We start from the raw sequence: 48,553 nt of genomic DNA on the forward strand, positions 1-48,553 counted from the left end.
CCAGCACCGTCGGGTTGTCTCCGCGCAGGGCTGAGCGCGCCCCCATGAGTTGTCGCATAACCGGCGCGGCCAGATCAGGAATCATGTAGTCGAGGCCGCCCAGAACCGTGAAGTACTGGCGTGGATCAGGCTGTATATAGATCGTATCGAAATCAGCCTTGTTCTCATTGATGTCCGAAAACAGATCGTTCACGCGCACCTTTCCACGGCGGGAATACGCCGTGATCTGTAGATAACAATTGAAGTTGTCCGCGAAGGTCTACGCCATGCGGCCTTTCGCTTCAACCAGGGCGTCGGCTTGCGGGACGCCGCCTGCCCGGTCTATGCCTGTCCTCGCGGGACGGGCCCCTCTGGCGCGGTCTTCGGACCACGTGATGTCGGACCGCATCGGGCGCAGCCCGGTGTCGACGGCCTGTTCCTCGTCTCCGGCGCCCTGCGTTCGATCCCCTCCCATGATCTCGCGAGACCGCCCATGCCCCTTCTGATGTGCCCGAACGACAACGCCCCCATGCAGACCGTGGAACGCTCCGGCGTCCAGTTCGACATGTGCCCCACCTGCCGGGGCGTATGGCTGGACCGGGGAGAGCTCGAAAAGCTGATGCAGGCCGCCGTCGACGCCGCCCCGGCGCCCTCCGCCCCTCAGGCGCCTTCGCCCCAGGCTCCCTGGTCCCAGCCCGCGCCGCGCCAGGCGCCCCCGCCGGTGCAGCAGCATGGCTACGGCGAGCGCGGGGAATACGGCGAGCGTGGCGAAAGGGGGGAGTACGGCGAACGCGGCGAATACGGCCACGGCGGACATCGCCGCAAGCGCCCCAGCATCTTCGACATCTTCGACTAAGGCCGATCGGCATCGGTGGATCGCTTCGCGACTCCACCGATGCCGTGAATCAGGCGCCTGTTTGAACTAGGCGGCGAGGCCGGCCGCCTTCATCAGCGGCCGCAGCGGCGCCAGCGCCTCGGGCTCGGCCGACAGGGCGGCCCGGGCGTCGGGCGTCTTGAAGATGCGGATGGCCTCTGCGCGCGCCCGCTCGGCCACAGGGCCGAACGGCGCCGTCTCGCCGCTCGCCAGCTTCAGGAGCACGGACAGTCGCCGCACCGGCGGCAGGGGCGACTTCGCCACCTGGGCGACGAGCCTCGCATCCGCCTCCACCAGCCCGGCCACGGCGCCGATGCGGCCGCTGATCTCGGCCTCATCCTTTTCGCCCAGGGCGGCGGCGCGGACCCCCTTCTGAAGGACGGCGAGGGCGGCCAGACGCTGGGCGGCCAGATTCGGCGGTCCGCCGCGCTGTTCGGTCTCGAACCTCAGGGCGCCGACGCAGGCTGACAGCCAGCGGCCGGCGGCCCGCTTGTTGGCCGCGCCGGTGACGTTTTCGCACAGCCGCACCAGGGCTGCGGCCTCGTCGACGGCCGATTTGCAGCTGGCGGCGTAGGTGCCGACGAAATCGGCGGTGACAAGGGCCTTGGACCGCTGGACGAAGGCGTCCTGAACCTCCTCCAGCGACAGCAGCCTGCCGGTGGTGGCCGTCAGGGCCATGGCCAGGGTCCGCAGGATGTCGATCTCGCCGGGGGCGTCGCCGGGCCGCAGACGCCGGGACCCCTTGAGCTCGCGGATCACCTCGCGCGCCATGGCGGCGGCCAGCAGGCGGAACTCCCCGGCGGCCAGACGACGGCCAAGGCGTTCGGCCGGGCCGTCCACGGGCGGCACATGGGCGGCCAGGCGCGGCTCCATGCGGATCAGCATTTCCATTTCATTGGGCGCCACCATGCGCACGATGGCGGCGAGGTTCCCGCCCAGGTCCAGGGAGGGGCCCAGAATTTCGGCCCGACGCGGCGGCGCGGCGAACAGCTCGCACAGGATCTGTTCGACCGCCACCAGCACCATGGCGCGCGGCGCGCCCTCGGCCGGGGCGGCGTCCACCAGATCCATCATCCGCTCAAGGCGCGCGCGGCCGCCCGTGACGTCCTTCAGCGCGCCGCACACGGCGCCGCCCATCAGGAAGCCGCGGTCAGCGTGGCCCTCCAGCTTGATCGCCAGGTCCGCGACCGACGTCCCGGGCTCGTCCAGGTCCGCGAACAGTTTCTTGCGTCCCGCATCAATGATCCGCTCGGTCGTGGCCTGGATCAGCTTCTGATAGTGTCGGATCAGGTCGTGAACCGGCAGTCCGGTGGCCTGGCTTTCAGGCACAGCCACCTTCTGGACGGCGTGCTGCAGCTCCACCCCGGAGGCCTCCAGAACCTCCGTCAGATCGGGCCGGTGCAGCAGTTCGAATGGGGTCACCTGGCGCCGCTTCAGCCAGTCCTCCAGCACCCGGCCGATGACCTCGCGCGCATGCGGTGCGTAAAGATCCTGCGGAGTCATGCAGTTGGACGGCTGATCGTCCTGACGCACGATGCGTTTCTGTTTCACCTCGGGCGCGCCCAGGGTCAGCACCGTGACGCTCTGGAACTCCATGGACTCCGGGTCCAGGGTCTCCTTGGTCACGCGCACGGCGGCGGCGCGCTTGTCCGCGAGCAGGTCCTCGGCCGTCTCGACGGCCTGTTTGCGATTCTCAGTCGCCTGCAGCAGGCTCCAGGAATCCGCAGGCGTCTTGCGGATATAGATTTCGTAGTGGACCGGTCCGGCCATTCTAGCCTCGGAAAGTGCGTTTCTTCGCCATCATGCGGCCAAGCCTTTAAGGTCGCGTGAAACTGCGGCGGCGAAATTCACGGGCCCCGGAAACGAACGGTTACGCTTGCCGAGCGTTCAGGGGTGTCAAGTTTCGCCGCGCCGCACTATCTGTGACCTGAAGGCGCGTTTCGGAACGCATGAGGAGACACCATGGCCAACATCACCCTGGTCGATGACGACGAGAACATCGTCGCGTCCGTTTCGATGGCGCTGGAAAGCCACGGCCACAAGGTGACCGCCTATCACGACGGCGCCACGGGCCTGGACGCGCTGGAATCCAGCCCGCCCGACCTGGCCATTCTGGACGTGAAGATGCCGCGCATGGACGGCATGGAGGTGCTGCGCCGCCTGCGCCAGACCTCGACCCTGCCGGTCATCATCCTGACGTCCAAGGACGAGGAGATCGACGAGATCCTAGGCTTCAACCTCGGCGCGGACGACTACATCCACAAGCCGTTCAGCCAGCGGCTGCTGATTGAGCGGGTCAAGGCCCTGCTGCGCCGCGTCGGCGCCGACGCCGAGGACGCGGAAGCGGGCGGCGACGTCTCGGGCCGCGCCATCAAGCGCGGCAAGCTGAGCATGGACCCGGCCCGCCATGAATGCACCTGGGAGGGCCGTCCCGTGAAGCTGACGGTCACCGAGTTCCTGCTGCTTCAGGCCCTGGCCCAGCGCCCCGGCTTCGTGAAGAGCCGCGACAACCTCATGGACGCCGCCTACGACGATCAGGTCTATGTGGACGACCGGACCATCGACAGCCACGTCAAGCGGATGCGAAAGAAGTTCCGCGTGGTCGATCCCGAGTTCGACGCAATCGAGACCCTGTATGGCGTCGGATACCGATACAGAGAAAGCTGACCGTTCGCAGGGCGCGGCCTCGCTATGGGCCGCGCGGTGGCGAACCCTGAGGCTGCGCATGGTCGGATCGCGGCTGGGCGCCCTGATCCTGGCGCTGAACCTGCTCAGCCTGCTGATCCTGTTCGTCGGCGCCCTGTTGCTGAACGAGTGGCGCCGCAACCTGATCGAGGCGCGCCTCGAATCCCTGACGTCCCAGGCCGAGCTGCTGGCCAATGTGCTGGGCGAACTGGGCATCACGCGCGGCGAACCCACGCCCTATCTGGACGATTTGGCCGCCTCCCAGTGGCTGCGGGACAATTTCATTCCCCGTGGCCAGCGGGTGCGGCTGTACGATCAGAACGGCTGGCTGCTCATCGACAGCTACACCGTCACCGAACAGATCCCGGGCGAGCCGCTGGATCCCGCCCTTCCGGCCGGCGCGGCGGCCCCCGCGCCCCCTGATCCCGTAAGGGAGAACGCCCGGATCGAGCGCGCGCGGGAGGAATTGAGCGGCGAGGTCGAGCGCGCCCTGGCCGGCGAACCCCAGACCAGCATTCGACGGGCCGAGACCGGTGAGCGCGTGGTGTCGGTGTCCCTGCCCGTCCGCCATGTGCGCGATGTGCTGGGCGTCCTGACGCTGGAGGCCGGCGATGTGGACGAAACCTTGGACGCCCAGCGCCGCGCCCTGATGCCCTTCGCCTTCGTGGCCCTGGCGGTGTCCCTTCTGACGTCCCTTCTGATCCACCTGTTCGTGGCCCGGCCGATCCTGCGGCTGTCGGCGGCGGCGGATCAGGTGCGCCTGCAGAGGGCGCGGGCCATCTCCCTGCCCGACCTGGAGGAGCGCAAGGACGAGATCGGCGACCTGGCCCGGTCGCTGGAGACCATGACCGCCACCCTGTCGGACCGCATGGACGCCATCGAGCGCTTCGCCGCCGACGTCAGCCACGAGATCAAGAACCCCCTGACCTCCATCCGTTCGGCGCTCGAGACCCTGGAGCTGGTCAAGGCGCCCGAGGACAAGGCCCGCCTGACCGCCCTGCTGCAGCAGGACGTGAGCCGGCTGGACCGCCTGATCACGGACATCTCCAACGCCTCGCGCCTGGACGCGGAGCTGTCGCGGGACCGCCCGCGCCCGGTGAACCTGTCGAAACTGCTGGGCGACATCGCAGCGGTCTATGTGGCCACCCAGCGGCCCGGCGACGTCACGGTGCGGTTCACCGACGCTCTGGAGGGCGCCGCCCAGGTCACGGGCCGCGAGGGGCCGCTGGGCCAGGTGTTCCGCAACCTGATCGACAACGCCCGTTCGTTCAGCCCGCCTGATCACGCCGTGCAGGTCAGCCTGGACGGCCAGGGCGACCGCGTCAGGGTGCGGGTCGAGGACGACGGCCCCGGCGTTCCGCCCGACAATCTGGAGACCGTGTTCCAGCGCTTCTACACCGCGCGGCCCAAGGGCGCGGCCTTCGGCGGCAACTCCGGCCTGGGCCTGTCCATCGCCCGACAGATCATCGAGGCCCACGGCGGGACCATCCACGCCGAGAACCGCACGGACGACGCCGGCGCCGTCAAGGGGGCGTGCTTCGTGGTCACATTGCCGCGCGCCAGACCCGGATCGAAGGCCAGGACCCGGCCCGTCGCTGATGACGCCGATGGCTGAATTGGCCCACGCCTGCGCCGCGGCCCTTCGGTTGCCGGACCGGGGCTGGAGCGGCGTTCTGCTGACCGGCCCGTCCGGCGCGGGCAAGAGCGACCTTCTGCTGCGCCTCATGGACCACGGCTGGCGGGCCGTGGCGGACGACTACGCCCAGGTCTGGCGCTCTCAGCAGCGCCTCTACGCCCGGGCGCCGGACCGGATCTTCGGCCGCATGGAGATTCGAGGGCTGGGGATCACGCCAATCCCCGCCTTGCCCTTCAGCCGCGTGGATCTGATCGTCCGATGCGTGGACCAGCCGCCCGAACGCCTGCCTGAACCGGCGTTCCAGAGCCTGGCGGACGTGCCCGTGCCGACGATCGACATCCAGGCCCTCAACGCCTCGGCGCCGGCCCGGCTCGCTGTGGCGTTGAGGGCCCTTGGAGCCGGCCGTCCTTTGGCCTATTGAAGCCGGTCTGGCCGCAGACCCTCGGGGCGCGGCCGGTCGACACGGGACCGGACGGTCCGGCGGGGGCGCGAAGTTTCGTGAGGCGTTGCATGGCCACGTCAGCCATCTCTTCATCCGTTTCGGGCGGGTTCGCATGATCGGACTGGTGATCGTCACCCACGGGGGGCTGGCGACGGAATTCCTCTCGGCCATGGAGCATGTGGTGGGGCCCCAGCGCGGGACCGCCGCCATCTGCATCGGCCCCGAGGACGACATGGAGCGCCGCCGTCAGGACATCGTCGACGCCGCCGCAGCGGTGGACGAGGGCGAGGGCGTCATCCTGCTGACCGACATGTTCGGCGGCACCCCCTCCAACCTGGCCATCTCGGTGATGGAGCAGACGAAGGCCGAGGTCATCGCCGGGCTCAACCTGCCCATGCTGATCAAGCTGGCCAGCGTCCGTCAGCGCGAAAGCCTTGAGGCCTGCGTGGCCCATGCCCAGGACGCGGGCCGCAAATACATCGCCGTGGCGTCCTGGGTGCTGGCGGGCGAGAAATGAGCGAGACGGCCGCTGTCACCGTCGACATCTGCAACGCGCGCGGCCTGCACGCCCGCGCCTCGGCCAAATTCGTCAAGCTGGCCTCCGGCTTCCAGTCCGAGGTCAAGGTGACCCGCGAGGGCGTCACCGTGGACGCCCGCTCCATCATGGGCCTGCTGATGCTGGGCGCGGGCCAGGGCTGCCCCATCGAGATCGCCGCCGAAGGCCCCGACGCCGCCGAAGCCGTCGCCGCCCTCAGCGACCTGGTCGGCTGCCGCTTCGAGGAAGAGCAGTAGGGCGGGCCTCGCGCCGGCCGCCCTCTTCATCTGATCGGGAAACGCCTGGTGGAGCCGAGGGGAGTCGAACCCCTGACCTCGTCATTGCGAACGACGCGCTCTACCAACTGAGCTACGGCCCCGTGCCGGGGTTCCAGGCGAGGGCGCGACATAGGCGGGGCGGCCCTGCGGTGTCAATAGAATCCCGAGTCCCCCCACCCGGATCGCCGGAAGGGTTTGGCGCGGGCGGCGAAGACCGCTAGAAGCGCCTCGACAACCCCTTGGGAGATTTGGGCGCGGCATGGCCGGTTTCATCTGTTTCATCGTCGGCGCGGTGCTGACGCTGCTGTTCTGGGCGATCATCATCAGCGCCATCATGAGCTGGCTGTTCGCCTTCGACGTGATCAACTACCGCAACCGCTTCGTGGCCCAGGTCGCGGGCTTCCTCGATCAGGTGACCGGGCCGCTGCTGGCGCCCCTGCGCCGGGTGATCCCGCCCCTGGGCGGCATCGATGTGACGCCGATCATCGTGCTGCTGGTCCTGCGCGGGGCGCAGCTCTATCTGCTGCCGCCCTTCTGCAGGCTGCTGTACGACGTCCTGCCCTTCTGATGACGCGGCTGACCGTGCGGCTCACCCCGCGCGGCGGCGCCGACTGCATCGACGGCTGGGAGACCGACGCCGGGGGCCGCCCCGTGCTCAAGGTGCGGGTGCGCGCCGCGCCCACGGACGGCCAGGCCAACGCCGGCCTGCTCGTCCTGATCGCCCGGACGCTGAAGATTCCCAAATCCGACGTGGCCCTCGCCCGCGGCGCCTCGGCCCGCGTCAAGACGCTTGAGATCACAGGCCTTTCCGAAGCCGAAATCCGCGCGCGGCTGGATTTGGACGGCTGAGGCGGCGATTGGGGCTTTTCCTGTCCGCCCTGACGCGCTTTGATGCCCCACGCTTCCAGATCGGGAAACGCAAGGGGCTGAAATATCCATGATTTCTCATCGCATGCGGGGCCGCGGCCTCGCGCTCGCGGGCTGTGCGCTGGCCGCCCTGGCCCTCACCGCCTGCGCCACCACCGGCGCGGCCGACAACGGCGGCGACGCGGCCTCGGCCCCCGCCCGGGAGCGCACCGAGCTGCCGCGCGGCCTGGACGCGGCGGCCAATCCCGATCCGTTCCCCTCCACCTATCAGCCCCTGCCGCGCCGTGACGCCGCCATCGTCGGCGCCACCGTCTTCACCGCCGCCGGCGAGCGCATCGAGAACGGCGTGGTCATCATGACCGACGGCCGTGTGGCGGCGGTCGGCGGCGCGAACACCCCGGTGCCCCAGGGCCACCAGGTGATCGACGCGCGCGGCCGCTTCGTCACCCCGGGCCTGATCGATGTGCACACCCATCTGGGCGTCTATCCCTCGCCCGGCGTGATGGGCATGTCCGACGGCAACGAGGCCACCAACCCCAACACCGCCTATGTCTGGTCCGAACATTCGGTCTGGCCCCAGGACCCCGGCTTCAACACCGCCCGCGCCGGCGGGGTGACGACGGTCATGGTCCTGCCCGGCTCGGCCAATCTGTTCGGCGGCCGCTCGGTGACCCTGCGCAATGTGCCCTCGGTGACCATGCAGGGCATGAAGTTCCCCGGCGCCCCCTACGGCGTGAAGATGGCCTGCGGCGAGAACCCGTCGCGGGTCTACGGCTCGCGCAACCAGAGCCCGGCCACCGGCATGGGCAATGTGGCGGGCTACCGCTCGGCCTTCATCGACGCCCAGAACTACGCCCGGCGCTGGAGCGAATGGCGCGAGGACGGGGAGGGAACGCCCCCCAACCGCGACCTGCGGCTCGAAACCCTGGCCGGGGTGCTGGACGGCTCCATCTCGGTGCAGAACCACTGCTACCGCGCCGACGAGATGGCGGTGATGATCGATATCGCCGAGGAGTTCGGCTATTCGATCCGCACCTTCCACCACGCCACCGAGGCCTACAAGATCGCCGACATGCTGGCCGAGAACGAGATCTGCGCCGCCATGTGGACGGGCTGGTGGGGCTTCAAGATGGAGGCCCTGGACGCCATCGAGGAGAACGTCGCCTTCGTCGACGCGCCCGAGAACAGCTGCGCGGTCATCCACTCCGACGACGACACCCTGATCCAGCGGCTCAATCAGGAAGCCGCCGCCGCCCTGTCCGCAGGTCGCCGCGCCGGACTGGATCTCAGCGAGGAGGACGCCCTGCGCTGGATCACCATCAACGCCGCCCGCGCCATCGGCGTGGACGACGAGACCGGCTCGCTGGAGCCCGGCAAGCGCGCCGATGTGGTGATCTGGGACGTGAGCCCGTTCAGCGTCTATGCGCGGGCCCAGCAGGTCTTCATCGACGGCGCCCTGACCTATGACCGGAACGATCCGGCCTATCAGCCGCGCACGGACTTCGAACTGGGCCAGCCCGGCCAGCCCAACACCGTCGGAGGCGCCCAATGATCCGCCGTAATTTCTTCAGCGCCCTGGCGGTCTGCGCCCTGGCCCTCGCCGCCGCGCCCGCCGTGGCTCAGGACGCCGTCGCCATCACCAATGGCCGCATCCTGACCGGCACGGGCGAGATCGCCTCCGGCACGGTGGTGATCCGCAATGGCCGCATCAGCGCCATCGGCCCCGACGCCGCGGTGCCCGCCGGCGCCCGCGTCATCGACGCCGCGGGCCGGGTGGTCACCCCCGGGATCGTGGCGGTGGATTCCGGCATCGGCGGCAGCGAGGTCTCCTCCGTCTCCGGCTCCAACGACCTGCGCCAGTCCAGCAACAGCCTCAGCGCCGCCTTCGACGTGTCGCGCGGCCTCGACCCCTGGTCCATCACTATTCCGGTGGCCCGCCTCGGCGGCGTCACCCGCGCGGTGGTCATGCCCCAGCATCCCGGCTCGTCCGGCGGCCATGTGCACGAGCACGAAACCGCCGGGGCCGGTCACGGCGGCTATCACACGCCGGGCCTGTTCGCGGGTCAGGCGGCGGTGGTGCATCTGGCGCGCGGGACCGACATCCTGGTGCGCTCCAATGTGGCCATGGTCGCGCCCTTCGGCGAGGCCGGCGCCGGCATCGCCGGCGGCGCGCGCGGGGCCGAGTTCACCCTGTTCCGCGAGACCATGGCCGAGGTTCGCCTCTACGCCCGCAACCGTCAGGCCTACGAGCGCGCGGGCCTGCGCGACCTGTCCCTGTCGCGCGCGGATCTGGAGGCCCTGATCCCGGTGGCCGAGGGCCGCATGCCGCTGGTGGTCAGCGTTCACCGCGCGGCCGACATCCTGCAGGTGCTGCGTCTGGCTGAGGAGGAGAACATCCGCCTGATCCTGGACGGCGCCGAGGAGGGCTGGCTGGTGGCCGACCGCATCGCGGCGGCGAACGTGCCGGTGCTGCTGAACCCGCTGGCCAATCTGCCCTCGAACTTCCAGGTGCGGGCCGCGCGGCAGGAGAACGCCGCCCGGCTGCACGCGGCGGGCGTGACCATCGCCATCAAGCCCGGCGGCTCGGCCCATAGGGCCCGGGACGCTCGCTACAACGCGGGCAACGCCGTGGCCAACGGCCTGCCGTTCGAGGCCGCCATCGCCGCCATCACCGTCAATCCGGCGCGTATCTTCGGCCAGGAGGGCTTCGGCGCCCTGGCCGTGGGACAGGCGGCGGACGTGGTGGTCTGGTCCGGAGACCCGCTGGAGCCCATGAACCAGCCCGAGGCGGTGTTCATCGCCGGGGTCGAACAGCCCCTCCAGGCCCGCAATCTGGAGCTTCGCGACCGGTATCACCCCAACCGCGACCAGCGCATGCCGCACGCCTACAGCCCGCGCTGAGGCAGGCGCCTGCGAGGATTGGAAAGGGCGGTTCTCCGGAGCCGCCCTTTTTCACGCCCGGCGCCCAGGCGAAACGTCGCAACCGCTGTTAATCCCTGCAAAACCACTTCGGGAGCAAGGGTATCGCATTCTTACGGCGGGTTCGAATCCGCTCATATTTTTAGAGACTTACAGTGTCCGCCGATAATCTTTCGCAACGCATGGCCTTTATGCGCCTGGCTGAACCTTCTGCGGCCTATCGGGCCGTTGAGCCCATTCTGCGCGAGGCCCTGCCCGGGGCCCTCACCCGCTTCTATGGTCAGATCGAGCAGACGCCGGAGGTCCGGCGCTTTTTCTCGGGTCCCGGCCACATGCAGGCCGCCCAGGCCGCCCAGGCCAGACACTGGGACGCCCTGATTCGAGGGCGGCCCGACGCTGACTACGCGGCCTCCGTCCGCACCATCGGCCAGGTCCACGCCCGCATCGGGCTGGAGCCGCGCTGGTACATCGGCGGCTACAGCCTGATCCTGGCCGAACTGGTCAAGGCTGTCGCCGCGCGTCCCCGCAAGAGGTTCGCCGGCGCCGCCCATGAGGCCCAGACCGCAGAGGCCGTGGCCGAACTCACCCAGCGGGTCCTGCTGGATATGGATCTGGCCATCTCCATCTATCTGGAAGCCCTCCAGGCCGAACGGGATCGGGTCGCCGTCGAACAGCAGGAGGCCGAGGCCCGTCAGGCGCGCGTGGTGACGGCGCTGGGGGCCGCCCTGAAGGCCCTGGCGGCCGGAGACCTGTCCGTCTCCATCGACCAGCCCTTCCCCGACGAGTACAGTTCGCTCCGGGACGACTTCCATACCGCCGTCGGGGCGCTTGAAGCCGCCATGTCCGGGGTCGTGGAAAGCGCCGCGGCCCTCTCTTCCGCCTCGGCCCAGCTGGCCAGCGCATCGGACGACCTGTCGCTTCGCACCGAACAGCAGGCCGCGCATCTGGAACGCACCGTGGCCACGGCCGACGGGATCGCCCAGGCCGTCGCCCAGACCGCCGCCGACGCCGCCCAGGCGGCGGGCGCCGCCGCCTCCACCCGCCGCGAGGTGGAGCAGGGGGTGGCTGTGGTGGTTCAGGCCCGCACGGCCATGGAGGCCATTCGCGCATCCTCGGAGAACGTCGCGGGCTTCGTCAGCCTGATCGACGAAATCGCCTTCCAGACCAATCTGCTGGCCTTGAACGCCGGCGTCGAGGCGGCCCGGGCGGGCGACGCGGGCCGCGGCTTCGCGGTGGTGGCGTCCGAAGTCCGGGCCCTGGCGCAACGGTCCGCCGAGGCCTCGGGTGAAATCCGCGACCTGATCCGGCGTTCGGGCGAACAGGTCAACGAGGGCGTGCAACTGGTGGACCGCACCGGTCAGGCGCTGGAGCGCATCGATACCCAGGTGACCAGCGTGGACAGCCTGGCCGAGGCCATGGCGTCCTCGGCGCGGCGTCAGGCCGATGACCTGGCCGACGTGAAGGCCGCCTTCACCCATATGGACTCCATCACCCAGCAGAACGCCGCCATGACCGAGGAGGCCACCGCCGCCACGCGCCAGATGGCGAGCGAGGCCGACGGTCTGAACCGCCAGGTGGGCCGCTTCCGCCTGGGCGGGGCGCGGCGCCCGGTCGATAACCTGCGTCTGGCGAGCTGACGATTGCGGGTTCATCCCCGGCGCGGGCGCTGCTAAGCCGCCTGTTCGAGGAGGCCCGACATGAACGCACCCGTCCGCATCCAGGATCTGTCCATCCCGCGCCACGACTGGCGCCTGGACGAGGTCGAGGCCCTGTTCGCCCGGCCGTTCATGGAGCTGGTGTTCGACGCCGCCGCCGTGCACCGGCGCTGGTTCGACCCGTCCGCCGTCCAGAAGTCCCAGCTGCTGTCGGTCAAGACCGGCGGCTGCGCCGAGAACTGCGGCTACTGCAGCCAGTCGGCCCACTTCAGGACCGGCCTGAAGGCCGAGAAGCTGATGGACGCCCAGGTGGTCATCGCCGAGGCCATGGCGGCCAAGGCGGGCGGCGCGGACCGTTTCTGCATGGGCGCGGCCTGGCGCGAGCTGAAGGACCGCGACCTGCCGAAACTGGCGGCCATGATCGGCGGGGTGAAGGCCCTGGGTCTGGAGACCTGCGCCACCCTCGGCATGCTGACGGCCGAGCAGGCGAAGGAGCTCAAGGAGGCCGGGCTCGACTACTACAACCACAACCTGGACACCGGGCCGGAATATTACGCCGAGGTGGTGACGACGCGCACCTATCAGGAGCGGCTCGACACCCTGGAGCATGTGCGCAACGCGGGCATGGCCACCTGCTGCGGCGGCATCGTCGGCATGGGCGAAAGCCGCCGTGACCGGGCCAGCCTGCTGCACGCCCTGGCCACCCTGCCCGAACATCCCGACAGCCTGCCGGTCAATGCGCTGGTCCCGGTCACCGGCACGCCGCTGGGCGAGCGGGTGATGCGGGAGGGCGAGATCGACCCCATCGAGTTCGTGCGCACCGTGGCCGTGGCCCGCATCGTCTGCCCCAAATCCATGGTCCGCCTGTCCGCCGGGCGCGAGGGCATGAGCCCGGAGATGCAGGCGCTCTGTTTCCTGGCCGGGGCCAATTCCATCTTCGTGGGCGGCAAGCTGCTGACCACGCCGAACCCCGAGGAGGACGAGGACGCGCGCCTGTTCGCCCTGCTGGACCTGAAGCCCTACATTTCCGCCGAGCGCGTAACCCCGGATTAAGCGGCGCCGGGGCAGGGTGCGGCCATGGATCGCCGCGCCCTCATCGGACTGGCTCTCGTCGCCGCCTCGGCCGGATCGGCCGCGGCCGCCGCGCCCGCGTCGGACGACGGCGGGGCGCCGGCCGCCAGCTACATCAATCTGAACAGCATCAACGGCTCGGTCACCCGCGCCAGCGGCCGCCGGGGCATCCTGACCGTGGACGTGGGCATCGACGTGCCGGATGTGGATCTGCGCGCCGTGGCCGCCAGCGCCGGACCGCGCCTGCGCGCCCAGATGGTGCAGGTGGTCCAGAGCTTCGCCGCCTCGCTGCGTCCCGGCGAACCGCCGGACGTGCACCGCCTGTCCCGCGACCTTCAGTTCGCCGTCAATCAGGCCCTGGGCCGTCGCGGCGCCCGCGTCCTGCTCGGCACGGTGATGGTGGTTTGAGGCCTATTGCGCCGACATGCCGCCGTCGATCTTGAACTCGGCGCCGGTGATGAATTTGCTCTCGTCCGAGGCCAGATAGACCACGCACCAGGCCACGTCGTCCGGCTCGCCGATGCGCTTGAGCGGAATGCCGCGCGCCAGCTTGTCGTGGGCCACAGCCTCGTCGCCGCCGGCCATGGCGACGAACGGGTCCAGAATCCCGGTCTTGATGAACACCGGATGCACCGAGTTGGACCGCACCCCGTTGCGCGCCTTCGCGCACTCCAGCGCCACGGTCTTGGAGAACAGCCAGACCGCCGCCTTGGACGCATTGTAGGGCCCCATGCCCGGCGTCGCCGTCAGCCCGGCGATGGACGAGATGTTGACGATCGAGCCCCGTCCCGACTTCGCCAGATGCGGAATGGCGTGCTTGCAGCCCAGCATGACCGACTCGACATTGATGGCCTGCACCCGCCGCCAGGCGTCCAGATCGGTCTCCACCACCGGCTTCAGTTCACCGCCGATGCCCGCATTGTTGACCAGCACCGACAGCCCGCCCAGATCGCTGACGGCCCGCTCGATCACGTCGATCCACTGCCCTTCATCGGTGACGTCGTGGGCGTAGGCGAAGGCCGCGTCCGGGTGGTCGGCGTTGATGGCGTCCGCCAGCGCCCGGGCCCCGGCCTCGTCGATGTCGGTCAGGGCCAGCCGCGCGCCCTCTTCGGCCATGCGCCGCGCCATGGCCTGTCCCAGCCCGCCCGCCGCCCCGGTGATCAGGGCGATCTTGCCTTCAAGCCGCCCGCTCATTTCCCGCCCAGCCCCACGGCCGCGCCGTTCATGAATTCCGCCATCGCCACGTCCAGCCCCGTGACCCCGTCGGCGTCGTGGGTGGTCAGCAGCACCTCGACCCGGTTGTAGACATTGGACCACTCCGGATGGTGGTCCATTTTATCCGCCTTCAGGGCCACGCGGGTCATGAAGCCGAAGGCCGCGTTGAAGTCCTCGAACACGAACTTGCGCACGATGGCGTCCCGCTCGCCGGGCGCCCGGGCCCAGCCCGGCAGTCCTTCCAGAGCCTTTTCAGCCCCGATGCGTTCAGCGGCCATGTCCGTCTCCTTTGACAATCCTGTCTCCGGCCTATCGCGCACCGCTCCCTGCGGCAAGCGGATGCGGCCACGTGCGGCGGTGACGGCGCGCCCCGCACCCGCTAAAGCGATGCCATGACCGAGCCTGCGCAAAAGACCTCATCCTTCGGCTTCCGCGACGTGGACGCGCGCGAGAAGGTTCAGCTGGTGCGCGGGGTGTTCGATTCCGTGGCCTCCAACTACGACCTGATGAACGACCTCATGAGCGGGGGCGTGCACCGGCTGTGGAAGGACGCGGCGGCGGCGAAGCTCAATCCCCGCCCCGGCGAGCGCATCCTCGACGTGGCCGGCGGCACCGGCGACATGGCCCGCCGCTATGCGAAGATGGCCCGCCGCGCCCAGCAGCGTCTGGGCGGCGCCGACGCCGAGGTCATCGTGCTGGACTACAACGCCGAGATGATCATGGCCGGGGTCCACAAGGGCGGCGAGCCCGAGATGACCTGGACCGTCGGCGACGCCATGGCCCTGCCGCTGCCGGACGCCAGCGTGGACGCCTATTCCATCAGCTTCGGCATCCGCAATGTGGCCGACATCCCCCAGGCCCTCCGCGAAGCCCGCCGCGTGCTCAAGCCCGGCGGCCGCTTCCTGTGTCTGGAGTTCTCGCGCCCCACCGCCGAGCCCATCCGCAAGGCCTATGACCTGTGGTCCTTCAACGCCATCCCGGCCATCGGCGGCTGGGTGGCGAAGGACCGGGACAGCTACCAGTATCTGGTGGAAAGCATCCGCCGCTTCCCCGATCAGAACACCTTCAAGGCCATGATCGAGGACGCCGGCTTCAGCCGGGTCACCGTCACCAACCTGTCCGGCGGGGTCGCCGCCATCCATCACGGCTGGGCCCTCTGACCGTGCCCTTCAATCCGTCGCCCGAGACCGCCGCCCCCCTGCCGCCCGTGCGCGTGCGCGACCCCGTGGGATCCTTCTTGCGGCTGCAGGGCTGGCTGTGGGTGCTGATCCGCCACGACGCCCTGGCGCCGCGCGAGATCACCCCCCTGCTGCCGGTCTGGGCCCGGATGATCGCGCGGTTCCTGCACCTGTTCTCCGGGCCCCAGGGCCGCGCCGGCCGCCCGGGCCAGCGTCTGGGCGCCGCCTTCGAGCACCTGGGGCCCGTGGCCATCAAGCTGGGCCAGGTGCTGGCCACCCGCGCCGACATCTTCGGGACCGAGTTCGCCCGCGACCTGGGCCGGCTCAAGGACCGCCTGCCGCCGTTCCCCATCGATCAGGCCCGCCGCGAGGTGCAGCGCTCGCTGGGCCGCCCTGTGGAGGCCCTGTTCACCGATTTCCAGCCCGCCATCGCCGCCGCCTCCCTGGCCCAGGCCCACCCCGCGTATCTGGCCGACGGCCGCAAGGTGGCGGTCAAGGTGCTGCGCCCGGGCGTGGAGCGCCGCGTCGCCCTCGGCCTCGACGCCATGCGGCTGGGCGCCAAACTCACCCGCCGCTTCGTGCCCCTGCTGCGCCGTCTGGAGCCCGAGGCCTTCGTCGAGACCATCGCCCGCGCCCTGCAGCTGGAACTGGACATGCGGCTCGAGGCCGCCGCCGCCAGCGAGCTGGGCGAGATCATGTCCCGCGACGGCCACATGACCGCCCCCGCCGTCATCTGGGACGGGGTCGGCAAGCGGGTCCTGACGCTGGAGTGGGCCGAGGGCATGCCCATGACCGACCCCGCCGCCGCCGAGCAGCCGGGGCTGGACAAGAACCAGCTGGCCGACAACATCGTGCGCGCCTTCCTGTCCCAGGCCCTGGACCACGGCGTCTTCCACGCCGATCTGCACGAGGGCAATCTGTTCTGCTCGGCCCCGGCCCAGGCCGTGGCGGTGGACTTCGGCATCGTCGGCCGCCTCGGCCCCGGCGAGCGCCGCTACCTGGCCGAGATCCTGTGGGGCTTCCTCACCCGCGACTATCCCCGCATCGCCCGGGTCCATTTCGAGGCCGGCTATGTGCCCCCCGTCCATTCGGTGGAGACCTTCGCCCAGGCCCTGCGCGCGGTGGGCGAGCCGGTCATCGGCAAACAGGCGTCCCAGGTGTCCATGGGCCGCCTGCTGGGCCAGCTGTTCGAGATCACCGACCTGTTCGACATGCACCTGCGTCCCGAACTGATCCTGCTGCAGAAGACCATGGTCTCGGTGGAGGGCGTGGCCCGCCGCCTCAATTCCGATCACGACCTGTGGGAGGCCGCCAAGCCGGTGGTGGAGCAGTGGATCCAGCGCGAGCTGGGCCCCAAGGCCAAGGCCCGCGATGTCTTGCAGGAAGGCCTCGACACCCTGCGCGCCCTGTCCAGATGGGCCCAGGCCCCCCACGCGCCCCAGACCATCGTCATCGAGCGCCGGGTCGCCGCCCGCTGGCCCGCCGTGCTATCCATCATCGCCGCTGCCGGGGCCGCCGTCGCCCTGATCCTGTCCACGGGCGTCCTGTCGTGACCCCCAGCCGGAGCACCCCCATGAAGCCGATCCTGTTCGCCCCCATTCTTGCGATGTCGCTCGCCCTCGTCCCCGCCGCTGCCCTGGCGCAAGACAACCACGCCGGCCACGGCGACCACGCCGCCCATGCCGAGGCGCAGGTCTCCGCCGAAGAAACCATGCTGCGCACCACCATCGCGGCCATGCAGGCCGGAACCCCCAACTACGACGACATGGTCACGGAACTGGCCGACGCCGTCCGCGCCGGCGAGGCCTCCATCACCCCCATGATCCAGGGCTTCGGCGCCGTCCAGACCCTCGAGCATCAGGGCGAGGTCCAGGGCGCCCAGCACTACCGCGCCACCTTCGACAACGCCGTCACCGACTGGTTCATCGCCCTCGGCGACGACGGCAAGATCGCCGGTCTGGTGTTCCGCCCGGCGGGGTAGATGGGGCAGGCGAGGGGGCGAAGGGCACGGTCGTCGTGACGACCGGGTAACCTAAGCGTCCCTCTAGCGAGTCCCTGACTGCTCTGCCAATAATCGGAAATGCCGTTCTCCGATTACATCGTCTTCGCCGACGAGAGCGGCTCGCCTGTTCTGGAAAGACCAGACCCGACTTTTCCGGTCTTCGTCCTCAACTGCGTCCTGGCATCCAAGGTCGACTACGCTGATCGTATCGTGCCTCGACTCCAACGATTGAAGTTTGACTTCGTGGGGCATGACCAACTTATGCTGCACGAACGGGATATCCGCCGACAACAGAAGGATTTCGCCTTCCTTCAGGCCGATGCAGCAGGGCGCGAAGCCTTTCTGAACCGTATAAACAGCATTGTTTCCGAAGCGGAAATCGATGTCATTGCCGCTGTGATTCACAAAATCCGGCTCGCGGAGAAGTACGCCAAGCCCTGGAGCCCGTACGAGATCGCGCTCCATTTCTGCATGGAGACTTTGCTGGCTCGGCTCCGGCAGCTCGGTCAGGAGGGGCGGATCGTGCACGTCGTCTTCGAGAGTCGAGGCAAGAAGGAAGACGCGGAGCTGGAGCTTCACTTCCGGCGCATAACCGTCAATCAGGCGAATTGGGGATATAAGCAGCCTGATTTTCGCGCGATGGAGTGGGAGCCCGTTTTTGCCGACAAAAAGTGCAACTCATCAGGACTGCAACTTGCAGATCTGATTGCGCGCCCCATCGGCTTGAAGGTTCTACGCCCGATGCAGGAAAACCGGGCCTTCGACGTTATGCAACCGAAGCTCGCCCATGGCGGCATGAAGGTGTTCCCTTGAAAGCAGAAGGGCCCCCGACAAAAGCCGGGAGCCCCACGCCGACCGAGAAACCCCAGTCCATTTGAGGCCCAACTTAGGTGTGATCGGTCAACAAGTCCATAACTGGCCATGCTGGCCCGGAGCCTCGACCCCGAGGCCCCCCCCACCCCAAACCCTCACATCCCGCTTGGACAATCCCGAGCTTGGCCGTAAGACTCCGGCCGGGGTCGGGGGACAATCCATGAGCTTCAGTGTCGTCGCGCTGTCTGCGCTGGTGCTGTATTCGCTGTGTTCGATCGCATACGTCTATCGCTGGCGCGGGCGCACCCGCTACGCCAGCCTGACCCAGTATCTGCGCAAGTCCTGGCCCATCTTCGCGCCCCTGAACTGCGTCCTGTACATGACCACCCGCCCCTGGGCGCGCGGGCCGGTGACGGCGGCGGAGCGCATGCCCAACCTGGCCCTGCTGCGGGACAACTGGCAGGTGATCCGCGACGAGGCCCTGGCCCTGCAGGCCGGCGGCGCCTTCGAGGCGGCCAAGGCCGAGGGTTCGGCGGGCTCCTACGACCTGGGCTTCCGCACCTTCTTCAAGCGCGGCTGGAGCAAATTCTATCTCACCTGGTACGGGACCACCCACCGCTCGGCCCAGCGCACCTGTCCGCGCACCGTGGCCCTGCTGAACCAGATCCCCGAGGTGAAGGGGGCCATGTTCACGGTCCTGCCCGCGGGGTCCGAACTGACCCTGCACGCCGACCCGCTGGCCTGTTCCCTGCGCTATCATCTGGGCCTGCGCACGCCCAACGCGGACGCGTGTCTGATCGAGGTGGACGGCGTGCCCATGTCCTGGCGCGACGGTCAGGACTTCATCTTCGACGAGACCTATCCCCATCAGGCCCGCAACGACACGGGCGACAGCCGCCTGATCCTCATGTGCGACGTGGCCCGGCCCCTCAACGTCTTCGGCCGGGTGTTCAACGCCGGCTACCGCCGTCTGGCCGCCGGAACGCTGGTGCCCAATACGGCGGAGGACCAGCGCGGCTTCGTCAGCGCCCTGTTCGCCTCGCTCGCGCCCATCAGCGCCCGGATCCGGGCCCTGAAACAGACCGACGTCCGCCGCTACAAGCTGATCAAGCACACGGTCAACGCCGCCCTGCTGCTCGTGGTCATGGCCGGGGCCTACGGCCTGTTCGAGCTGGTGGAGGCCGCCACCGACGCCCTGATCTGAGGGCGCCGCCTGTCGACCCTTCTGATAGCGGCCGCCCGGGCGTGGACCCGGGCGGCCGGTCTCTCACTGCTCCTGCAGGATGCGGGTGGCGGTGTAGCAGGCCGAGGCGTCGCCGCAGCTGAAGACGGTGGTGCGCACCGTGTAGCGGCCCTGCGCCGTCGGGGTGACGTTCACCACCGGATAGTCGTCCACCAGGGTGTCGCTGTCGACCACCACGCCCTCGGCGTTCTCCAGATAGAGATCCACGTCCGAGCAATTGGCGTCACAGCCGGCGATGATGCGGTAGGCGACGCCTTCCTGAAGCGTCACGGACCAGCGGTCCTGCCCGCTGTCGGCCAGCGGCGCGACGCGGTCCTCAAATCCGGACGCGCGCGTATAGCCGCTCGCCAGATCCCGCACGTGCTGGTCCAGCGCCGCGGTCGCCTGGGCGGCGCCCGCCTGCCGTTGTTCGGCGCTCAGGGCCGCCGCCGGCGTCTCGTCCACCGCGGGCCCATGGTCCACCGGCTCCGCGCCGCCGCAGGCCGCGAGGCCCGCTGTCAAGGCGAGGGCGGCGGCCAGGCGAAGGATGGTCTGGTTGGTGGCGAGGGGCATAGGCTGAAATCTCCTGAATCAAGCTTGGCCGTAAGCCTATGCATAACGGAGTTCGGCTTGTCGACCGCCCTGGGGCTCAGTCGCTGAAATCCGGCCGTCCCCGCCCGGCCTTGATCTTCGACCGCCCCGCCTTGGCCTGAAGGCGCCGTTCCTTCGACCCCTTGGTGGGCTTGGTGCGGATGCGCTTCACCGGGGCGATGCGGGCCTTCTCGATCAGGGCGTTCAGCCGCTCCACCGCGTCGTCGCGGTTGCGCTCCTGGGTGCGGAAGCGCGTGGCCGTGATCTGGATGACGCCCTCATTGGTCAGGCGCGAGCCCGCCGCCTTCATCAGCCGCGTCCGCACCGCCTCGTCCAGCGACGGCGACCTGGCCGCGTCGAAGCGCATGTGCACGGCGGTGGACACCTTGTTGACGTTCTGGCCGCCCGGCCCGCCCGCGCGGAAATAGCGGAACTCCAGCTCGTCCTCGGGCACGAGGGGTTCGGTCATGTCATCCTGCTCCGGCGCACACGCCACACTCCCAAATACCGTCATTCCCGGCCTTGTGCCGGGAATCCATAATCACGGACCCGTCCGGGCGCGCCGTGCCCCGTCCGCGCGTATGGATCGCCGGGACAAGCCCGGCGATGACGAGGACGGGGGCGTTCAACCGCATCAATCCGGACTCCCGCACATCTGCAACCGCCCCGGCCTCATAAACATATAAAGACATCCTTATATGTTTGTTGCCCCGCGCGCCCTGGACCGCTATAGCGCGCTCAAACCTTCAAGACACGTCAGGAACGAACATGGTCGACTACATCGTCCGCGATATCTCCCTCGCCGACTGGGGCAACAAGGAGATCGAGATCGCCGAAACCGAAATGCCGGGCCTGATGGCCCTGCGTGAGGAATACGGCAAGGCCCAGCCCCTCAAGGGCGCGCGCATCGCCGGCTCGCTGCACATGACGATCCAGACCGCCGTGCTGATCCAGACGCTGGAAGCCCTGGGCGCCGACGTGCGCTGGGCCTCGTGCAACATCTATTCGACCCAGGACCACGCCGCCGCCGCCATCGCCGCGTCCGGCACCCCGGTGTTCGCCACCAAGGGCGAGACCCTGGAAGAGTACTGGGACTACGCCCACAAGATCTTCGAATGGTCCGACGGCGGCTATCCCAACCTGATCCTGGACGACGGCGGCGACGCCACCCTGCTGACCGTGCTGGGCCCCAAGGCCGAGAAGGACGCCTCGGTTCTGGACAATCCCCAGAACGAGGAAGAGGAAGCCCTGTTCGGCGTCATGAAGCGGTACCTGAAGGAGAAGCCCGGCTTCTATTCGGCCATTCGCGACGCCATCAAGGGCGTGTCCGAGGAAACCACCACCGGCGTGCACCGCCTGTACGAGCTGGCCAAGAAGGGCGAGCTTCCGTACCCGGCCATCAACGTCAACGACAGCGTCACCAAGTCCAAGTTCGACAACCTGTACGGCTGTCGCGAGTCGCTGGTGGACGCCATCCGCCGCGGCACCGACGTGATGCTGTCGGGCAAGGTGGCCGTGGTCTGCGGCTACGGCGACGTGGGCAAGGGCTCGGCCGCCTCGCTGCGCCAGGGCGGCGCCCGGGTCATCGTCACCGAGATCGACCCCATCTGCGCCCTGCAGGCGGCCATGGAAGGCTATGACGTCCAGACCCTGGACGACGTGTGCGACAAGGCCGACATCTTCGTCACCGCCACCGGCAACAAGGACGTGATCACCGTCGATCACATGCGCCGGATGAAGATGAACGCCATTGTCTGCAACATCGGCCACTTCGATTCCGAGATTCAGGTCGCGGGCCTGAAGAACATGAAGTGGGACGAGATCAAGCCGCAGGTGGACCACATCGAGTTCCCGAACGGCAACAAGATCATCCTGCTGTCCAAGGGGCGTCTGGTGAACCTGGGCAACGCCACGGGCCACCCGTCCTTCGTCATGTCGGCGTCCTTCACCAACCAGACCCTGGCCCAGATCGAGCTGCACACCAATCTGTCGGCCTACGAGAACCAGGTCTACGTCCTGCCCAAGCACCTGGACGAGAAGGTCGCGGCCCTGCACCTGGACAAGCTGGGCGCCAGGCTGACCGTCCTGAGCAAGGAGCAGTCCGACTACATCGGCGTGCCGACCGAGGGCCCGTTCAAGCCGGACCACTACCGCTACTGATCCATGTGATCGATTTTGCAAAAGGCCCGCCCCTCCACAGGGCGGGCCTTTTTTCTATGGAGCTTTGCCTATCGGGGCCGGGCGTGGATGACGATCTCGGTGCGCCGCCGCAGGGGCTCGGACAGGCCGCCGTCGGTGGTCGCCCCCGCATCGCCGCCCGCCGACAGGGTGAAGGTGGGGCTGGGCCATCCGGCCTCGATCAGGGCGTCCGCCACCGCCCGCGCCCGCCGCTCGGACAGGGTCTGGTTGCTGGCGGAGTCGCCCGTCGAGCTGGCCAGGCCGATCACGTCCACGCCCTCGACCCGGCAGCCCTGCAGCCGCTCGCCGGTCAGGGCGATCAGCTCCTGCGCCGGCCGCGCGATGCGCGCCTCGCCTTCCTCGAAATAGATGTCCAGCCGCTGCTCGGTGCAGCCCGCCGTGTCCGCAATCAGCTCTGACCGGTCCCAAAGCCCGTTCGCGCCGCAGCCCGAAACCACGAGAGCCGCCACCGCCGCCGCCGCAATCCTGAAACGCATCATCTGTCCCCTCCCAAATCTTCCCCATGAAAAAGGGCGGCCCGCGTCGGGACCGCCCTTTCACCCGTTTCACCCGAAGGTCTGAAACAGCCTACCAGCGGACGCGCGTGCCATCTTCCCAATAGCACTCGGTCTGCCGGTTGTCGTAGCAGTAGTAGTACTGGCCGTTGGCGGCGCGATAGCGCTGCTGATTGTTGCGGTCCTGGGACGAGCCCCGGATCGCGCCGACGGCGCCCCCGATGGCCGCACCGGCCACGGTGGCTTCGGTGTTGCCGCCGATGATCTGTCCTGCAGCCGCGCCGATAGCAGCGCCGATGGCGCCCTGGCGAACGGTCTGATTGGTGTTGCCGTACGGGTCGCTGGCGCAGGCGCTGGCCAGCAAGCCGGCTCCTGCAATCGCGATCATGATCTTTTTCATTGGATGTCCCTTCGGTCCGAGTAAGTCGCCCCCGAGGCGAGAACGCTGGATTACCGCTCCGGTTCCCTGACTATGATTGTGGTTAAGGTTGCGTTAAACATTTCATCAGGATCGTCTCAGGCGGTCCGAGGTGTTCTGCGGCGCGGCGACGCGGCGTGTTGAATAGGGGGCTTTTCATGCGTTTTTCCGAACCTGTCCGTATGGCTGACGACGATGGTGGCCCTGTCTGGGCGCGCAGCAAGCGTCGTCGCGGCGGTCCGCCGGTGGTGGGCTTCATCATCACCCTGCTGGCGTTGTTCGGCGCCCTGACGGCGGTCCTGGGCATCAAGGAGCGGTCCGTAGCCGAGGGTGGAGCCATGATCGACGGTTGGATCACGGCCGGTTGGGAGCAGATCAAGGACATCACCGGCCAGGCCGATGAGGCGACCGATGAGGCCCTTGCGGAAACCGCCGACGCCGCGGGCCGCGCCGGCGCCGCGCTCGGCGAGGGCGCTGAAGAGGCCGCCCAGGCGCTTCAGTCCGACTAAGTCTGGTTGGTCGGCGCGTCTGTCCGGCCATGCGCCGGAGTTGAAGCTGGAACGCGGGCGCGCGTCGGGCGTTCGGCCCGGATGACAGACACTTTGGGCGCGCCGCCCGAAAAGCAGTTGCCGGAAGACAGTGGGGCGACCGAGCGCCGCCCCATGACCTGCCACGCGCCGATCAAGCGCGTGGTGGTTCTGGTCAACCCCATGTCCGGCGGTGTCGGCGCCAATGCGGCGGCGGAAGCCCAGGATCTGATGGCGGGCTTCGCCTGTGAATCCGAGGTGGTGCTGCTGGAAGGCGAGGACATGGCCCGGACCATCGACAAGGTCCTGTCCGGCGACGCGGATCTCGTGGTGGTGCTGGCCGGCGACGGCACGGCCCGGGCCGTGGCGTCGCGCGCCGGCCCGGACGGGCCTCTGGTGGCGCCATTGCCGGGGGGGACCATGAACATGCTGCCCAAGGCGCTCTACGGCACGACGGACTGGAAGAAGGCGCTCAGCGTCATCCTCGAGGACGGCGAGCCGCAGTATGTGTCCGGGGGCGAGGTGGACGGCAACGCCTTCTACTGCGCCGCCATCCTGGGCGCGCCGGCCCTGTGGGCGCCAGCCCGCGAGGCGCTGCGCGGCGGCGAGTTGAAACTGGCCATGACCCATGCGCGCCGCGCCTGGCGTCGGGCGTTCTCGGGCCGCATCCGCTTCGACCTGGACGGTGGTCCGCACCAGCGGGCCGAGGCCCTGGTGCTGATCAGCCCGATGATCTCGCGCGCCCTTGAGGAGCCTGTGGGTCTGGAGGCCGCGGCCATGAATCCCCACGACGCATCCGATGCCTTTCGCCTGGCGGCCCACGCCCTGTTCGACGACTGGCGCCACGATCCGGCGGTCAAGACCAAGCCGGCCCGCCGGATTCGCGTCTCGGCGCGCTCCCGGGTCCCGGCGGTCCTGGACGGCGAGCCTATCCTGCTGCCGGCCGACAGCACGGTGAAGTTCCTGCCCAAGGCCTTCCGCGCCCTGGCCCCGCGCCCGCCCGCCGCCGAGGACACGGTTTGATGGCGCGATGCACGGCAACCAGCGCCTGATGGGCCGAGTCCTCCAGTTCTCCGACGTTCATTTCGGCCGTGAGCACGCGGACGCCGCCGCCGCTGCGGTGGACTACGCCCACGCCACCCCGAACGACCTGGTCCTGATCACCGGCGACATCACCCAGAACGGCTACAGGGTCGAGTTCGACGCCGCCGCGCGCTGGATCAAGGCCATGCCGGACCCGGTCTTCGTCACGGTCGGCAATCACGACGTGCCCTACTGGAACGTGCTGGACCGGCTGTTCTGGCCCTGGCGGCGGTTCGAGCGCGCCACGGGCCACCCGGCCCACGACCACGAGTTCCGCAGCGACGGCTTGATGGTCCGCGGCGTCACCACCGCGCGCGGCTGGCAGGCGCGGCTGAACTGGTCCAAGGGCGTCATCGACCTGGACCAGACCCGGCGCGCGGCCCAGGCCCTGCGCGATGCGCCCCGGAGCGCCCTGCGCATCCTGGCCTGTCACCATCCGCTGGTGGAGATGATCGGCACCCCCATGACCGGCGACGTCATCAGGGGCGAGGACGCGGCGCACATCTTCGCCGAGGCGGGCGTCGACCTCATCACAACCGGCCACACTCACCAGCCCTTCGCCCTGCCGCTGCAGGCGGGCGATCAATTCTCCTACGCCGTGGGATGCGGGACTTTGTCACACCGCGAGCGCGGCGCGCCCCCCAGTTTCAACCGCATCGACTGGAATGAAGACGTGGTCACCGTCACCGCCATGGCGTGGGAGAAGGGCGCCTTCGTCGACAGCCGCGCCTGGACTCTCCCCCGTCGCGGCGGGGCAAAATAAAAGGCCGCGGGAGCGATCCCGCGGCCTTCCTTGTGACGATTGGCGGTCGTCTAGACTCTCGGCCCTCGTCCTCGCAGCCCGCCCGCAACCAGGGCGATGACGAAGAGGATGATGGCGATGACGGCGATGAATTTGGCGATCTCGAACGAGAAGTTCGCGATGCCGCCAAAGCCCAGCACTGCGGCGATCAGGGCGATCACCAAGAAAATTATGGCCCAACGAATCATGGGTGGCGCCTCCGAAGCGGTTTTCAATTCAAAGGTCGCGACCTCGCGCCGGACCTGAGCTCTCAACGCTTCGCCAGCGTCACTGTTCCAATCAGCGACGCCGTCCGCGACTGCTCTCGGTAAAGACCGCCGCGACCATGGAGGCCAGCGCCGGATTTCTCAGGAAGATCCATCCGCCGGCCAGCGCGGCCACGGTGGCCAGCACGGGCCTGTTGCGGAACAGGACGAAGGCCCGCTGCCCCAGACCCGCCGGTTCCTCCTCCTCCTCATCGTCGCCCTTCGCCTTGTTCAGGAAGGTCACGGCGATGATCAGCGCCCCAACGGCGGCGACCGCCGCCGTGATTGCGGCGGCCGCAGCGGCGGGAACCACCATCAGCAGCAGATAGAAGAGCGTCGCCCCCAGGGCCACGATGGCCACGAAGACGCAGGCGACGGCGATCGCCGCCGCCACCACTTTGTCGACCAACCCCTTGCCAGGCATCAGCGGCGCCGGCCGGCCAGCAGAAGACCGAGCACCACGCCCACGCCGAGGGCGATGGCGGTGGACTGCACGGGACGCTCCTGAACGCGCTCGACCAGGGCGCGCTGCGCCTCGTCCAGCCGCTCGGCGGCGTCGTCATAATATTCCCGGCCGCGAACGCGGGCCTGGTCGTAGTAGTCGCGGGCGCGTTCGCGCACCTCGTCAGACTTGGCCCGCACGCGGGCTTCGGTCTCGGCGGCGATCTCACGCAGACGGGCGCTTTCCTCGCGCGCGCCGACCTTGAGGTCGTCCTTGAGGGTCTTCAGGTCGTTCTTGATGTCTTCCCGGGCCTTTGTGGTGGCCATGATGCGCTCTCCGGCTAGCTTGGCGGTAAAATGAGAATAGGTACCCCGTCATCGCAACGCCAGAGGGGATGAGGGGTTCCGCCACAACGCCGGGCGACGTAAGGACGCAGGCATGACCTGGCTGTTCGATCCACCCGCCTCCGTCGCCCTGCCCATCCTCGGCCGTGATGCGCGCTTTCCCGTCCGCCGCATCCTGTGCGTGGGCCAGAACTACGCCGCCCACGCCCGCGAGATGGGCGCCGACCCCGCGCGCGAGGCGCCGTTCTTCTTCTCCAAGCCCCGCGACGCCCTGATCACCGGGGCGGACGTGCCGTTCCCCTCCGCCACGGACAACCTTCACCATGAGGTGGAGCTGGTCTGCGCCATCGGCGGCGAGGGCGCGGATCTCGCGCCCGGCGCGGCGGCGGACCTGATCATCGGCTGGGCAGTCGGCGTCGACCTGACCCGTCGCGACATCCAGGCCGAGGCCAAGTCCCGGGGTCGGCCCTGGGACGCGTCCAAGGGATTCGACCATTCCGCCCCGTGCGGCCCCCTGACCCTGGGCGCCCTGCCGAGCCCGGCCGGAGCCGTCGCCCTGACCGTGAACGGCCGGCCCCGCCAGTCCTCTCGCCTCGACCAGATGATCTGGAGCCCCGCAGAGGTGGTGGCCGAGGCCTCGCGCCTGTGGCGGCTCATGCCCGGCGACCTGATCTTCACCGGCACGCCCGAGGGCGTCGGCCCCGTCGTGCGCGGCGACCGGGTCGAGGCGACGATCGAGGGGCTGGCGCCGCTGGCCTTCACCCTGACCTGAAGAGGCCGATCATGATCCTGCACGGCTACTGGCGCTCGGGCACCTCCTACCGCACCCGCATCGCCCTGAACCTGAAGGGCCTGTCCTATGAGCAGGCGGGCGTCGATCTCCGGACCGGGGCCCAGAAGAGCGAAGCCTACCTTTCCATGAATCCCCAGGGCCTTGTCCCGGCGCTGGAGACGGACGGCGCGGTCCTGACCCAGAGCCCCGCCATCCTCGAGTGGCTGGAGGAGGCGCATCCCGAACCGCCGCTTCTGCCGACAGATGCGGTCGCGCGCTCTCAGGTGCGGGCCATGGCGGCGCTGGTGGCCTGCGACATCCATCCGCTGAACAATCTGCGGGTGCTCAAGGCGCTGCGCGAAACCTTCGGCGCCGATCAGGACGCCGTGGACGCCTGGGCCGGGCGCTGGATCATCGCTGGGTTCGAGGCCCTGGAGGCCCTGATCGCCCGGCACGGCGAGGGCTGGTGTTTTGGCGACGCGCCCACCCTGGCGGACTGTTGCCTGATCCCGCAGGTCTATTCGGCGCGGCGGTTCAGCACGCCGCTGGACGCCTTTCCCCGCATCCTGGCCATCGCGGAAAAGGCGGCGGCGCACCCCGCCTTTGAGGCCGCCCATCCGGATCGCCAGCCGGACGCCGACCCCTCGTAAACCCTGTCAGGTAAGGGTTTGTAAAACTTCCGATCAGCGCTCCTTAAGCTTTGTGGGCGCATGGTCCGTCCCGTGACGTTTCAGGCTAGAACACGGACCGGCGCCGGACCGGCGTCCAGGCTCGCCCTCAATGTGCTGGGGGCGCCCGCCCATGGGCCGGGCCCTGCCTCGCGCGAGGAGCAGGTGCGCGCCCTCCTGCGCACCGCCGCCGACGGCGGCGTCGGTCTGGTGGCCACCCGCCCGGTCAGCGACACCGAGCGCCTGCTGGGCCAATGCTGGCCCTTCCCCAGTCCATTCCGGGTGACCGTCAGCACCGTCTCGGCGGCCGAGGGGCTGGACCGGGTCGAGGCCCGCGCCCGCCGTTCTCTCGAACGCATGGGCCTGCCCCGCGGCGAGGCTGTCATGGTGTCGTCCGCCTCGGATCTGGCGGGCGCGGAAGGCCGCGCTCTCTGGGACCGGCTGGAGCGCCTGAGGGACATGGGCCTGTTCCGCCGCATCGGCGTGTGCGCCCGGGTCGAGGACGGCCCTGAGTTGCTGGCGCGTCGTTTCCGCCCCGACATCGTGGAGCTGCCATGCAATCTGCTGGACCAGCGTGCGGAGGTCTCCGGCCTCATCGAGGGTCTGGCCGCCCATGAGGTTTCGGTTCAGCTGCGCTCCATCTTCGCCGGCGGGGTGCTGTTCGCGCCCCGCGAAGATCTGCCCGCCCATCTGGTGCGCGCCGGTTCGGGCGTGTCCCGGGCCCGCCGCAGCCTGGCCGAGAGCCGGGTCGACCCCATGCAGGCCGCCCTGGCCTACGGCCTGATGCTGCCCGGGGTCGATACGGTGTCCGTCGGCGTGGCCTCAGCGGCCGAGCTGCGCGCCGTTCTGGCCGCCGCCCACGCCCCCGCGCCGGATCTGGACTGGTCCGCCCTGGCCCTGGACGACCCGGCGACGCTCAGCGCCGCCGGGCCCCTGGCGGTCAGTAGCGCAGCCTGATCCCCACGTAGCCGCTGCGGCCCGGCTCGCCGTAACCCAGCAGCCGCTGGTAATGCTCGTCGGCCAGGTTCTCGATCCGCGCCGTCAGGCTGACATGCTCGTTCAGCGCCCAGGCCGCGTTCACATTGGCCGTGACGAAGCCGTCGCGCTCGCCCCCGGCATCCCCCATGTCGCCTTCGCCGCGCACGATCAGGGCGCCGGACAGGCGGTTGCCGGTCCAGCCCAGCGTCACCGACCCGGAATGCTCCGGAACCCGCAGCAGCCGGGATCCGTCGGTCGCGTCCACCGCGTCGGTCCAGGCATAGGCGAGGCTGAGGTCGAACCCGGCCGGCAGCGCCGCGCGGCCTTCCACTTCAACCCCGTCGGTGCGGGTCTCGGCGATGTTGACGTAATAGCTGTTGAACCCGGGGTCCGTGACATAGGTGATCTGGTCCTGCACCTCGAGGCGATAGACCGTCGCCCGGCCCTGGAACCGCCCGTCGCCCGACACCCAGCCGAGCGCCGCCTCGCGACTGTCAGCGTGCTCCGGACGCAGGACCGGAAAGGGCTCGCTCGAGAAGCAGAAGTCGCACACGGCCTGGCTGATGGTCGGGGTCTTGAAGCCCGTGCCCACAGCCCCCGACAGGATGACGCCGCCGCCGAGTTCATAGGCTGCCGACAGCCGCCCGGTGGTGGCGTCGCCGAAGTCCTCGGTGTCATCCCGGCGCAGACCCCCGCTCAGGGTGAGGCGACCCGACAGCTGAAACCGTCCCGTGGCGAAGGCCGAGGTGGTTGACAGTTCTTCGCTCAGCCCGCTGGACAGGGCGCCCGAGACGTCCTCGTGCTCCGCGCCGAAGGCGTAGTCGATCCGGCTGTCGGCCGAGACGCCCGAGGCCTGCCAGCGCAGGACCTGCCGATCGGCGTCGAACACCGAGGGAAAGGCGCTGACGGTCGCGCGCGAGATGTCCGAGGCCGAGACACTGACCTGATGATCCAGACCCAGGGCCCGGGCGGTCAGGCGCGCGAAGCCGGACCACTGCTCGCTGGAGGTGGTGTCGTCGGTGTCGGCCAGGGCGTAGGTCGGCGCCGGGAAACCGTCCAGGTCGGTGTCGCTCTCGGACCAGCGCAGCCTGGCGTCGACGGTCACGGTCGGGCTGAAGGCGTAGCGGCCGTTGGCCCCCAGGGTGGTGCTGGTGAAGCCGTCGGCCTCGTCATTGCCGTCCGCCTCGTCGGCGGCCGAGATGCCGTCCGTGTCGAAATAGGAAGCGTAGGCCCCGACGGCGTAGCGTTCATTGGCCACGCCCGCCGACAGGCGGCCGCGCACAGTGTCGAACGATCCCGCCTCGGCTTCGGCGCGCAGGCCGTCCAGTTCGCGGGAGGTGAAGGCGATCACCCCGCCGATGGCGTCCGATCCCCACAGGGACGACTGCGGCCCCGCAAGCACCTCGATGCGCTGGATGTCGCCCAGATCGAAACCGGCGAAATCGAAGGCGCCGTTGATCTCGGCCGGATCGTTGACGGGCACGCCGTCCACCAGAACCAGGGTCTTGCCCGGCGAAACCCCGCGCATGCGCAGCTGGGTCAGGCCGAAGGGCCCGCCCCGGGCGATGCTGAGCCCGGGCACGTCGGCCAGGATGTCGGCGGCGAAGACCGCGCCGCGCTGTTCGATCGTGTCTTCGTCGATGACGCGGGCGCCGGGGGTCTCGGCCACGATGGCCGGGATGCGGGTGGCCGTGATGATGACCGCGTCCACGTCGCTGGCGTCGTCGGCGAAAGCGGGCAGGGCGAACAGGGCCGCGGATGCGGCCGAATACAGGATAAGGGAACGCCTCATGGGGCGATGCTCCGTCAAAAGCCCCCGCGCGGCGCGCGCGGCGACGTTCAAAAGCGACCAATCCGCCTGTCGAGAGACAGGACGGCGCCGGATCGGGTCGCTTCGACGGATCAGTCCCCGCGCCTCTGTCTGGTCCCGGACAGCGGACGAGCGACGTCGGCGGCCAGGTCTCCTGGCTTGCGGGTCACAGGCAAAGGCCGACCTGAAAAGTCGACCCGTCGTCCTCGCCTTCCCGGATCGCTCCAGTGGCGCCCTGCCCGAAGACAGGGAGCGGACGACGGCCTAACCGCCTACAGTTGCGGGCACAGCCGCGGTGTCTGACCGCGTTCCCTTAACCGCCTGCGGCGCTTGTGGCAGGCGCTCCCGGCTTGCGCAAGACGCATCAGGGTCTAGGGTTCAGGCCATGTCCACGCCCGTTCCCGAGCGCCGCATCGCCGAGCACAGCAACGTCGATGCGGCGATGTTCCGGGAACACATCCTGCCGGCGGCGCGCCCCGCGGTTCTGCGCGGCCTGGTCGCCCACTGGCCGGCGGTCCAGGCGGGGCTGAAATCGTCCGAAGCGCTGGCGGATCACATTCGCGGCTTCGACAACGGCGCCCCGGTCCGCTTCACCGAGGGCGCGCCCTCGATCCAGGGCCGCTTCTTCTACAACGAGGACCTCTCCGGCGTGAATTTCGAGCAGCGGGAAGGAACAGTCGGTTCGGTTCTGGACCGGCTGCTCACCCTGCAGGACGAGGCCGCCCCGCCCGCCGTGGCCATGCAGTCGACCCCGGAGCCCCAGGCCCTGCCCGGATTCGCCCGCGCCAATCCGTCGCCGCTGCTGGGCGAGGACGTGTTTCCGCGCCTGTGGATCGGCAACGCCGCCACGGTGCACACCCACCACGACCTGAACGACAACATCGCCTGCGCCGTGGCGGGCCGTCGGCGCTTCATCCTGTTTCCGCCCGACCAGACGCGAAACCTCTACATCGGCCCCTTCGAGCGCACCCCGGCCGGACCGCCGGTCAGCATGGCGTCGGTTGTGGAGCCGGATCTGGATCGCCACCCCCGCTTCACCGAGGCCTGGGCCGCCGCCGAGGTGGCCGATCTGGAGCCGGGCGACGCCCTGTTCATCCCCTATATGTGGTGGCACCACGTCCAGTCGCTGGACCGCTTCAGCGTGCTGGTGAACTACTGGTGGAACGAGGCCGAGGCGCCGACCGCGCCCATGGGCGCCCTGATCCACGCCATGCTGGCCGTCCGCGATCTGCCCCCATCCCAGCGCGAGGCGTGGCGGGCCATGTTCGAGGCTTTCGTGTTCGCGGCGGACGATCCGCCCGGCGCCCACCTGCCCGAGGACAGGCGCGGCGTTCAGGGTCGCCTGTCGCCCGCAGCCGTGGCCCAGATGCGCCAAATTCTGGCCCGGACCCTGGCCGGCTGACATTCGTCCACGATCCCGTGGCGGCCAGGGCGTCGTGAGCCTTGAGGCCGACCGCGCGATCCTTCACCCTGCGCGCTTCATGAACGCCCCCGTCAAGCAGCCGACCGACGCCCGCCCGATCACGCCCGACCCGGGCGTGACCCCGGTCATGGCCCAGTTCCTGGACGCCAAGGCGAGGCACCCGGACTCCCTGCTGTTCTTCCGCATGGGCGACTTCTACGAGCTGTTCTTCGAGGATGCGCAGAAGGCGGCGGCGGCGCTGGGCATCACCCTGACCAAACGGGGCCTGCACAAGGGCGAGGACATCCCCATGGCGGGGGTGCCGTTCCACGCCGCCGAGGGCTACATCGCCCGCCTGATCCGTCAGGGCTTCAAGGTCGCGGTCTGCGAACAGCTGGAGGACCCGGCCGAGGCCAGGAAGCGTGGCTCCAAGGCGGTGGTTCGCCGCGATGTGGTGCGGGTCATTACGCCCGGCACCCTGACCGAGGACTCCCTGCTGGACGCCCGGGGCTCCAACCGGCTGGCGGCGGTGTCGGTCCGACGCGGCAGGGCCGCCGTGGCGGTGGTGGAGCTGTCCACCGGACAGGTGGAGACCGTCGTCAGCGAGCCCGGCGATCTGGCCGCCAATCTGGCCGCCTTCCGCCCGTCCGAGGTGCTGGTGCCCGACCGGCTGTTTTCCGACGACGACATCCGGGCTGCGCTGGACGGCTCGGGCGGGGTGGTCCAGGCCCTGGCGCAGGGGCTGGCCGAGCCGGCTGCGGCCCGCGATCGGGTCCAGCGCCTCTACGGCGTCGCCACCCTGGACGGTTTCGGCGCTTTTGAAGAGGCCGAGGTCTCCGCCCTGGGCCTCGCCGCCGCCTATCTGGAGACCACCCAAGCGGGCCGGCTGCCGGTGCTGAAAGCGCCGCGTCGTGCGGCCCGGGCCGGCTGGCTGGCCATCGATCCGGCCACCCGCGCCAGCCTCGAGATCGACCGCGCCCAGTCCGGCGCCCGCGAAGGCAGCCTGCTGGCCTGCGTCGACCGCACCATCACCTCCGCCGGCGGCCGGGCCCTGGCCGAGCGCATCACCCGGCCCCTGCGCGACCCGGCGGCCATCAATCATCGACTGGACGCCGTGGAGTGGCTGCTGGAACGCCGGGACCTGCGCCGGGATCTGCGCGAGGTTCTGTCCGGCTCGGCCGACGTGGCCCGGGCCGTGACCCGGCTGGCGCTGGGGCGTGGCGGCCCCCGCGATCTGGCCGCCGTCCGCTCGGGCCTGAAGACCGCCGAGGCGGTCTCCGCCCTGTTCGCCCGATCCCCCGATCCCCTGACCGGCCCGCCCGCCGAGATCGAGGCGCGGCTGTCGGACCTGTCGCCCACGCCCGACACCGGCGCCCTGCTGATCGACCTGCAGGAGGGGCTGGTGGACGAACCGCCCCATCTGGCCCGCGACGGCGGGCTGGTGCGTCCCGGCTGGCGGCCCGAGCTCGAGGCCGTGCGCACCCTGCGCGACGACAGCCGCAAGGTGATCGTGGACCTGGAGCAGCGCGCCCAGACCGAGTCCGGCGTGGCCTTCAAGGTCAAGCACAACGCCGTGCTGGGCTATTTCCTCGAAACCAGCGCGAAGAACGCCGAGCCCCTGCTGCGCCCGCAGGCCGACAGCCCCTTCATTCACCGCCAGACCCTGGCCAATCAGGTCCGCTTCACCACCGTGGAGCTGTCCGAGCTGGACGCGAAGATCAGCCAGGCCGGCGCCCGCGCCCTGGCCATGGAGGGCGAGATCTTCGAGGGCTGGCGCCGCACGGTCGCCGATCTGGCCGCCCCGCTTCAGGCCGTGGCCGACGCCCTCGCCGAACTGGACGCCGCCGCAGCGCTGGCCGAATGGGCCGTAGAGGCGGGGGCCGTGCGCCCCCATGTGGACGGGTCGCTGATCTTTCAGGTCTCCGGCGGCCGCCATCCGGTGGTCGAGGCGGCGGTCACCCGCGCGGGCGATCCCTATACGCCCAACAACTGCGCCCTGGACGGCTCCGGCGCGGACTGCGCGCGCCTGTCCATCGTCACCGGCCCCAACATGGCGGGCAAGTCCACCTTCCTGCGCCAGAACGCCCTGCTGGTGGTGCTGGCCCAGGCCGGCGCCTTCGTGCCGGCGAAATCCATGCGGCTGGGCGTGGTGGACCGGCTGTTCAGCCGCGTCGGCGCGGGCGACGATCTGGCGCGTGGCCGCTCCACCTTCATGATGGAGATGGTCGAGACCGCCGCCATCCTGACCCAGGCCACCGACCGCAGCTTCGTGGTGCTGGACGAGATCGGCCGGGGCACCGCCACCTATGACGGTCTGGCCATCGCCTGGGCCGTGGCCGAGGCCCTGCACGAGACCAACCGCGCCCGCACCCTGTTCGCCACCCACTATCATGAGCTTGCCCGGCTGGAGGAGCGGCTGGACCACGTCTGCAACCTGTCCATGAAGGCCCGCGAGTGGAACGGAGAGCTGGTCTTCCTGCACGAGGCGGCGCCCGGCGCGGCGGACCGCTCCTACGGCGTGCAGGTGGCCAAGCTGGCCGGGGTGCCCCCGTCGGTGGTGGGCCGCGCCCGAGAGGTGCTGGACCGGCTCGAGGCCGACAAGGCCTCCAGCGTCCGCCTGGACGACCTGCCCCTGTTCGCCGTGCACGAGCCCGAGCCGGTCTCCGGTCCGTCCCCCACGGACGAGGCCCTGGCCGCCATCAATCCCGACGAGCTCAGCCCCCGCGAGGCGCTGGAGGCGCTGTATCGCCTGAAGGGTCTGGCCCGCCCGTGACCCAGCCCTCCGCCCTGGACGACCGTCTCGCCGCCCTCAGGGCCGCGTCGGACGTCCGCGCCGAGGTGGCCGCCGCCCTGTCCGAGCACTGGAGCGCGGGCCGCGAGAAGGCGGCGTCGAAACTGGCCTCGGGCCTCGGCGGAGTCGAGGTGGCGCGCCTGTTCTCCGGCGCCGCCGACGAGATGCTTCAGGCCCTGTGGCGCTTCACCACCCAGGTCCTGCACCCGTCCGACAGCGTCGACGAGGACGGCAAGCTGGCCCTGCTGGCCACCGGCGGCTACGGGCGCGGCGTGCTGGCCCCCTATTCAGACTTGGACCTGCTGTTCCTGCGCCCGGCCCGGGCCGGCGAGCGCATCGAGCGCATCACCGGCTTCATGCTCTATGTGCTGTGGGATCTTGGGGCCAAGGTGGGCGTCGCCTCGCGCACCATGAACGAGGCCCTGACCCTGGCTCGCGACGACATGGTCATCCAGACCTCTCTGCTGGAGGCCCGCTTCTTGGCCGGTGACGAGGTCATGGCCGACGCCTTCCTCAAGGTGTTCCGCCGCGAGATGACCAGGACCGACCCCCGCGCCTTCATCACCGCCAAGCTGAAGGAGCGGGACCAGCGCCACTCCCGCGCCGGTGCGGTGCGTTACCGGGTCGAGCCCAACATCAAGGACGGCAAGGGCGGTCTGCGCGACCTCAACGCCCTGTTCTGGATCGCCCGGCGCCTGGCCCCCGACAGCGTGCTGGGCGCCGAGGCGCTGGAGGGGCTGCTCACCGGCCGCGAGCGCCGCACCTTCGAGGAGTCCTTCGATTTCCTCTGGCGGGTGCGCCACCACCTGCACCGCGCCGCCGGGCGGGCCGAGGAGAAGCTGACCTTCGACCTCCAGCCCGAGGTGGCCCGGCGCATGGGCTGGCAGGGGCGGGGGGACGAACCGGCGGTGGAGCGCTTCATGCGCCGCTATTTCCTGGTGGCCCGCGACGTAGGCGGCCTGACCCGCGCCCTCTCCGCCAAGCTGGAGGAGCGCGGCCAGAAGCGCGCCCTCAGCCTGACCCGCCTGATTCCCCGCCGCCGCCGCCAGCTGGGCGAGCCGGGCTTCGTGGAGGACCACGGCCGCCTGTCGATCACCGCCCCCGACGTGTTCGAGGCCGAGCCCCTGCGGCTGCTGACCCTGTTCCAGCTGGCCGACCGCCACGATCTGGACCTGCATCCCGACGCCTTCTCCGCCGTCACCCGCTCGCTGAATCTTGTGACGCCGAAGCTGCGCCGCGATCCGGCGGCGTCGGCGGCCTTTCTGGACATCCTGGCCGACGGCGACCGCCCGTACCGGGTCCTGACCCTGATGAACGAGACGGGGCTGCTGGGCCGGTTCCTGCCGGAATGGGGCCGCATCGTCGGCCAGACCCAGTTCAACATGTACCACGCCTATACGGTGGACGAGCACACCCTGCAGGCCATCGGCATCATCAACGACATTGCGCGGGGCAAGCTGAAGGACGACCATCCCATGTCGTCCAACATCATCGGCCTGATCCGCGACCGGCAGGTGCTGATGCTGGCCATGCTGCTGCACGACGTGGGCAAGGGCGGCGACCGGGGCCAGCTTGAGGACGGCGCCATCGCCGCGCGCCGGGCCTGCGAGCGCCTCGGCCTGGACCCGCGCCGGGCCGAGCTCGTGGCCTGGCTGGTGCGCCAGCACCTGACCCTGTCCGACTACGCCCAGAAGCGCGATGTGTCCGATCCGGCCACCGTGCGCGCCTTCGCCGAGATCGTCGGCGATCTGGAGCGCCTGCGCATGCTGCTGGTGCTGACCGTGGCTGACATCCGCGCCGTCGGCCCCGGCGTCTGGAACGGCTGGAAGGGCCAGTTGATGCGCGACCTGTACCGGCACACCGAGCGGCAGTTCCGGGGCGATGCGGCCGAGATGGACGATCCCCTCAGCCGCCCCATGGCCGCCTATGACGCCCTGATCGAGCGCGCCCGCCGCGACGGCGCCGCCGCCATGGCGGGCCCCTCCGACAACCAGGCTGCCGAGGTGGCCATCGCCGCGGCCGACCGGCCCGGCCTGTTCGCCCTGATCGCCGGGGTCATGGCCGATCTGGGGGCCGACATCGTGGGGGCGCGGGTCACCACAGCCGCTGACGGCATGGCCCTGGACATCTTCCAGCTTCAGGACGGGGCGGGCGAGCCCTACGGTCAGGCCGAGCCGCGCCGCCTGCGCCGTCTGCTGGCGGCGCTGGAGCGGGTCGGACGCGGCGGCGCCGTCACCCCGGCCGACCCTTCGGCCCCCGCCAGCCCCCGCCGCGCCGCCTTCGACGTGCGTCCTGTCGTCATGATCGACAATGCGGCGTCCGAGACCGCCACGGTGATCGAGGTGTCCGGCGCCAACCGGCCGCGCCTTCTGGCCCAGCTGTCCCGCGCCCTGGCCGATCTTGGCCTGTCGATCCGCTCGGCTCACGTGGTCACCTTCGGCGAGAGGGCGGCGGATTCCTTCTATGTCACCACCGACAAGGGCCGGAAGATCACCGGCGACAAGCGTCTGGACGCCATCCGCGCGGCGCTGGAGGCGGTGATGAATCAGGCTCCGCCGCCCAACCCGCGCGGCCGCCCGCTGATCCGCGCCCGGGCCAGCGCCCGCGACGTCTCCGAACTGGGCCGCAAGGCCGCCGTTCCCCGCCGCGCCGAAGCAAGGTAAGGGCGGGTGACGCGCCATCCCGGATGTTTCGCTGAATGACCATCGATCCCGAACTCCGGGCCTCGGCCTCGACCAATCCGCCCGCGCCGGAACCCCCGAAGTCGGGCGGCGTCATGCGTTCCTCGGCCATCTTCAGCGGCCTGACCCTGATCAGCCGGTTCGCCGGCTTCGCCCGTGACATCGCCATCAATGCGGTGCTGGGCGCCTCTGTGGGTCCGGCGGCGGACGCCTACAACACGGCCCTGAGCTTTCCGAACCTGTTCCGCCGCATCTTCGCCGAGGGCGCCTTCGCCGCCGCCTTCGTTCCGGCCTACGCCCGGAAGCTGCGCCTGGACGGCGAGGCGGCGGCCGACAAGGTGGCCACCGACGCCATCGCCCTGATCGCGGTCTCCACCCTGATCCTGACCCTGGCGGCCCAGCTGGCCATGCCGTGGCTGATGGCGGGCATCAACATCGGCTTTCTGGATGACCCGGTCCGCTACAATCTGGCGGTGATCCTGACCCAGATCACCATGCCGTATCTGCCCTGCATGGCCATCGCCGCCCTGCTGTCGGGTGTGCTGAACGCGCGAGGGCGGTTCATCGTCTCGGGCGCCTATCCGATCCTGATGAACGTCATCATGCTGATCGCCGTGCTGACGTCGAGCGGCGGGCCAGAAGGGGCGGCCTACGCCGTGTCCTGGGGCGTGCTGATCTCGGGCGTGGCCCAGGCGGGGCTGTGCTTCTGGGCTGTCCGCAAGGCCGGGGCCAACATCCGTTTCCGCATGCCGCGCCTGTCGCCGGAGGTGAAGGCCATCATCATCACCGCCGTTCCGGCCGTGATCGGCAACTCGGCCACCCAGATCAACGTCTTCCTGTCGGGCAATCTGGCCTCCTTCGTGGAGGGCGGGCGCAGCTGGCTGGCCACGGCGGACCGGCTTTATCAGCTGCCGCTCGGCCTCGTCGGGGTGGCCATCGGCATCGCCCTCCTGCCCAAGCTGTCCTCGGCCATCGCCGCCGAGGACCGCGCCCAGCAGCAGGCCTCCATGGACGAAGCGCTGGTCCTGGCCATGGCCCTGACCCTGCCCGCCGCCACCGCCATTCTGGCCATGCCCTATTTCCTCATCGACGGCCTGTTCACGCGCGGGGCGTTCCTCGAGGTGGACGCGATCAACACGGCGCAGATCCTGTTCCAGTTCGGCTGGGGCGTGCCCGCCTTCATCCTCATCCGCATACTGGCCCCGGCCTTCTTCGCCCGGCAGGATACGAAGAGCCCGATGAAATATGCCCTGGTGGCCGTGGCGGTGAACGCGGTGCTGGCCGTGTCCCTGTTCCTGCTGGGCGCCGGGGTGCAGGGGATCGCGGCGGCCACCAGCGCGGCGGCCTGGGTCAATGCGGGGCTGCTGGCCCTGACCTTGTGGCGTCGGGATCATTACCGTCCCGCCGCCACCGCCATCCGGCGCATGGCCCGCATCCTGATCGCCAGCCTGGTCATGGGGGCCCTGCTCGTGGCTGCGGTGTCGGTCCGCGCCATGATCGAGGCGCCCATCGACGGCCTGCTGGGCCGGGGCGGCAAGGAGATCGCCCTGATCGGCGTCACCGGCGTGGGCGGTCTGGTCTATCTGATCCTGCTGTTCGTCACCCGGGCGGTGACCATCGGCGAGGTGAAGGGTCTGATCCGGCGCGAACGCAAGGCCTGATCCCGGCTTGCCCTGCGGGCGACGCTGGGGCATTGCCACGCCATGTCCGACGCTGAACCCATCGCCTACACCGGCCCGCGCCGCATCCTGTCCGGAATCCAGGCCTCCGGCGCCCTGCACCTGGGCAACTATCTGGGGGCCCTGAAACGCTTCACCGCGTTGCAGGACTCCGGCGCGCCCTGCTTCCTGTTCGTGGCCGACATGCATGCCATCACCGTGTGGCAGGAGCCCGAAAAGCTGGCCGCCCAGACCCGCGAGATCGCCGCCGCCTACCTCGCCTCGGGGCTGGATCCGGCGAAGTCGGTGATCTTCCCGCAGTCGGCCGTGCGCGCCCACGCCGAGCTGGCCTGGATCTTCAACTGCGTCGCCCGCCTCGGCTGGCTGGACCGCATGACCCAGTTCAAGGAGAAGTCCGGCAAGCACAAGGAGCGCGCCTCCGTGGGCCTGTACACCTATCCGGTGCTCCAGGCCGCCGACATCCTGCTCTACAAGGCGACGGAAGTGCCGGTGGGCGAGGATCAGAAGCAGCATCTGGAGCTGACCCGCGACATCGCCGCCAAGTTCAACAACGACTTCGGCGTCCCCGGCTTCTTCCCTCTGCCGGACCCGTTGATTCAGGGACCGGCCACCCGGGTCATGTCCCTGCGCGACGGCCAGGCCAAGATGTCCAAGTCCGATCCCTCGGACATGAGCCGCATCAATCTGACCGACGACGCCGACGCCATCGCCGGCAAGATCAGGAAATCGAAGACCGATATGGGCGTCATGCCCGCGCCGGACGAGGCGCTGGACGACCGGCCCGAGGTGAAGAACCTTATCGCCATCTATGCCGCCCTGTCGGACCAGAGTCGCGAACAGGTCACCGCCGAGTTCGCCGGTCAGGGCTTCGGCGCCTTCAAGCCGAAACTGGCCGAGCTGGCGGTGTCGTCCCTGGCCCCCGTCACCGCCGAGATGCGCCGCCTGATGAACGACCCGGCCGAGATCGACCGCGTCCTCAAGTCCGGCGCCGAGCGCGCCGCCGAAATCGCCGATCCGGTGGTGGACGAGGTCAAACGCATCGTCGGCTTCTGGCGCGCCTGATTTTTAATCCCGCTCCTTCCCACGGCCTTATAATGGCGCTTCAGGGGACGAGACCGGGAGGGGCGATTTCAGACAATTCAGACTATTCAGACCCTGTTTTTTTCAGCGCAGAGTCTGAAATCACCGGGCGGCGTCAGCTGGTCCAGCGCAGGGTCGCGGCCTTGACCGGATTGGCGAAGGCCCGGTCTTCGGCGCGGCTCTTCAGCCATTCCCGCTTCAGCTGCTGGTACCACTTGGCCTGTTTGTCGGCGTCGTCGATCCACAGCAGCGCCGGGTCGTAGCGCAGGCCCTCGTTCTGCAGGTTCACCATGTCGCCGTCCTGCTTCAGGAAGGCGCGGGCGCCCCGCTTCAGGAACGGGCGGATCAGGTCGAACACCCAATGGTCGGACCAGAAGATCTGGGTGATGCGGGTCGTCGTCTCGGTCAGGGGCGTCAGGCAGGTCAGGGCCAGCACCTGTCTCTCGCCCACCTGGATATGTTCCCAGCGATAGCCGGGCAGGCGGAAGGTGATCTCGGTCGCCGGCTTGCCGCCCAGAATGCGGTAGGCGTAGGAATTGGATGACGGCGCGTGGCGGACCATGGCGAACCCATGGTCCCGCGGCTCGAAAGCCTTGGCCTTCTCGTGCCGGCTTTGGGCGCTGCGCCACCACCACTGCTGATGCACATAGGGGCCGTGAGCCGGGTCCATCAGGCCCACCACGGCGTGATCCACATGACTGTCGAAATCCATCCACTCAACCAGCTTCGCGTCGCCGCCCACCACGCCGGGGAACACCGGCGGGTCATGGTCGGGGGCCGACGGATTGCGAGGATCGGCGGCCATCCACACGAACACCAGCCCCTGGCTCTCGACCACGGGATAGGATCGCACCCGGATCCGGTCCGCCTCGAAGGCCTGGTCCTGGACCAGCGAGGGGATCGCCGCGCACACCCCGTCGGGCCGGAAACGCCAGCCGTGATAGGGGCATTCCACCGTCTCGCCCTCGCCGTCATGCTGGACCAGGCGTCCGGCCGACAGGGGGGCGGCCCGGTGGGGACAGATGTCCCGCATGGCGTAGACCTGGCCCGCGCGGGTGCGCCCGATCAGCACCGGCTCGCCCAGCAGTTCGTAGCGCTTGAGCCCGGCCGCTTTCACGTCCCGCGACAGGGCCGCGAAATACCAGGCGTCGGTGATGAAGCCCTTGCCGAAGGCGGTGGGCGGGGACTTGGCCTCGGGCACGGCCGTCTTGCTGGCGTCGCTGTCTGCGGGCATGAGTCGCCTATACCACTGGTCAAATCACGGCGCGAAGAGGGAAGCGGACATGGATCGCAGAATGGTTCTGGCGGGCGGGGCGGCCCTTGTACTTTCCGGCTGCGCCACCGGCTCGGTGGGTCAGGAGGCCGAGGCGCCCTTCGACGGCGCGCGCATCATGGTCTGGACCTCGGGTCAGGGCCGCGATCTGGTGCTGATCCCCGGTCTGAGCTCGCATCCGGAGATCTGGGATGATCTGGTGGCGCGTCTCGGCGCCGGCTACCGGGTGCACCGGGTCCATGTGCGCGGTTTCGCCGGACTGGACGCGGGCGACAACGCCTCGGGCCCCGTGGCCGCCCCGGTGGCCGAGGAAATCGCCGAATACCTGGCTTTCAACGACATCACATCCGCACCGGTGATCGGCCACTCCATGGGCGGCACCATCGGCCTGATGCTGGCGGCCCGTCATCCGGCGCTGGTCGAGCGGCTGATGGTGGTGGATCAGGTGCCCTTCATGGGCGTGTTCTACGGGCCCGCAGGGACGACCGCGGAGAGCGTCCGCCCCGTCGCTGACATGACCCGCGACCGCATGGCCTCGGCCGATGACGCGGGCTGGGCCGCCGGCGCGCAGGCCGCCATCGCGGGCATGGTCCTGACCGAGTCCGGCCGCGCCGGTCCGGTCCGCCATGCGGTCGAGACCGACCGCCGCGTCGCCGCCAACGCCATGCACGAGTTGATCACCACCGATCTGACCGGCGAGCTGGGCCGCATCACCGCCCCCACGACCGTGCTCTACGTCAACGGGCCCAACATCCCCCTGAGCGACGCCCAGCTGGATGGCGTGTTCCAGGCCGTCTACGCCCCGCTTTCCGGCGTCGCCCTGAAACGAATCCCCGACAGCGCCCATTTCATCATGATCGACCAGCCGGACGTATTCGAGGCTGAGGTCCGCGCCTTCCTCGACTGAGCGAAAAAAGTCGTAAGTTGACGTTGACGTAAACGTAGCATTTCGTCGGCAAACGCGCTAAGGAAGCGTCCTCAAAGGAGACGCACCCATGGCCGACGCCTACATCTTCGACGCCGTGCGCACCCCGCGCGGCAAGGGCAAGAAGGACGGATCCCTTCACGAGATCACCGCCCTGTCCCTCGCATCTCAGGTTCTGGAGGCGTTGCGCGACCGCAACGATCTGGACACCTCGCAGGTGGATGACGTGATCCTGGGCTGTGTGGCCCCGGTGGGCGAGCAGGGCGCCGACATCGCCCGCACCGCCGTGCTGACCGCCGGCTGGTCGCAGCTGACCGCCGGCGTCCAGATCAACCGCTTCTGCGCCTCGGGCCTGGAAGCCGTGAACATGGCCGCCGCCAAGGTGGCCTCCGGCGAGGCCCGCATGGCCGTGGGCGGCGGGGTCGAGGCCATGAGCCGGGTGCCCATGGGCTCCGACGGCGGGGCCTGGCCCATCGACCCGTCCAGCGCCATCGCCACCTATTTCGTTCCCCAGGGCGTGTCGGCCGACATGATCGCGTCCAAGTACGGCTTCAGCCGCGACGACGTGGACGCCTATTCGGTTGAGAGCCACAAGCGCGCCGCCGCCAGCTGGGCCGACGGCCGCTTCAGGAAGTCGGTGGTGCCGGTGAAGGACCAGCTTGGCCTCACCATCCTCGACCACGACGAGACCGTGCGTCCCAAGACCGACATGCAGGTCCTCGGCGGGCTGAACCCCTCGTTCCAGATGATGGGCGAGATGGCCTTCGACGCCGTGATCAACCAGCGCTACCCCGAGGTGGAGCGCGTCAATCACGTGCACACCCCGGGCAACTCCTCGGGCATCGTCGACGGTTCGGCCGGGGTGCTGATCGGCACCCTCGAGGCGGGCAAGGCGCTCGGCCTCAAGCCCCGTGCGAAGATCCGCGGCGCCGCCTCCATCGGTTCGGAACCCTCCATCATGCTGACGGGCCCCGAGCCCGTGACCCGCAAGCTGCTGGCCCGCCTGGGCATGGAGGCCGGCGACATCGATCTCTATGAGCTGAACGAGGCCTTCGCCGCGGTGGTCCTGCGCTACATGCAGGCCCTGAACATCCCCCACGACAAGATCAACGTGAACGGCGGCGCCATCGCCATGGGCCACCCCCTGGGGGCCACCGGCGCCATGATCCTGGGCACCGCGCTGGACGAGCTGGAGCGCTCGGACAAGACCACCGCCCTGGCCACCCTGTGCATCGGCGGCGGCATGGGCACCGCCACCGTCATCGAACGCGTCTGATCCGAAGGAGAAGCACCCATGGAAAACTTCAAGATCGAGATCGACGGCGACGGCATCGCCACGGTGACCTTCGACGTGCCGGGCCGCTCCATGAACACCCTGACCTCGGGCGTCATGAAGGAGATCCCCGAGTGGGTCGAACAGGTGAAGGGCGACGACGCCATCAAGGGCGTGGTCCTGACCTCCGGCAAGCCCTCGGGCTTCTGCGCCGGGGCGGATCTGGGCGACATGGCCGGCGGCATGCTGGGCGGCTCGGACCTGCAGGCGGCCTATGACGCCGGCTGGCGTCTGAACGGCGCCCTGCGGGCGCTGGAGACCTGCGGCAAGCCGGTGGCTGCGGCCATCAACGGCCTGGCCCTGGGCGGCGGCCTCGAACTCACCCTCGCCTGCCACTACCGCGTGGTCGGCGACAATTCGAAGATTCAGCTGGGCCTCCCCGAGATCAAGGTGGGTCTGTTCCCCGGCGGCGGCGGCACCCAGCGCCTGCCGCGCCTGATCGGCGTTCAGGCCGCCCTCATGCAGATGTCCGAGGGCAAGAGCTGGCGTCCCAAGGACGCCCTGTCCGCCGGCGTCGTCCACGAGGTGGTCGAGCCCGGCAAGGAAGTCGAGGCGGCCAAGGCCTGGATCAAGGGCGGCGGCAAGGCCGTCCAGCCCTGGGACGAGAAGAGCTTCAAGCTGCCCGGGGGCGGTCCCTATCACCCCGCAGGCTCGCAGGTCTTCATCATGGGCAACGCCATGCTGAGGAAGCAGTCCTACGGCAACTATCCGGCCGTCACCAACATGATGAAGGCCGTCTATGAGGGCGTTCAGCTGCCCATGGACGCGGCCCTGCGGGTCGAGACCCGCTACTTCATCAAGACCCTGATGACGCCGCAGGCCCAGGGCATGATCCGGTCGCTGTTCCTGTCCAAGCAGGAACTGGACAAGGGCGCCCTGCGCCCGGCCGACGTGCCCAAGTCCGACCCGAAGAAGGTGGCCGTTCTGGGCGCCGGCATGATGGGGGCGGGCATCGCCTATGTGCAGGCCATGGCCGGCATCGAGACCATCCTGATCGACGTCAGCCAGGAAGGCGCCGACAAGGGCAAGTCCTACGCCGAGGACATCCTGAAGAAGCGCGTCTCGCGCGGTCAGATGACCCAGGACAAGGCCGACGCCGTCCTGGCCCTGATCACCCCGACCACCGACTACGAGCTGATCAAGGGTTCCGACCTGGTGGTCGAGGCCGTGTTCGAAAGCCGCGACCTGAAGGCCGAGGTGACGAAGAAGGCCGAGGCGCAGCTGGCTCCGGGCGCCGTGTTCGGCTCCAACACCTCGACCCTGCCCATCACGGGTCTGGCCGAGGCCAGCGTCCGGCCCGAGGACTTCATCGGCATCCACTTCTTCTCGCCCGTCGACAAGATGATGCTGGTGGAGATCATCCTTGGCGAGAAGACGGGGAAGGCGGCCATCGCCAAGTCCCTCGACTATGTGATGAAGATCAGGAAGACCCCGATCGTCGTCAACGACGGGCGCGGCTTCTACACCTCGCGCTGCTTCGGCACCTATGTGGCCGAAGGTCTGGCCATGCTGGAGGAAGGCTACGCTCCGGCCATGATCGACAACATCGGTCGCGCCACCGGCATGCCGCGCGGCCCGCTGGAGATGCACGACGACGTGGCCCTGGACCTGTCGGTCAAGATCACGAAGCAGACGAAGGCCGATCTGGGCGACAAGTTCACGCCGCAGCCGGGCATGGAGATCGTCGAGAAGATGGTCGAGGAGCTGGGACGCTACGGCCGCAAGAACGGCAAGGGCTTCTATGACTATGACAGCAAGCCCAAGACGCTCTGGAAGGGCCTGTCGGAGCTGGCGCCGGTGACGATCGCCGAGTCCACGCCCGAGCTGGTCGAGGACCAGAAGCGCCGCCTGCTCTATCGCCAGGCGGTGGAGGTGGCCCGTTGCTGGGAAGAGGGCGTCATCGACGACCCGCGCGAGGCCGACGTGGGCGCCATCCTGGCCTGGGGCTTCGCGCCCTGGACCGGCGGCCCGATCACCATGATCGACCAGATCGGCCTGAAGGCCTTCGTGGAGCAGGCGGACAAGTACGCCGCGCAATACGGCGAGCGGTTCACCCCGCCCCAACTTCTGCGCGACATGGCGGCCAAGGGCGAGACCTTCTACGGCAAGTTCGCGGGCAAGAAGGCGGCCTGACCGTCCTCTGAGCATTGAAGCGGATGCGTGACGGGCGCGTCGGGAGAACCCCGGCGCGCCCGGTGCGTTAGGGGGCGATGGGAAAATCACCGACCGAAGCCGCGCCCGAGAAGGCCTCTGAACAGCGCGCCGATGACGGCCGTCTGCTGCGCCAGACCGTGCTGGTCGCGGGCGTCGTCGTCACGGCCCTCCTGATCTGGCAGCTCAGCCACATCCTGCTGCTGGTGTTCGGCGCCATTCTGCTGGCCCTGATCCTCAGCACCGCCGCCGAGCCGTTCGAACGGTACGCCAAACTGCCGCCCCGCCCCGCCGTGCTCGCGGCCCTGGCGTCGATCGTGGCGCTGATGACCCTGGGCGGCTGGATTTTCGGGCGCGAGATTTCCAGCCAGGCGTCTGATCTCGCCACGCGTCTCCCCCAGGCCTGGGATGCGGCGCGCGGCCAGCTGGCGACCCTGCCGTTCGGACCCGAGGTGGTGGAGCGGCTGGACAGCCTGATTGACCGGATGGGCGAAGGCGGCGGCGAAGACACCGCCCGACAGCTCGAGCCGGATGACAGCGCTCCGGGCGTCGCCCCTGCGCCGCCAGCCACCGACGGGAGCCTGCTGTCCGGTGAGGTCTTCTCCAGTCTCGGCGCCTTCGCCGGACTGATCGCCGGCGTGATCGCGGAACTGATTCTGGTCATCTTCGCCGGCATTTTCCTGGCCCTCAACCCCCGAAGCTACAGGGCCGGGGTGGTGCGGTTGTTCAAGAAGCGCAGCGCCTCCACCGCCGACATGGTCGGCAAGGCGTTCGACGTTTCGGGACTCGGTCTTCGGCGCTGGCTGCTGGGCCAGCTGGCGGCCATGGCGCTGGTGGGCGTGATCACGGGCCTGGGCGCCTGGGCCATCGGCCTGCCCTCGCCTCTGGCGCTGGGCATGATCGCAGGCGCGCTGGAGTTCGTGCCCATCGTCGGCCCGGTGGCGGCCACCATCCCCGCGCTCCTGCTGGCGGCCACGATGGGGCCCGAGATGATGCTGTGGACACTGCTGCTCTACGTCGGCATCCAGCAGCTGGAAGGCAATCTGATCATGCCCCTGGTGCAGAAGCGCATGGTGTCCCTGCCGCCGGTGATCGCCCTGTTCTCCATCCTGATCTTCGCCGCCCTGTTCGGGCCTCTCGGCGTGCTGCTGGCCACGCCATTGGCGGTGCTGGTTTTCGTGCTGATCAAGGGCGTTTATCTGGACGAACCGATCAGCGAGAAGGATGCTGCACCCTCCGATTGACGAGGAGCACCCCATGGACCGCCGCCTGATCGCCACCGACGGCCTGAACCAGTCCGTTCTTGAGGCGGGCGAGGGGCCGCTGGTGCTGCTGGTCCATGGGTTTCCGGAGCTGGCCATCAGCTGGCGCGCCCAGATCGACGCCCTGGCCGAGGCCGGCTATCGCGCCGTCGCGCCGGACATGCGCGGCTATGGCGCGACCGACCGGCCTGCGAGGACCGAAGACCACTCCATCCTGCATCTGGTGGGCGACATGGTGGGTCTGGTGCGGGCGCTGGGCGAGCGGTCGTGTGTGGTGATCGGCCATGACTGGGGGGCGTCCGTGGCCTGGCACTGCGCCCTGATGCGGCCCGATCTGTTCACCGCCGTGGCCGGGCTGTCGGTGCCGTTCCAGCCACGCCGGGCGAAGGGCCCGCCCATCGCCGCCATGCGCGCCATCGCCGCCCGGGCCGGGACCGACGACCTCTACATCACCCGGTTCCAGGACGCGGACGCCCATGCGCCGTTCGAGGCCGATCCCGAAACGGCCCTGAGGAAGATGTTCTGGGCCTATGACGGCGCCACCCCCGCCGATCAGCGCCACACCGGTTTTCTGAAGCCGGGCCAGTCCATGATTGACGGCGTCAGCGACGGGGCGACCCGGCCGCCGTGGATGAGCGGCGACCACTTCGCCGAGTATGTGGCGGCGTTCCGCGCGGGCGGGTTCAGGGGGCCGCTGGACTGGTACCGCTGCATGGACCTGAACTGGTCCCTGACCGCCTGGCTTCAGGACCGCACCATCGACGTCCCGTCCCTGTTCATGATCGGCGAGAACGACCCCGTGCGCCACTACGCCGGGCGCCATGAGAAGGCGCAGGCGGACTGGCTGACCGACCTGCGCGGCATGATCGAGATTCCCGGCGCCGGCCACTGGCTGCAGCAGGAGCGGCCCGAGGCGGTCAACGCGGCCCTGCTGGATTTTCTGGCAGGCGTTCGCGGCTGAGCCCCGGACAGGCTGAAGCGCCCGTCGGTGCGGGTTGATGGGAAGGGAGCGGGGCGCCGGGCCATCGCCCGGTGTATGGGATAGACAAATACCGTTTCGACGAAGGCTGACGCCCCGCGCGATCGTTCTTCCAGAGCCCCCGGTGGGCACGCGTCTTAGGCGCTAGCCGGTGTTCAGGCCCTGAACGGGCGGGCATGGACAGCGCTCCATGTCCCGGACCCGGCGAGTAATCCGCCCCGCCGCTATATCCCGCTCGATCACAGCCCGTCGC

48 protein-coding genes, 1 tRNA gene and 1 riboswitch (1 of these 50 only partly in view) are annotated in these 48,553 nt (G+C 69.4%); of the genes, 35 read left to right on the forward strand and 14 right to left on the reverse strand.

Translation table 11 applies throughout. The annotated features are described in order from the left end of the window. Positions 1 to 193, reverse strand: the 5' portion of a protein-coding gene (locus IWC96_RS13940) for a hypothetical protein (protein ID WP_021696434.1). It extends 749 nt beyond the left edge of the window; only the first 193 of its 942 coding nucleotides appear in the window; the start codon lies at positions 191 to 193; the stop codon falls past the left edge of the window. A 279-nt stretch (positions 194 to 472) separates the two neighbouring features. Between IWC96_RS13940 and IWC96_RS13945 the strand changes: the two genes are divergently transcribed. Further along, positions 473 to 835, forward strand: a complete 363-nt coding sequence (locus IWC96_RS13945; RefSeq protein ID WP_196839111.1) for a zf-TFIIB domain-containing protein — start codon at positions 473 to 475, stop codon at positions 833 to 835. A 66-nt stretch (positions 836 to 901) separates the two neighbouring features. On the opposite strand, the gene IWC96_RS13950 is transcribed toward IWC96_RS13945, so the two are convergent. Next, positions 902 to 2,623 carry a hypothetical protein gene (locus tag IWC96_RS13950; protein ID WP_196839112.1) on the reverse strand — a complete coding sequence of 574 codons (1,722 nt, stop codon included), beginning with the start codon at positions 2,621 to 2,623 and terminating at the stop codon, positions 902 to 904. 192 nt (positions 2,624 to 2,815) lie between these two features. On the opposite strand from IWC96_RS13950, the gene IWC96_RS13955 reads away from it, so the two are divergent. From IWC96_RS13955 to IWC96_RS13975, 5 genes are all read left to right on the forward strand, one after another. After that, entirely contained in the window at positions 2,816 to 3,520 is a 705-nt protein-coding gene (locus IWC96_RS13955) for a response regulator transcription factor (protein WP_021696437.1), read from the forward strand. A gap of 58 nt (positions 3,521 to 3,578) precedes the next feature. Next, positions 3,579 to 5,153 carry an ATP-binding protein gene (locus IWC96_RS13960; RefSeq protein ID WP_306301979.1) on the forward strand — a complete coding sequence of 525 codons (1,575 nt, stop codon included), beginning with the start codon at positions 3,579 to 3,581 and terminating at the stop codon, positions 5,151 to 5,153. Further along, positions 5,146 to 5,595 carry an HPr kinase/phosphorylase gene (locus IWC96_RS13965; protein WP_045318747.1) on the forward strand — a complete coding sequence of 150 codons (450 nt, stop codon included), beginning with the start codon at positions 5,146 to 5,148 and terminating at the stop codon, positions 5,593 to 5,595. The genes IWC96_RS13960 and IWC96_RS13965 overlap by 8 nt, the downstream gene beginning before the upstream one ends. Before the next feature lie 133 nt (positions 5,596 to 5,728). Next, entirely contained in the window at positions 5,729 to 6,133 is a 405-nt protein-coding gene (locus IWC96_RS13970) for a PTS sugar transporter subunit IIA (RefSeq protein WP_021696440.1), read from the forward strand. Further along, on the forward strand, positions 6,130 to 6,408 hold the full coding sequence (locus IWC96_RS13975) for an HPr family phosphocarrier protein (protein ID WP_196839113.1): 279 nt from the start codon (positions 6,130 to 6,132) through the stop codon (positions 6,406 to 6,408). Before IWC96_RS13970 ends, IWC96_RS13975 begins: the two co-directional genes overlap by 4 nt. A gap of 46 nt (positions 6,409 to 6,454) precedes the next feature. Here IWC96_RS13975 and IWC96_RS13980 read toward each other — a convergent pair. Continuing rightward, positions 6,455 to 6,530, reverse strand: a tRNA-Ala gene (locus IWC96_RS13980). Between the two features lie 158 nt (positions 6,531 to 6,688). Here IWC96_RS13980 and IWC96_RS13985 point away from each other — a divergent pair. From IWC96_RS13985 to IWC96_RS14015, 7 genes are all read left to right on the forward strand, one after another. Beyond that, positions 6,689 to 6,997, forward strand: a complete 309-nt coding sequence (locus tag IWC96_RS13985) for a YggT family protein (protein WP_021696442.1) — start codon at positions 6,689 to 6,691, stop codon at positions 6,995 to 6,997. After that, a complete protein-coding gene (locus IWC96_RS13990; RefSeq protein WP_021696443.1) occupies positions 6,997 to 7,278 on the forward strand; it encodes a DUF167 family protein in 282 nt (93 codons plus the stop codon). Before IWC96_RS13985 ends, IWC96_RS13990 begins: the two co-directional genes overlap by 1 nt. Positions 7,279 to 7,366: 88 nt before the next feature. Continuing rightward, positions 7,367 to 8,848: an amidohydrolase gene (locus IWC96_RS13995; protein ID WP_021696444.1), complete on the forward strand. Its 1,482-nt coding sequence runs from the start codon at positions 7,367 to 7,369 to the stop codon at positions 8,846 to 8,848. Continuing rightward, positions 8,845 to 10,197, forward strand: coding sequence for an amidohydrolase family protein (locus IWC96_RS14000; RefSeq protein WP_021696445.1), 1,353 nt, complete (start codon positions 8,845 to 8,847; stop codon positions 10,195 to 10,197). The genes IWC96_RS13995 and IWC96_RS14000 overlap by 4 nt, the downstream gene beginning before the upstream one ends. A 173-nt stretch (positions 10,198 to 10,370) precedes the next feature. After that, positions 10,371 to 11,852: a globin-coupled sensor protein gene (locus IWC96_RS16260; protein WP_052516722.1), complete on the forward strand. Its 1,482-nt coding sequence runs from the start codon at positions 10,371 to 10,373 to the stop codon at positions 11,850 to 11,852. Positions 11,853 to 11,912: 60 nt separating this feature from the next. After that, on the forward strand, positions 11,913 to 12,923 hold the full coding sequence (bioB, locus tag IWC96_RS14010) for a biotin synthase BioB (RefSeq protein ID WP_021696447.1): 1,011 nt from the start codon (positions 11,913 to 11,915) through the stop codon (positions 12,921 to 12,923). Positions 12,924 to 12,947: 24 nt separating this feature from the next. Next, positions 12,948 to 13,349 carry a hypothetical protein gene (locus tag IWC96_RS14015; protein WP_021696448.1) on the forward strand — a complete coding sequence of 134 codons (402 nt, stop codon included), beginning with the start codon at positions 12,948 to 12,950 and terminating at the stop codon, positions 13,347 to 13,349. Between the two features lie 3 nt (positions 13,350 to 13,352). Here IWC96_RS14015 and IWC96_RS14020 read toward each other — a convergent pair whose 3' ends face one another. Both IWC96_RS14020 and IWC96_RS14025 read right to left on the reverse strand, forming a co-directional pair. Further along, positions 13,353 to 14,135 (reverse strand): SDR family oxidoreductase, encoded by a 783-nt coding sequence (locus tag IWC96_RS14020; RefSeq protein WP_021696449.1) that lies wholly within the window; start codon positions 14,133 to 14,135, stop codon positions 13,353 to 13,355. Beyond that, on the reverse strand, positions 14,132 to 14,434 hold the full coding sequence (locus IWC96_RS14025) for a 4a-hydroxytetrahydrobiopterin dehydratase (RefSeq protein WP_021696450.1): 303 nt from the start codon (positions 14,432 to 14,434) through the stop codon (positions 14,132 to 14,134). Before IWC96_RS14025 ends, IWC96_RS14020 begins: the two co-directional genes overlap by 4 nt. Positions 14,435 to 14,548: 114 nt before the next feature. Between IWC96_RS14025 and ubiE the strand changes: the two genes are divergently transcribed. The 5 genes from ubiE (at position 14,549) to IWC96_RS14050 (ending at position 19,353) form a co-directional block, all read left to right on the forward strand. Continuing rightward, positions 14,549 to 15,316, forward strand: a complete 768-nt coding sequence (gene ubiE, locus IWC96_RS14030) for a bifunctional demethylmenaquinone methyltransferase/2-methoxy-6-polyprenyl-1,4-benzoquinol methylase UbiE (RefSeq protein WP_196839114.1) — start codon at positions 14,549 to 14,551, stop codon at positions 15,314 to 15,316. A 47-nt stretch (positions 15,317 to 15,363) separates the two neighbouring features. Then, on the forward strand, positions 15,364 to 16,887 hold the full coding sequence (ubiB, locus tag IWC96_RS14035) for a 2-polyprenylphenol 6-hydroxylase (protein WP_045318749.1): 1,524 nt from the start codon (positions 15,364 to 15,366) through the stop codon (positions 16,885 to 16,887). Positions 16,888 to 16,907: 20 nt separating this feature from the next. After that, positions 16,908 to 17,315, forward strand: a complete 408-nt coding sequence (locus IWC96_RS14040; protein WP_021696453.1) for a hypothetical protein — start codon at positions 16,908 to 16,910, stop codon at positions 17,313 to 17,315. 99 nt (positions 17,316 to 17,414) lie between these two features. Further along, the gene (locus IWC96_RS14045; protein WP_045318736.1) at positions 17,415 to 18,149 is read left to right on the forward strand and encodes a DUF3800 domain-containing protein; all 735 of its coding nucleotides are present in this window, start codon (positions 17,415 to 17,417) and stop codon (positions 18,147 to 18,149) included. A gap of 220 nt (positions 18,150 to 18,369) precedes the next feature. Further along, positions 18,370 to 19,353 carry an aspartyl/asparaginyl beta-hydroxylase domain-containing protein gene (locus IWC96_RS14050; protein WP_021696454.1) on the forward strand — a complete coding sequence of 328 codons (984 nt, stop codon included), beginning with the start codon at positions 18,370 to 18,372 and terminating at the stop codon, positions 19,351 to 19,353. Positions 19,354 to 19,416: 63 nt separating this feature from the next. Here the strand turns inward: IWC96_RS14050 and IWC96_RS14055 are convergent, their stop codons facing one another. Continuing rightward, positions 19,417 to 19,944, reverse strand: a complete 528-nt coding sequence (locus tag IWC96_RS14055; RefSeq protein ID WP_021696455.1) for a hypothetical protein — start codon at positions 19,942 to 19,944, stop codon at positions 19,417 to 19,419. A gap of 76 nt (positions 19,945 to 20,020) precedes the next feature. Beyond that, positions 20,021 to 20,431 (reverse strand): alternative ribosome rescue aminoacyl-tRNA hydrolase ArfB, encoded by a 411-nt coding sequence (gene arfB / locus IWC96_RS14060; protein WP_021696456.1) that lies wholly within the window; start codon positions 20,429 to 20,431, stop codon positions 20,021 to 20,023. A 299-nt stretch (positions 20,432 to 20,730) separates the two neighbouring features. On the opposite strand from arfB, the gene ahcY reads away from it, so the two are divergent. Further along, positions 20,731 to 22,122: an adenosylhomocysteinase gene (ahcY, locus tag IWC96_RS14065; protein WP_021696457.1), complete on the forward strand. Its 1,392-nt coding sequence runs from the start codon at positions 20,731 to 20,733 to the stop codon at positions 22,120 to 22,122. Between the two features lie 68 nt (positions 22,123 to 22,190). Here ahcY and IWC96_RS14070 read toward each other — a convergent pair whose 3' ends face one another. Together IWC96_RS14070 and IWC96_RS14075 are read right to left on the reverse strand one after the other, a co-directional pair. Then, positions 22,191 to 22,640 (reverse strand): OmpA family protein, encoded by a 450-nt coding sequence (locus IWC96_RS14070; protein WP_021696458.1) that lies wholly within the window; start codon positions 22,638 to 22,640, stop codon positions 22,191 to 22,193. Between the two features lie 88 nt (positions 22,641 to 22,728). Continuing rightward, positions 22,729 to 23,055 carry a YMGG-like glycine zipper-containing protein gene (locus tag IWC96_RS14075; RefSeq protein WP_196839115.1) on the reverse strand — a complete coding sequence of 109 codons (327 nt, stop codon included), beginning with the start codon at positions 23,053 to 23,055 and terminating at the stop codon, positions 22,729 to 22,731. A 200-nt stretch (positions 23,056 to 23,255) separates the two neighbouring features. Here IWC96_RS14075 and IWC96_RS14080 point away from each other — a divergent pair, with 200 nt between their 5' ends. The 3 genes from IWC96_RS14080 (at position 23,256) to IWC96_RS14090 (ending at position 25,446) form a co-directional block, all read left to right on the forward strand. Beyond that, the gene (locus tag IWC96_RS14080) at positions 23,256 to 23,582 is read left to right on the forward strand and encodes a hypothetical protein (protein ID WP_231379080.1); all 327 of its coding nucleotides are present in this window, start codon (positions 23,256 to 23,258) and stop codon (positions 23,580 to 23,582) included. 81 nt (positions 23,583 to 23,663) lie between these two features. Beyond that, positions 23,664 to 24,623: a diacylglycerol kinase family protein gene (locus IWC96_RS14085; protein ID WP_196839116.1), complete on the forward strand. Its 960-nt coding sequence runs from the start codon at positions 23,664 to 23,666 to the stop codon at positions 24,621 to 24,623. A 7-nt stretch (positions 24,624 to 24,630) separates the two neighbouring features. After that, positions 24,631 to 25,446 (forward strand): metallophosphoesterase, encoded by an 816-nt coding sequence (locus IWC96_RS14090; protein ID WP_021696461.1) that lies wholly within the window; start codon positions 24,631 to 24,633, stop codon positions 25,444 to 25,446. Between the two features lie 50 nt (positions 25,447 to 25,496). On the opposite strand, the gene IWC96_RS14095 is transcribed toward IWC96_RS14090, so the two are convergent. The 3 genes from IWC96_RS14095 to IWC96_RS14105 all read right to left on the reverse strand — a co-directional run bounded on the left by IWC96_RS14095 (position 25,497) and on the right by IWC96_RS14105 (position 26,498). After that, positions 25,497 to 25,673: a DUF1328 domain-containing protein gene (locus tag IWC96_RS14095; RefSeq protein ID WP_045318738.1), complete on the reverse strand. Its 177-nt coding sequence runs from the start codon at positions 25,671 to 25,673 to the stop codon at positions 25,497 to 25,499. Between the two features lie 91 nt (positions 25,674 to 25,764). After that, positions 25,765 to 26,139, reverse strand: coding sequence for a hypothetical protein (locus IWC96_RS14100; protein WP_231379081.1), 375 nt, complete (start codon positions 26,137 to 26,139; stop codon positions 25,765 to 25,767). Positions 26,140 to 26,153: 14 nt separating this feature from the next. Continuing rightward, the gene (locus IWC96_RS14105) at positions 26,154 to 26,498 is read right to left on the reverse strand and encodes a DUF883 family protein (RefSeq protein ID WP_021696464.1); all 345 of its coding nucleotides are present in this window, start codon (positions 26,496 to 26,498) and stop codon (positions 26,154 to 26,156) included. Between the two features lie 112 nt (positions 26,499 to 26,610). On the opposite strand from IWC96_RS14105, the gene IWC96_RS14110 reads away from it, so the two are divergent. The 3 genes from IWC96_RS14110 to IWC96_RS14120 all read left to right on the forward strand — a co-directional run bounded on the left by IWC96_RS14110 (position 26,611) and on the right by IWC96_RS14120 (position 28,913). Next, on the forward strand, positions 26,611 to 27,288 hold the full coding sequence (locus tag IWC96_RS14110) for a fumarylacetoacetate hydrolase family protein (RefSeq protein ID WP_021696465.1): 678 nt from the start codon (positions 26,611 to 26,613) through the stop codon (positions 27,286 to 27,288). A gap of 11 nt (positions 27,289 to 27,299) precedes the next feature. Further along, positions 27,300 to 27,938: a maleylacetoacetate isomerase gene (gene maiA, locus IWC96_RS14115; RefSeq protein ID WP_021696466.1), complete on the forward strand. Its 639-nt coding sequence runs from the start codon at positions 27,300 to 27,302 to the stop codon at positions 27,936 to 27,938. 72 nt (positions 27,939 to 28,010) lie between these two features. Continuing rightward, positions 28,011 to 28,913 carry an aldo/keto reductase gene (locus tag IWC96_RS14120; RefSeq protein WP_262423481.1) on the forward strand — a complete coding sequence of 301 codons (903 nt, stop codon included), beginning with the start codon at positions 28,011 to 28,013 and terminating at the stop codon, positions 28,911 to 28,913. On the opposite strand, the gene IWC96_RS14125 is transcribed toward IWC96_RS14120, so the two are convergent. Further along, a complete protein-coding gene (locus IWC96_RS14125; protein ID WP_021696468.1) occupies positions 28,897 to 30,726 on the reverse strand; it encodes a TonB-dependent siderophore receptor in 1,830 nt (609 codons plus the stop codon). The two genes, IWC96_RS14120 and IWC96_RS14125, sit on opposite strands and share 17 nt — an antisense overlap. Before the next feature lie 165 nt (positions 30,727 to 30,891). Then, a riboswitch (cobalamin riboswitch) is annotated at positions 30,892 to 31,059 on the reverse strand. A gap of 70 nt (positions 31,060 to 31,129) precedes the next feature. Here IWC96_RS14125 and IWC96_RS14130 point away from each other — a divergent pair. The 5 genes from IWC96_RS14130 (at position 31,130) to trpS (ending at position 40,359) form a co-directional block, all read left to right on the forward strand. Continuing rightward, the gene (locus IWC96_RS14130; RefSeq protein WP_021696469.1) at positions 31,130 to 32,146 is read left to right on the forward strand and encodes a cupin-like domain-containing protein; all 1,017 of its coding nucleotides are present in this window, start codon (positions 31,130 to 31,132) and stop codon (positions 32,144 to 32,146) included. 79 nt (positions 32,147 to 32,225) lie between these two features. Then, positions 32,226 to 34,919, forward strand: coding sequence for a DNA mismatch repair protein MutS (gene mutS, locus IWC96_RS14135; RefSeq protein WP_196839118.1), 2,694 nt, complete (start codon positions 32,226 to 32,228; stop codon positions 34,917 to 34,919). Next, positions 34,916 to 37,600, forward strand: a complete 2,685-nt coding sequence (gene glnD, locus IWC96_RS14140; protein WP_196839119.1) for a [protein-PII] uridylyltransferase — start codon at positions 34,916 to 34,918, stop codon at positions 37,598 to 37,600. Before mutS ends, glnD begins: the two co-directional genes overlap by 4 nt. Positions 37,601 to 37,635: 35 nt before the next feature. Further along, on the forward strand, positions 37,636 to 39,279 hold the full coding sequence (gene murJ / locus IWC96_RS14145; RefSeq protein ID WP_021696472.1) for a murein biosynthesis integral membrane protein MurJ: 1,644 nt from the start codon (positions 37,636 to 37,638) through the stop codon (positions 39,277 to 39,279). Between the two features lie 42 nt (positions 39,280 to 39,321). Beyond that, positions 39,322 to 40,359: a tryptophan--tRNA ligase gene (trpS, locus tag IWC96_RS14150; RefSeq protein WP_021696473.1), complete on the forward strand. Its 1,038-nt coding sequence runs from the start codon at positions 39,322 to 39,324 to the stop codon at positions 40,357 to 40,359. A 133-nt stretch (positions 40,360 to 40,492) separates the two neighbouring features. Here trpS and IWC96_RS14155 read toward each other — a convergent pair whose 3' ends face one another. Beyond that, positions 40,493 to 41,611: an aromatic ring-hydroxylating dioxygenase subunit alpha gene (locus IWC96_RS14155; RefSeq protein ID WP_021696474.1), complete on the reverse strand. Its 1,119-nt coding sequence runs from the start codon at positions 41,609 to 41,611 to the stop codon at positions 40,493 to 40,495. A gap of 49 nt (positions 41,612 to 41,660) precedes the next feature. On the opposite strand from IWC96_RS14155, the gene IWC96_RS14160 reads away from it, so the two are divergent. The 5 genes from IWC96_RS14160 to IWC96_RS14180 all read left to right on the forward strand — a co-directional run bounded on the left by IWC96_RS14160 (position 41,661) and on the right by IWC96_RS14180 (position 48,282). Then, positions 41,661 to 42,557 carry an alpha/beta fold hydrolase gene (locus tag IWC96_RS14160; protein WP_045318739.1) on the forward strand — a complete coding sequence of 299 codons (897 nt, stop codon included), beginning with the start codon at positions 41,661 to 41,663 and terminating at the stop codon, positions 42,555 to 42,557. A gap of 88 nt (positions 42,558 to 42,645) precedes the next feature. After that, complete coding sequence (locus IWC96_RS14165) at positions 42,646 to 43,851, forward strand: acetyl-CoA C-acetyltransferase (protein WP_196839120.1); 1,206 nt, start codon at positions 42,646 to 42,648, stop codon at positions 43,849 to 43,851. 18 nt (positions 43,852 to 43,869) lie between these two features. Continuing rightward, positions 43,870 to 46,041: a 3-hydroxyacyl-CoA dehydrogenase NAD-binding domain-containing protein gene (locus IWC96_RS14170; protein ID WP_196839121.1), complete on the forward strand. Its 2,172-nt coding sequence runs from the start codon at positions 43,870 to 43,872 to the stop codon at positions 46,039 to 46,041. Positions 46,042 to 46,118: 77 nt separating this feature from the next. Then, positions 46,119 to 47,303 (forward strand): AI-2E family transporter, encoded by a 1,185-nt coding sequence (locus tag IWC96_RS14175; RefSeq protein ID WP_021696478.1) that lies wholly within the window; start codon positions 46,119 to 46,121, stop codon positions 47,301 to 47,303. 13 nt (positions 47,304 to 47,316) lie between these two features. Further along, the gene (locus IWC96_RS14180; protein ID WP_021696479.1) at positions 47,317 to 48,282 is read left to right on the forward strand and encodes an alpha/beta fold hydrolase; all 966 of its coding nucleotides are present in this window, start codon (positions 47,317 to 47,319) and stop codon (positions 48,280 to 48,282) included. Positions 48,283 to 48,553 lie beyond the last annotated feature (271 nt).

Source organism: Brevundimonas sp. BAL450 (genome assembly GCF_015767455.1).
GTDB classification, from domain to species: Bacteria; Pseudomonadota; Alphaproteobacteria; order Caulobacterales; family Caulobacteraceae; genus Brevundimonas; species Brevundimonas abyssalis.

What these genes read in the sequence shown, in the direction of transcription:
- IWC96_RS13945 (WP_196839111.1), top strand. Translation starts at nt 473, where the DNA reads ATGCCCCTTCTGATGTGCCCGAACGACAACGCCCCCATGCAGACCGTG.
- IWC96_RS13950 (WP_196839112.1), bottom strand. Translation starts at nt 2,623, where the DNA reads ATGGCCGGACCGGTCCACTACGAAATCTATATCCGCAAGACGCCTGCG.
- IWC96_RS13955 (WP_021696437.1), top strand. Translation starts at nt 2,816, where the DNA reads ATGGCCAACATCACCCTGGTCGATGACGACGAGAACATCGTCGCGTCC.
- IWC96_RS13960 (WP_306301979.1), top strand. Translation starts at nt 3,579, where the DNA reads ATGGTCGGATCGCGGCTGGGCGCCCTGATCCTGGCGCTGAACCTGCTC.
- IWC96_RS13965 (WP_045318747.1), top strand. Translation starts at nt 5,146, where the DNA reads ATGGCTGAATTGGCCCACGCCTGCGCCGCGGCCCTTCGGTTGCCGGAC.
- IWC96_RS13970 (WP_021696440.1), top strand. Translation starts at nt 5,729, where the DNA reads ATGATCGGACTGGTGATCGTCACCCACGGGGGGCTGGCGACGGAATTC.
- IWC96_RS13975 (WP_196839113.1), top strand. Translation starts at nt 6,130, where the DNA reads ATGAGCGAGACGGCCGCTGTCACCGTCGACATCTGCAACGCGCGCGGC.
- IWC96_RS13985 (WP_021696442.1), top strand. Translation starts at nt 6,689, where the DNA reads ATGGCCGGTTTCATCTGTTTCATCGTCGGCGCGGTGCTGACGCTGCTG.
- IWC96_RS13990 (WP_021696443.1), top strand. Translation starts at nt 6,997, where the DNA reads ATGACGCGGCTGACCGTGCGGCTCACCCCGCGCGGCGGCGCCGACTGC.
- IWC96_RS13995 (WP_021696444.1), top strand. Translation starts at nt 7,367, where the DNA reads ATGATTTCTCATCGCATGCGGGGCCGCGGCCTCGCGCTCGCGGGCTGT.
- IWC96_RS14000 (WP_021696445.1), top strand. Translation starts at nt 8,845, where the DNA reads ATGATCCGCCGTAATTTCTTCAGCGCCCTGGCGGTCTGCGCCCTGGCC.
- bioB (WP_021696447.1), top strand. Translation starts at nt 11,913, where the DNA reads ATGAACGCACCCGTCCGCATCCAGGATCTGTCCATCCCGCGCCACGAC.
- IWC96_RS14015 (WP_021696448.1), top strand. Translation starts at nt 12,948, where the DNA reads ATGGATCGCCGCGCCCTCATCGGACTGGCTCTCGTCGCCGCCTCGGCC.
- IWC96_RS14020 (WP_021696449.1), bottom strand. Translation starts at nt 14,135, where the DNA reads ATGAGCGGGCGGCTTGAAGGCAAGATCGCCCTGATCACCGGGGCGGCG.
- IWC96_RS14025 (WP_021696450.1), bottom strand. Translation starts at nt 14,434, where the DNA reads ATGGCCGCTGAACGCATCGGGGCTGAAAAGGCTCTGGAAGGACTGCCG.
- ubiE (WP_196839114.1), top strand. Translation starts at nt 14,549, where the DNA reads ATGACCGAGCCTGCGCAAAAGACCTCATCCTTCGGCTTCCGCGACGTG.
- IWC96_RS14040 (WP_021696453.1), top strand. Translation starts at nt 16,908, where the DNA reads ATGAAGCCGATCCTGTTCGCCCCCATTCTTGCGATGTCGCTCGCCCTC.
- IWC96_RS14045 (WP_045318736.1), top strand. Translation starts at nt 17,415, where the DNA reads ATGCCGTTCTCCGATTACATCGTCTTCGCCGACGAGAGCGGCTCGCCT.
- IWC96_RS14050 (WP_021696454.1), top strand. Translation starts at nt 18,370, where the DNA reads ATGAGCTTCAGTGTCGTCGCGCTGTCTGCGCTGGTGCTGTATTCGCTG.
- IWC96_RS14055 (WP_021696455.1), bottom strand. Translation starts at nt 19,944, where the DNA reads ATGCCCCTCGCCACCAACCAGACCATCCTTCGCCTGGCCGCCGCCCTC.
- arfB (WP_021696456.1), bottom strand. Translation starts at nt 20,431, where the DNA reads ATGACCGAACCCCTCGTGCCCGAGGACGAGCTGGAGTTCCGCTATTTC.
- ahcY (WP_021696457.1), top strand. Translation starts at nt 20,731, where the DNA reads ATGGTCGACTACATCGTCCGCGATATCTCCCTCGCCGACTGGGGCAAC.
- IWC96_RS14070 (WP_021696458.1), bottom strand. Translation starts at nt 22,640, where the DNA reads ATGATGCGTTTCAGGATTGCGGCGGCGGCGGTGGCGGCTCTCGTGGTT.
- IWC96_RS14075 (WP_196839115.1), bottom strand. Translation starts at nt 23,055, where the DNA reads ATGAAAAAGATCATGATCGCGATTGCAGGAGCCGGCTTGCTGGCCAGC.
- IWC96_RS14080 (WP_231379080.1), top strand. Translation starts at nt 23,256, where the DNA reads ATGGCTGACGACGATGGTGGCCCTGTCTGGGCGCGCAGCAAGCGTCGT.
- IWC96_RS14085 (WP_196839116.1), top strand. Translation starts at nt 23,664, where the DNA reads ATGACAGACACTTTGGGCGCGCCGCCCGAAAAGCAGTTGCCGGAAGAC.
- IWC96_RS14090 (WP_021696461.1), top strand. Translation starts at nt 24,631, where the DNA reads ATGCACGGCAACCAGCGCCTGATGGGCCGAGTCCTCCAGTTCTCCGAC.
- IWC96_RS14095 (WP_045318738.1), bottom strand. Translation starts at nt 25,673, where the DNA reads ATGATTCGTTGGGCCATAATTTTCTTGGTGATCGCCCTGATCGCCGCA.
- IWC96_RS14105 (WP_021696464.1), bottom strand. Translation starts at nt 26,498, where the DNA reads ATGGCCACCACAAAGGCCCGGGAAGACATCAAGAACGACCTGAAGACC.
- IWC96_RS14110 (WP_021696465.1), top strand. Translation starts at nt 26,611, where the DNA reads ATGACCTGGCTGTTCGATCCACCCGCCTCCGTCGCCCTGCCCATCCTC.
- maiA (WP_021696466.1), top strand. Translation starts at nt 27,300, where the DNA reads ATGATCCTGCACGGCTACTGGCGCTCGGGCACCTCCTACCGCACCCGC.
- IWC96_RS14125 (WP_021696468.1), bottom strand. Translation starts at nt 30,726, where the DNA reads ATGAGGCGTTCCCTTATCCTGTATTCGGCCGCATCCGCGGCCCTGTTC.
- IWC96_RS14130 (WP_021696469.1), top strand. Translation starts at nt 31,130, where the DNA reads ATGTCCACGCCCGTTCCCGAGCGCCGCATCGCCGAGCACAGCAACGTC.
- mutS (WP_196839118.1), top strand. Translation starts at nt 32,226, where the DNA reads ATGAACGCCCCCGTCAAGCAGCCGACCGACGCCCGCCCGATCACGCCC.
- murJ (WP_021696472.1), top strand. Translation starts at nt 37,636, where the DNA reads ATGACCATCGATCCCGAACTCCGGGCCTCGGCCTCGACCAATCCGCCC.
- trpS (WP_021696473.1), top strand. Translation starts at nt 39,322, where the DNA reads ATGTCCGACGCTGAACCCATCGCCTACACCGGCCCGCGCCGCATCCTG.
- IWC96_RS14155 (WP_021696474.1), bottom strand. Translation starts at nt 41,611, where the DNA reads ATGCCCGCAGACAGCGACGCCAGCAAGACGGCCGTGCCCGAGGCCAAG.
- IWC96_RS14160 (WP_045318739.1), top strand. Translation starts at nt 41,661, where the DNA reads ATGGATCGCAGAATGGTTCTGGCGGGCGGGGCGGCCCTTGTACTTTCC.
- IWC96_RS14165 (WP_196839120.1), top strand. Translation starts at nt 42,646, where the DNA reads ATGGCCGACGCCTACATCTTCGACGCCGTGCGCACCCCGCGCGGCAAG.
- IWC96_RS14170 (WP_196839121.1), top strand. Translation starts at nt 43,870, where the DNA reads ATGGAAAACTTCAAGATCGAGATCGACGGCGACGGCATCGCCACGGTG.
- IWC96_RS14175 (WP_021696478.1), top strand. Translation starts at nt 46,119, where the DNA reads ATGGGAAAATCACCGACCGAAGCCGCGCCCGAGAAGGCCTCTGAACAG.
- IWC96_RS14180 (WP_021696479.1), top strand. Translation starts at nt 47,317, where the DNA reads ATGGACCGCCGCCTGATCGCCACCGACGGCCTGAACCAGTCCGTTCTT.